Genomic DNA, 57,671 nt, shown 5'->3' with positions numbered 1-57,671 from the left:
CTGCCTTCATCATTTCGATCCCTTTTTCAACACCTATGGCATCCCAAATTTGAAAGGGGCCATGTCCCCAGGCGAAACCTGCTTTCATGGCGTCATCTATCTTATATAATTCCCCGGTTATTTCTGGAATCCTATTGGAAGCGTATTCAAATAATGAAGAAAAACTTTTTCTGTAAAAGGCACCTGCCTTATCCTTACCCGTCACCAATACCTTAAATCGGTCTATTACATTCTCTATGGATTTGGTGAGTTCAAGAGTGGCAAAACTAGCCTTTTTACTGGGCCTGTACTCCATGGTATTTAGGTCCAGGGCCAAAATTTCCCGACCTTCCTTTTTATAAAAACCTTGCCCTGTTTTACTTCCGAACCATTTATTTTCCATCATTTTACCGATGAACTCAGGAAGTATAAATTGCTCCCGTCTCTCATCTTCCTTACAGTTTTCGGCAACGCCATTGGCCACATGCACCAAAGTGTCCAAGCCCACCACATCCACTGTTCGGAAGGTGGCCGATTTTGGCCTGCCTATTACCGGTCCTGAAAGTTTGTCAATTTCTTCTACGGTAAGGTCCATTTCCTTTACGGCATGGAACAAGCTCATTATACTGAAGGTCCCTATTCTATTGCCAATAAATGCAGGAGTGTCTTTGGCAATCACCGAGGTCTTGCCCAAAAACTGCTCCCCATAACCATTTAGGAAATCTAAAACTTCGGGAGAAGTCTTTGGTCCAGGGATTATTTCAAAAAGTTTTAAATATCGGGCTGGATTAAAAAAGTGGGTTCCACAGAAATGTTTTTGAAAATCCTCACTTCTTCCCTCACTCATATATTTTATAGGTATGCCAGAAGTGTTGGAAGTTATTAAAGTACCTGGTTTCCTGTGTTTGTCCAGTTTTTCAAAAACTATTTTTTTAATATCCAGACGTTCTACCACCACTTCAATGATCCAATCTACCTGGCCAACCTTGGAAATGTCATCCTCGAGATTTCCAGTTGAAATTCTCTGGGCAAATTTTTGATGATAAATAGGGGAGGGCTTGGATTTTAATGCTGCGGCCAAGGAATCGTTCACCAATCTATTTCTAACTACCTTATCCTCTAAGGTAAGGCCCTTGGCTTTTTCTTTATCATTAAGTTCCCGTGGTATAATATCCAAAAGCAATACCTCCACGCCTATATTGGCAAAATGACAAGCTATGCCACTCCCCATAATACCCGAACCAATAACTGCTACTTTTTTAATGTGTTTGTTCATCAATAAAAAGGTGTTAACTAGTTTTTTAACGTTATTAATAAATTTTCTTTTCCGCAATTAATTTGTTAATGATCTCCGTTACCTCAAAAAAAGCATTTAGACTTTCTGCAGGTACATGTGCCTTCACCACATCGTTGAAACGAAGTACAACATCTTTTGAATCCTTCCTCTTTTCCAGACCAAAAGCTGTGAGGTGTATTAGAACACCCCTACCATCATTGGGGTTGGGCCTACGTTCTATAAGGCCCTTTTCCTCCATACTTTTCAATATTCGCGAGAGACTTGTAGCCTCCATACCCATCTTTGGCCCAAGGGCTGTTGAAGGGGTGCCCGTTTTGGGGTCTATGCTCAATAATGTAAAACCTACGGCCATGGTACTATTAAATTTCCTTGCCTCTTCGTTATACATCTTTGTTACCGCTTGCCAAGTAGCTCGGAGCGCGTAATCTATTGTTATGTCTTGCATGCTGTTTTGTTGGTTACTCCAAATATATGAAAATATATTATGCATGCATAATATATTTTAAAAAAAATTAGAGGACCTATAAAATATAAAAGCTTCCTGTTACGGAAGCTGTTATAAATTTAAACGTTGGTCTATCCACTAATGCTCGTAAATGTCATTGTAGAGATCCAGGTATTTCTCCTTAACTATTTTTCGTTTTAATTTCATTGTAGGGGTTAGATGCCCTTCCTCTATACTCCATATATCAGGTGTGAGTCTAAATTGTTTCACTTTTTCCCATTTGGCAAAACTTTCATTCGCAGCATCCACTTCCTCTTGGTACCTGGCGATTACCTTTTCATTGAGGACCATTTTATTATTGTCGCCAACCTCTACGTTGTGTATTTTGGCCCAATTCCGTAAAAATTCAAAATCTGGTTGTATCAGGGCTGCGGGCATTTTTTCACCTTCACCGATAACCATTATTTGTTCTATAAACCTGGATTGTTTAAAGCGGTTCTCCAATAGTTGTGGAGCCACATATTTACCGCCCGAGGTTTTGAACATCTCTTTCTTTCGGTCCGTGATCTTAAGAAATCCATCGGCATCGATTTCACCAATGTCCCCGGTATGGAAATACCCATCCTTAATAACTTCAGCCGTTTTTTCGGGATCCTTGTAATAACCTAACATTACTTGGGGACCTTTAACACATATTTCCCCGTCTTCGGCAATTTTCACCTCGGTATTATCCAATAATTTCCCTACGGTTCCAATTTTAAATCCACTATTCCTCATATCGTTCACCGAAACTACTGGTGAGGTTTCAGTAAGTCCGTAACCCTCCATGACCCCAAACTCTGCAGCATTGAAAATACGTGCCAACCTTGGTTGCAATGCGGCGCTACCTGAGGATATTAGGGAAAGATTACCTCCCAAGCCCTCCTTCCATTTACTAAAAATTAATTTTCTGGCTAGCGCAAGTTTTTGTTCGTACCACCAACCGTTTTGACCGTATGGTTCATATTTTAGTCCGACTTCAACGGCCCAGAAAAATAATTTTCTTTTAATACCTGTAAGTGCCGTTCCCTTAGCGATGATTTTATCGTATACTTTTTCCAATAATCTTGGAACAGCGGTCATAACATGGGGAGCGCATTCTTTTAAATTTTCACTTATTTTGTCCATGGACTCGGCAAAATAAATGGTGACTCCCGCGTATTGATATAGATACACCATCATTCTTTCATAGATATGGCAGACTGGCAAAAAGCTTAAACATTTGGTATTGCCATAATCTATAGGCAGCCGTTTGGAACTTTCTATGGCATTGCACACTACATTTTTATGGGTAAGCATCACACCTTTAGGTCGGCCTGTGGTCCCTGATGTATAGATCAAGGTGGCCAAATCATCTGGTTTAACCTCGTCTTTGAGTTTTTCAACCTCATTTTGATTGGAGGTATCCGCACCCAGTTCTAAAATTTCGCTCCAATTTTTGCAGTTATCAAGCACATCAAAAGAGTAAACATCCTTTAAATGTGGGGTATTCTTTTTTACGGCATTAACCTTGTCATAAACTTCCGTACAGGATACAAAAACATATTTGGCCTCTGAATGGTTTAGGACATATTCGTAGTCTTCTTGTGATATGGTAGGGTAAATAGGTACATTTTGTGCACCTAACTGCAGTATTCCAATGTCCATTATATTCCATTCCGTTCTGTTGGTCATGGAAATTAGGGCAATTTTATCATTGGGTTTTACTCCCAGTTTCAACAAAGCCCTGCTTATCGCATTTGCTTTGTCTATATACTCTTGGGTAGATGTTGCAACCCATTCTCCATTGTACTTGGTAACCAGTGATTGTTTTAAGTTGAATTTCTCTAATTGATAATAGGGAAAATCAAAAAGTCGGGTGATCTCTTGCATATTTAATTTGCTATTCGTAATCGCAAATTAAGAAAAGGGAACGGTATTTTAAAATCACATTCGTATAAATAATGTAAAATAATTATGGAGTCTTCATTTTGTCTATTAAAATTTGTACATCTTTAGCTTGGTTTTTATGGTCTGGAGAGTTGTAAACGGATGGTTTAAATTAGTTGTTTAATGTTTGAATGGTTTCGGTTTAAATAGGATTTTTGCCCATTTTTGCACCGGATTACATAAATAAAGGAATATATGTGCCCTTGTTTTTATTTCCGCAGGAAGTACCAATACTATGTCATAATAGTGTTGTTTGTATTATTTCCGAGGTTACTTAGCTAAGATTTAGAACTTGGAAGCTACAAAATTATTAAGTTCAGTCATTAATGGGCCATATTCCAAAATAAGCGTTTCCGCATTTTTTTTTTGATGGCATTTGAAGCGTGTAAGTAACTTTTATTAATAAATAAACTAAACCAATGAAAAAGCTTTTTGTAACGGCAGCAGCTATTTTTACCTTGATTTCCTGCACAGAAAAATCTAAAATTCCTGTATATGCATGGACGGGTGGTCCTGGGGAGGCTACCGATCAAGAGTTGATGGCAACTTTTAAGGACTATAAGGAAAAGGGGATCGATGGACTGATGTACAATGGCGGTCAAGACCCTGAAACCTATAAGAGGGTAGGTAAATTGGTAAAGGACGCTGGTATGGAATTCCATACTTGGGTACCTACAATGGTGCAGGGTGACAACCCTAAATTACCCCAGGATCTTTATGCAATAAATCGCAATGGCGAATCGGCATATGATAAACCTGCCTATGTATCATATTATAAATTTCTTTGCCCCAACAAGGAGGGCTCTTTTACTTTTTTGTCCGAATTATACGGGAATATAGCAGCTGTGGAGGAAGTGGATGGGATACATTTGGATTATATCCGTTTTCCCGATGTAATATTGGCAGAAGGCCTTTGGGATAAATACGGACTGGTGATGAACGAGGAATATCCCATAGCCGATTATTGTTATTGTGATAAATGTGTATCCGATTTTAAAGAAAAATCGGGCATAGATATAAAAGAGGTTGAAGATCCGTCCAAAGTTCAGGAGTGGAAACAGTTTAGATACGATTTAATCACGAACATTGTAAATCGCCTGGCCAAGGTAGTACATGAAAAAGGCAAAAAAATAAATGCCGCAGTTTTTCCAGGCCCTAGCAATGCTATGAAAATGGTGAGACAGGAATGGAACAAATGGGATTTGGATGCTTTTTATCCAATGAATTATAACGATTTCTATTTAAAGAGTCCGGAATGGGTTGGAGAAATAACCAAGGAAGAAGTGGCATCCGTAAACGGGGAAAAGCCTATCTTCAGTGGGCTTTTCATATGTCCAAACCCGGAAAACAAAACAAAGGAAAACGACCCCGAAAATCATGGGCTATTACCATCTGAAATTGAGACGGCCATTAGAACTTCCATGGAGAATGGAGCTACAGGAATATGTCTTTTTACCCCCGAAAGAATGAAGCCAGAGCATTGGGAGGCCTTTGATAAGGCAATCCATGCCGATTACTCCAAGAAGTAAAAGTATAATGGGCTTCCTTTAAGGGGATTGTAATTAGTTAGCAAATATCCCTTGAATAGAAGATGGACTTTTGTGCTGAACAGGCATATTTTTCCAACTTCTATACAAGGGATTTTAATTTGTGGGATTATAGATGCAGTTTAAATCCTTCGTGGGTAGCCGTGAATCCAATGGCTTCGTAAAATCGAATAGCATTGGGGCGTAGTTTGTTGGAGGTCAACTGTACCATATGGACTCCTTTTTCTTCTGCCCTTTCAATAATCCATTGAAACATTTGTCTGCCTATTCCCTTGCCTGTTAAATCTTCCCTTACATGTACATTTTCTACAAGACAGCGAATACCTCCTACATAGGTTAAATATTGGAGAAAACTCAATTGAAAAGAGGCCACGACTTCTTTTTTGGAATTCTCCATAACGATTAGTTCTTGATTTTCATCCCCATCAATTCTTTCAAAGGCATTATAGTACTCTTTAGGAAGCGGATCCCCATACCTCTCCCGCAATCGGCCCAAGGTGTCATTGGCAATCATTTCTATAATTGCCGGCAAGTCTTCCTTGGTAGCTTTCCTAAAGACCATGGGAATTAACCATTGTTGGCTTCCAGCCATTTTCTGGCATTTACAAATGCTTCCAGCCAGGGTGTAACCTCATCTTTTCTTCCTGCGGGATAATTTGCCCAGTTCCATTGAAAAATAGACCGTTCTATGTGTGGCATTGTCACTAGGTGTCGGCCCGTGGTATCACATAACATTGCGGTATTGAAATCACTGCCATTGGGATTTGCCGGATAAGCCTCGTAACCATAATTGGCCACTATATTATAATTTTCTTTGGCCAGAGGTAGTTTAAACTTCCCTTCACCATGGGATATCCAAACTCCTAATTTGGCTCCTTCCAAGCTGGAAAGCATTATGGAATTATTTTTTTGGATCATTACGGAGGTAAATCCGCTTTCGTGTTTATGGGAATCATTATAGGTCATTTTACCGTGTTCACTATGTTCTGGATTAATCAATTCCAATTCCATAAATAACTGGCAACCATTACAAATACCTATGGAAAGTGTATCGGGTCTGGCGAAGAAATTCTTTAGTGCTGTATTGGCCTTTTCGTTGTACTTAAAGGCTCCTGCCCAACCTTTGGCACTTCCCAACACATCCGAGTTTGAGAATCCTCCCACGGCACCTATAAATTGGATATCTTCCAGGGTTTCCCTTCCGGATATCAGATCGGTCATATGAACATCCTTCACATCAAAACCGGCCAGGTACATGGCATTGGCCATTTCTCGCTCCGAGTTACTGCCTTTTTCCCGTAAGATGGCCGCTTTGGGTCTTTCTTTGGCATCATTGGGCAACTTGCCACTAAATTGGGCCGGGAAGGTATATTCTAATGGCTGGTTTTTGTAATTGGTATAACGCTCTTTGGCCAAGTTGTTGGCGGTTTGCCTTCTGTCTAAGAGATAGGATGTCTTGAACCATGTATCACGAAGGGAATTGATATTCAATCCCATTTCCATTCCTTGATTTTTTATGGTGAGGGTAGCTTTTGTGCTGACCGATCCAATATTGAAATACTCAATGCCTGCATCGGCCAACTCATTTTCAATTGAGCTGTCCTTGGCCTGAAAAACGATTCCCGCATTTTCCGAAAACAATAATTTAATGGTATCGGCCTCACCTATAGGCGTCAAATCCAAGCTGGCACCCAAATCCAGGTCGGCAAAGCAGAGTTCCAAAAGAGTGGTAATCAGTCCCCCTGAAGCTACATCATGCCCGGCCAGTATCTTTCCGTCAAGGATCAGACCTTGGAGTGTGTTGAATACGGTCTTAAAATTAACGGCATCATTAATGGTAGGTGCTGCATCACCAATGGCATTTAAAATTTGGGCAAAGGATGATCCTCCCAATTTAAACGCATCATTGGATAGGTTGATGTAATATATGTCTCCACCATTTTTTTGTAAGACCGGTTCTACCACCTTGGTAATATCGTTACAGTTACCTGCGGCCGAAATGATAACCGTTCCCGGGGCTATAACTTCTTGGTCCTTGTAGCGTTGCTTCATGGACAAGGAGTCTTTTCCGGTGGGGACATTTATTCCCAGTTCTATGGCAAAATCCGAAATGGCCTGTACCGCCTCGTACAATCGTGCGTCTTCTCCAGGATTTTTGCAGGGCCACATCCAGTTGGCGGAGAGCGAAACCGAGTCCAAGCCGTCTTTTAAGGGGGCCCAGACAATATTGGTCAAAGCTTCTGCTATACTGTTCTTACTACCTGCTGAAGGGTCTATCAATCCAGAAATAGGGGAGTGGCCTATAGAAGTGGCTATTCCTTCCTTCCCTTTATAATCCAGTGCCATTACACCGCAATTGTTCAAGGGCAACTGCAAAGGTCCTGCACATTGTTGCTTGGCTACCTTTCCCCCTACACAACGGTCCACTTTATTCGTGAGCCAGTCTTTGGAGGCAACAGCTTCCAATTGCAATACTTGATCCAAATAATCGTGAAAGTGTTCCAGGGAATAGGTCGGGGCGGAATATTTTCTTGTTATTGCGGAATCGTTCATGACTGTTTTGGGGGAGCTCCCGAACATATCCGATAGATCCAGATCCATTGGACTTTCTCCAGTGGTTGCAGATTTGAAGGTAAACCTCTTGTCTCCCGTAACATCACCAACTTCATACATGGGTGATCGTTCCCGATCGGCGATTCGGTGCAGTATGTCTACATCTTTTTTTCCAATTACCAAGCCCATACGTTCTTGGGATTCGTTCCCAATGGTTTCTTTGGCCGATAGGGTAGGGTCTCCAATGGGCAGTTTGTCCATATCTATTTTGCCACCTGTTTCTTCCACTAATTCGGACAAACAATTTAAATGACCTCCGGCACCGTGATCGTGAATGGAAACAATGGGGTTATGGTCGCTCTCTACCATTCCCCGAATGGCGTTTGCGGCCCTTTTTTGCATCTCGGGATTGGATCTCTGGATGGCATTGAGTTCTATGGTAGCCCCAAATTCTCCCGTATCGGCACTGGATACTGCGGCGCCCCCCATCCCAATGCGATAGTTGTCACCTCCAAGGATTACAATTTTATCCCCTGTTTTGGGTATGTCTTTTAACGCTTGCTCCGCCTTGCCATAACCAATTCCCCCGGCCTGCATAATCACCTTGTCATAACCCAATTTTCTACCTTGTTCGCCTGCCGTTGGTTCAACGGCTTCATCATGTTCAAAAGTAAGTACGGACCCGGCAATTAACGGTTGTCCAAATTTATTTCCAAAATCAGAAGCTCCATTGGATGCTTTAATTAAAATATCCATAGGGGTTTGGTAAAGCCAATTCCTTTCCGTCATTCCCTTTTCCCAAGGCCTGTTTTCTTCCAAACGGGAATAGGCCGTCATGTACACCGCGGTTCCTGCCAAGGGCAAGGAGCCTTTTCCTCCGGCCAAACGGTCCCTGATTTCTCCACCGGCTCCAGTAGCAGCACCATTAAAAGGCTCTACGGTGGTTGGGAAGTTATGGGTTTCGGCCTTTAAGGAAATAACCGATTCAAAGGGTTTTTCTTGGTAAAAATCTGGCTTGTCAGCAGATTTGGGGGCAAATTGCACCACTTTAGGCCCTTTTAGAAAGGCCACATTGTCCTTATATGCCGAGACTATATCCCCAGGATGTTCCTGTGATGTTTTTTTGATGAGTTTAAAAAGCGAAGATGGCTTTTCTACTCCGTCGATAACAAAAGTTCCATTAAAAATTTTATGCCTACAATGTTCTGAATTCACTTGACTAAAGCCAAAAACTTCTGAATCCGTAAGACTGCGGCCAATTTTCTCGGAGACCTGCTTTAAATAAGTAACTTCCTCTTCGCTCAAAGCCAATCCCTCCTGCTCATTATATTGGGCAATATCCACTATTTCCTGAATAGGGGCGGGCATTACATCAACCTTAAAAATATCTTGCGTAAGGCCATGGTATTTTTGGGAAAGCATGGGGTCGAACCCATTTTCATCCTGGTCTACCACAATAAACTCCTCAATTCTAATAATACCTGTAACCCCCATATTTTGTGTTATCTCTGTAGCATTAGTGCTCCATGGGGTTATCATGGCTGCCCTTGGACCAACAAAAAAGGCGTCCAATGACGCCGCGTTTATCTTGGGTTGGTTGCCGAACAACCATGTGAGTTTTACGCTATCTTCTTGGGTCAGGTCGTTTTTGGTTTGTACCGCAAATATCTTAGTGCTAAGGTCTCCGAAGAAATGAATCATCTAATATGTAAATTGTATGGTTGAGAAAGCTGCAAATTTACGGTTTTAATGTGTAATTTTTCATTAGAATAGTTAACAGTTTTGGACAACAATTGTTAATTTCTGTATGGGGTCTAATATAAAACACAGTCCGCAATATATTTTAATTGGGTTCAATATGTATTAGGACATGCCCAATATTGGGGATATCCTTCCGTAGTCTGTCCTTGAGTTTATGCGATAAGCTGTGCCCTTCTTTTACGCTAATACTCCCGTTTACCTGGGCATGCAGGTCTATATGATATTTTGTACCTGCTTTTCGGATAAAACATTTTTCAGTTCCCAATATGCCATCAACGGTTAATGAAACTTGTCGAATTTCAGCGATAAGGTCATCATATAAATGCTCGTCCATTATTTCCCCAAGGGCAGGTCTAAAAATCAGATAACCATTGTAAAAAATAAAAAATGAGGCGGCCAAGGCTGCCCAATCATCAGCTGTTTCATAACCTTTTCCAAATATTAAAGCAATGGTTATTCCAATAAAAGCCATAATAGAGGTGATGGCATCGCTTCTATGGTGCCAGGCATCGGCCTTTAAGGAAGAACTGTTGGTCATGATACTTTTTTTTAAGACCACCCTATATGAAATCTCCTTCCACAAAATAATGACCCCCAAAACCAATAAGGTCCAGGATTTAGGCGTTTTGTGCGGGGTTAAAATGTTCATGATGCTTTCATAGGCAATAATGGTAGCCGAGGTGATTAAAAAACCTACTACCAAAAAGGTAATTAGGGGCTCTATCCTACCATGGCCGTAAGGGTGATTCTTGTCCGCTGGTCTTTTAGCATATTTAAGTCCAAACAATACCAAGAGTGAGGAAAAAATATCGGTGGTGGATTCAATGGCATCGGCGATTAAAGCGTAGGAATTGCCGAAAAAACCGGCCAAAGCTTTAATTATGGCCAGAACAATGTTGCCAGCTATGCTGAAATAAGTGGTCTTTATAGCTGAGTGCTCGTTGTTCATTCCTTTCCTAAACCCAATGGAAGGTTAAAGGTAAAAAACTTATGCCTGTTTCTAATGTATATATACCAGTTTGGCAGGTTTCCGTTTGTTTTGTTAGCGCCTAAACTTTCCAAATAACTTCATTTTTTTGTAGGTGCTTCTATTTGAGGAGTAAATTGTATCTTGGGAATGTAATAACATTAAACACCAAATAATAGCATGGCCAAGGAATACGTAGATATCGCAACATTAAAATATTTGTTATACCATGTACATGGGTTGGAGGATTTGTTATCGGCAGAAAGGTTCCAAGATTATGACAAGGACTCCTTGGATCTGTTTTTAAATGCGATCAAGGAATTTTCCGATCGTGAATTATTTCCGTACTTCAAGGAAATGGATGAAACGCCGGCTACGTATAAAAATGGAACCATAATGGTGCATAAGCAGGTTGATGTAATGATGAAGAAGGGGGGCGAAATGGGGATTATTTCGGGGCCTTTTGATTATGGGGATGGGGGATTGCAGTTGCCATTTACAATCCATACCGCTTCGGCCTATATTCAGGAGGCAGCAAACAATCATCTGCCGGGATATATAGGATTGACCCAAGGCGCTGCGGAGCTGATTGTTCATTTTGCCAATGAAAACCTTAAGAAAACCTATGTTCCCAAAATGCTTTCCGGCGATTGGGGCGGTACCATGTGCCTTACAGAACCCCAGGCAGGAAGTTCCTTGTCCGATATAACTACCAAGGCAACCCCTACCGGGCAAGATTATTATAAGATATCCGGACAAAAAATTTTTATTTCAGGTGGCGATCATCAATACGCAGAAAATGTAGTACATCTATTGTTGGCAAGATTGGAAGGTGCCCCGTCCGGAACCAAGGGTATATCCTTATTTGTGGTACCTAAGCTTAGGATGGATAAGGATGGACGTTTAATAAGTAACGATGTGATGACAGTGGCCGATTTTCAGAAAATGGGCCAACGGGGATATGCTACGACCCATTTAGGTTTTGGTGACAAGGGCGATTGCCATGGCTGGCTGGTAGGTGAGGCACATAAAGGCCTTAAGTATATGTTCCTGATGATGAATAGTGCCAGGATAAGTGTTGGGCGAGGGGGTGCAGCCATTAGTATGGCAGCGTATCAAGCGTCATTGGAGTATGCCAATGAACGGCCCCAAGGGCGAAAACTTGCCAGCGATGGAAAAAAAGATCCCAATGAAAAACCGTGCCTGATAATTGAACATCCAGATGTAAGGCGCATGTTATTGTTACAAAAATCGATTGCCGAAGGTTCTTTGAGTTTGGTTCTATTGGCGGCCAAATATTACGATATCATTCAATCCACCAAAAACCAGGACATCAAGGAAAAGTACCGTCTATTATTGGAAATGATCATTCCCATTGTAAAAACGTATCCAACCGAGGCCGGTACCTTGTCTGTGAGCAATGGGATGCAGGTATTGGGCGGATATGGATTCTGTTCGGATTTTATTCTTCAACAATACTATAGGGACATACGTATATTCAGTATTTATGAAGGAACCACTGGGATACAATCCCAAGATTTATTGGGACGTAAGGTCCCCATGGAAAATGGCAAGGCCTTGGAATTATTGTTAAATGAAATATTGCATACCATAACCGCTGCCATGGAGTTCAATGGGTTGCGTTCATCGGCCAAAAGCCTGGCAGACAAGATTAAATTGGCAAGGGAGGTTTTGGATTTTTTAATGCCTTTTGCCAAAAAGGGCAATTACGAACGTTATTTGTCCGATGCCAACCTGTTTATGGAATTCTTAAGTCATGTCGTTATAGCATGGCTATGGTTGGATATTGCGGTAAATGCGGAGCGAAATATCCAGGACGGGGACCAAAGCCACTCCAAGGAGTTCTACCTCAGTAAAATCCATACAATGAAATTCTATTTTAAGTATGAGTTGCCAAAGACCAGTAGTTTGGCGGAATCGTTGATACACCCGGATGAACTTACCATAAATACCAAAAAGGAGGTTTTTTGACAATCATTTTTTATGAAACCAAGTAGGGTAATTTTCCAGTAGGTTGTTTTATATACAAACAGTGAGAGAAATAAAATCACAGTTTATATAAAACAATGTAGCTATGAAGGGATTACAATTTTTAATTTTAGCGATTCTACTTTTTTCTATTGAGGGATCAATAGCCCAGGAAGTAGTAACCACCGAACAGGAAAAGCTTACTTACTATGAGCAGAGGGCCAGGGAAGATGCCCAATTTGAGCAATCCCAGGAATTGGCAGAAAGGGAGGAGGAAGAATTCTGGGAATCACAAAAGGAGTATGAGGGCCGATTGAAGAAGAGGGATAAAAAGGCTTATAAGGCATATATGAAAGCTAAGAGGGACGCTTATGCGGTACATCGCAGTCATTGTGACGACCATTGTCATCACAGTGACCATTACCATACACATGCCAGTTTCTATTATTACCACAACGAACCTTATCGCTATGGATCCCATTCCAAAGGGACAACTATCCGCACGGGAGTAGGGATAAGCACACCTAGCGTTAGGATAGGACTTTAGGAAATAGCAACTAAAAAGAGGCTGTCCATAAACATGGACAGCCTCTTTTTTTTTAATCGATTTCTTCTTTTAAGCAGGTTTTTTTTCCAATAAGGCCATATAGAATCCGTCAAATCCGGTTTTGCAGGCATATATATTGCTATCCTTGATTAGGCTAAAGTCCTTACCGGCTTCGGAACCGAGGAATTTTTTTACTTGCTGTATATTCTCCTGTGGTAGTATGGAACAGGTAGCATAGACCAATTTACCTCCGGGTTTAACGATCCTGCTGTAATCCTGAAGGATCTGTTGCTGTGTAACCATTATTTTTTCCAAGAATTCGGGTTGTAATTTCCACTTGGCGTCGGGATTTCTTTTTAGTACCCCTAATCCTGTACAGGGAGCATCAATTAAGACCCTATCTGCCGTATCGTACAGTTTTTTAATTACCTTGGTGGTATCTATGGCTCTGGTCTCCACATTATGGGCTCCATCGCGCTTGGCCCTTCTTTTTAATTCCTTTAGTTTGTTGCCATAAATATCCAATGCGATCAGTTGTCCTTTGTTTTCCATCAGTGCCGCCAAATGAAGTGTTTTACCCCCAGCTCCTGCACAGGTATCGACTACGCGTTGACCCGGTTTAACATCCAAAAAAGGAGCCACCAATTGGGAAGAGGCATCTTGTACTTCGAACCAGCCATTTTTAAAGGCCTCGGTAATAAACACATTGGAACGCTCCTTTAGCCTTAAGGCGTCAGGATAGCCTTTTATGGATTCGGTTTCAACCCCGGCTTCGTGGAGGACACTGCTTAAATTATCCTTGGTAGTTTTTAAGGTATTTACCCTTAAAATTACTTCAGCCTGCTCATTCAGTGCGTGTAATTCTTTGGTCCACAGGGCTTCGCCCAAGGCTTTTGCACAAAGTTCGTCCATCCAATCCGGTACAGATTCCCTATATTTCCTTATTTTGGACAGTTCATCAAATTTTCCTTTGATCCTTCTTTCCGGTGTAGGTTCAATTTGCTTCCAGTCTGGTAATTTAATGCCTTTAAGAACGGCCCAAACAGCGAACATCCTAAATAGGTTTTGTCTGCTATAGGGAGCCTTTACATCGGCTATTTCCGCATACAATCGCTTCCAACGGACCATTTCGTAGGTGGTTTCCGCAATAAAACCCCTGTCCCTGGAACCCCAGCGTTTGTCATATTTTAGTACTTTTTCTACTACCTTATCTGCATATTCCCCTTCATTAAATATAAAATTCAACGCATCAACAACCGCAAACACTAGATTTCTATGTAATCGCATTTTTAAAAATTAAGATTGCAAAGGTATTGTATTAGAAGCTATTCCTCTTATTTTTGGGGAAAATTATAAGCATGCGCAATTATTTGGTGTTTCTCATTCTTTTTATTTTGGCCTCGTGTTCCGAAACGGACGAAAGGAGAACGTTCAACTCTGTAAAAATAGAGACGATCTATACCGATTCGTTGAGTTTTAGGGCAATCGAGATTATGGATGGGGGCAATATGGCTTTTGCTGCCAACAAGGGCGCTTTTGGTCTGGTAGACCTTAAGTCCAACAAAGTGAGGTTAAATACACAGAAATTTGATAGTATACTTCCTGAATTTAGGGCTGTAGCCCAAAACTCCACCGATTTCTTTATGCTTTCGATAGCTAATCCGGCCTTGTTGTACAAAACGGGGGACAAGGGCAATATGGAATTGGTTTACACGGAAGTGGGAGAAAAGGTATTCTATGATGCCATGACCTTTTGGAACGATCAGGAGGGAATTGCCGTAGGGGATAGTATGGATGGCTGTCTGTCCATAATCATTACTAGGGATGGCGGCAATACCTGGAAAAAATTGCCATGCACTTCCTTGCCAAAGTCAGAACCCGGGGAAGGGGCCTTTGCAGCCAGTAATACCAACATAAAAGTGCTGGGTTCCAAGGCTTGGATAGCAACTACTAGCGGAAACGTTTATTGCACTAGGGATAAGGGATTTACATGGGAAGTTATAAAAACGCCAATAATAAGTGAAGAACCGACCCAAGGTATTTTTTCCATTGATTTTTACGATGAAGACTTGGGCGTTGTTTTTGGAGGTGATTATACAGACCCTGTAATAAATAAAGGCAATAAAGCATTGACTACCGACGGTGGTAAAACCTGGAAATTGATCGCCGATGGTAAACTTCCGAATTTTAGAAGCTGTGTGCAATTTGTTCCGGGGGCCATGGGGAAGTCCTTAATCGCCGTTGGCTTTGAGGGTATTGCTTATTCCCATGATACTGGTAAAAGTTGGAAACAACTTTCCGATGAATCTTTTTACACCCTTAGGTTTATGAACGACACTACTGCGTATGCTGCAGGAAAGGGCAGGATAGCGAAACTTATTTTTCGCTGAGTGTCCTGGAAGCTATCGGTTGCAGAGCTTCGATCAATGCCCTTTGGCTTGGATTCTGGGCAACTATTACCGACCTCCCTTTTTTTGTCGATATTGTTTGATTAGTTGACGTTTAAAATCCTCTTCCGAACGCATCAATAAAATGGTCTTCTTGGCTGAAATTGTCTTGGATATTTTTTCGATATAGGATTTTTCCAACTTATATTTTTCTTCCTCCAATCTTTGCATACGTACCAAAAGTTCATTGGCCCGAGCGTCCGATAGGGCATCCAGATTTTTTATCTCGGAACCTATTTCTATGCGCTCCTCTTTAAACAAACCTTCCCTCTTGGCTTGATGCTCGTTGTAAATAGGCCAAAAACTTTGGGCTTCTTTGGAGGTGAGGTCCAATCTTTCCGTAATGAAAGCTACTTTTAGGGATTTTATTTTATCCCAATCCTTTCTTTCCTGTGAGCTTAGGGATAATGTAGCCACAAGGAAAAAAAGCGGGGCGAGTATTTTTATATTTCTAATCATCATTGTGCATGTTTAATTCTTCAAAATCGTCAATATGGGAATCCAGATAATCTATGATATTGTCATTATCCAGTCTACTTTCCAGAATATCGTTTAAGTCCAGATCATGGATAGGAAGTATTTCCGCCAAATCATAGGAAGAAAGTTCCAAATCGTTAAATTCAAAATAATGTTCTATGTCCGAGTTGGCCAAATCCGAATAGGACGGCGTTTTAACGCTATTAAATTGAACGCTAAGGAACAAAAGTATAACCGCAGCTATGGAAGCGGCAGTATAATAGTGTTTTTTATAGGATTTTAATGGAATTACCTTAGGCTCTACCGGAGTGTTTTCCAATTGCCCCAGAATCTTGCTGTTTATATTCTCAAAATATCCCTCCGGAACTTTGAATCCTTCATTTAGGGGTGTAGAAATATCCTCCTTGGCTATCTTTTTCATGAGATCGTTGGACAGGGTATCGAAATACCCCTCCGGAACCTTAAAGCTGTTATTTTTATTTAATTTATCCATTTCAATAGTTTGACCTTGAACAATATAAAAGGTTTAATTCTCTTTTAAAAAAGCTTCGATCTTTTTTGATGCCAAATGATAGGAAGCTTTCAATCCGCCCACAGTGGTATCTAAAATTTCAGAAATTTCCTCATACTTCATTTCCTGAAAATATTTCATATTAAAGATCAATTTTTGTTTTTCAGGAAGCGTTGCAATGGCCATTTGTAATTTATGTTGAATCTCATCCCCTTCAAAATAGACATCGGCCCTCAAATCTTCCACAGCCTTGGTCATTAACTTTTCGTTATTGATCTTAAGTTTGTGCGATTTGGATTTTAAGAACGACAAGGATTCATTGGTAGCTATCCTGTACATCCAGGAGTATAGCTTACTATCACCCTTAAAGCTGTCGATATTCCTAAAAACTTTTATAAAGGTATTTTGCAGCACATCATCGGCGTCATCATGGTTTAATACAATTCTTCTTATATGCCAATACAAACGCTCCTTGTAAGTATTTACCAGTATCTCAAAAGCCTTGGCCTGATGGTCCTTTTGCTTTAATTGTATTACTAAAGTTTCTTCCGCAATCAATATTTTGGACTTAAGTTCCATTATAGGACTATAAAAATCGAAAAAGGTTTATTTATAGTTCATATTTTATTGTATTCAATTGCAAAGGTAAACAAGTTTAACTACTACCATATTTTTTAGCTTAGCACCTTTTATAGATTATTATTTTTGTTTTTTAGCTATTTTTGGTGTTATCCCATGCAAAAGGGCACCTATAATGTTTAACAATTATATAAAGAAATCATAAGTGATCTATAGCGTACACAATAGTTGGCACAAGCTTCTGCTAGAGGAATTTAAAAAGCCTTATTTTGAAGCCCTTATGGTATTTGTTGAGCAGGAATACGGCAAGGGGAAATGCTATCCTAGGGAGAGCGATATTTTTGCGGCCTTTAACCATTGCAGCTTAGAAGAAGCCAAAGTAGTTATTATAGGTCAGGATCCATATCACGGTCCTAATCAGGCCAATGGTCTCTGTTTCTCTGTAAGTGAAGGGGTGGCGCATCCACCATCATTGGTAAATATATTTAGGGAAATTGAATCCGATCTAGGCAGAGCCTATCCCCAAAATGGTAATTTGGAACGTTGGGCGGACCAAGGGGTACTTTTATTGAACGCCACCTTAACGGTACGGGCTCATGAGGCCGGAAGCCACCAGAATAAGGGATGGGAACTTTTTACGGATACCGTAATCCAAAAATTATCCAACGAAATGGAGGGATTGGTTTTTTTGTTATGGGGAGGTTTTGCAAAGAAGAAGGCAAAATTGATCAATCCCGAGAAACATTATATTTTAACTTCAGGACACCCTTCCCCCTTAAGTGCCAATAGAGGGCATTGGTTTGGGAACAAGCACTTTAGCAGGACGAATGAAATATTAATTAAAAATGGTAGGCAGGCAATTAATTGGTAATTCGAATAGGTTGGGACAAGTTTTAAAACAAAACTGTTCCAATGTTATGAAGTATCGATAGGTTTCCATTTATTTGCTTAATTCCTGCTAATGCAGCAATATTTATATTACTTTTTTGTCCAAAAGCCAAAATGTACATTAACTAAATCTATATTTGTATTTTTTTTTGAATCTGTATTATAAAACTTGCAATAGCATTTGTGATATTAAATATTAAATAGGTTAATGAATTCCACTAGATTAAAATGGGTATTACTGGTTGATGATGACGGAACGACCAATATGCTAAATAAACTTTTTTTAAAAAAACTTATTCCAGATCTGGAAATCGATACGGTTACGGACGGTCATAGGGCGTTAGATTTTATAGAGGCCAATATCAATGATATAGATCAAGGTAGTTTTCTATTGATTTTGGATATCGAAATGCCGATAATGAACGGATGGCAATTCTTGGAAGCCTTCGATATTCTTTTTAGAAAAGAGGAAAAGGAGAAAATTGTTATAGCCGTTTTAACAGCCAATAGTAGTGAAGAATTAACCTACAGGGCACTATCCAATCCCCGCGTCAAGGAATGCCTACAGAAGCCTTTGTCGGACATCAATTTCAGAAGTATTATCCAAACCTATTTTTACGACTAGAGAAGATCAAAAAATTGCGTTGGCTATTTTTTAGGTTCCTTATATAATATCTCCGTGTTGGGGATTATCTTTTCTATCAGCCTTAAATCCTTTAAAGTATTTTGTACTAATTCCAAATTCTGTTTGCCTATATTCTTTTGTCCCCATTCCGTTAGGGATAACCAATGCCTAATGTCCTCCAATTCCTGATTGTAAGTATTGGCCAAGGTCCGGTCTATACTGGGAATTTGTTTAAAATCGGAGGTGTATACATTGATGACCTCCAGTATATGGGCCAAGGTTCCGGGATTTTGGGCTATAAATTTATCCGTGGCAGCAATTACAAAGCAGGGCCAGGGGGTAGGACAATCTGTAATTCTTCGAAATACACCCTGATCGACCAAGGGTTTTGTAGTAAAACGTTCCCACATAAAATAGTCGGACTTACCCTCTGTTAAACTCGTAACGGCCCCATTTAAATTATCCACGACTTCAAATTTTAATTCATTGGTATCCCAGCCTTGGTTTTGGGCGTTTACATAGGCCATTAGATGACTGCCACTTCCGTATCTACTTATGGCTGCGGTTTTGTTTTTTAAATCGGACAAGGCCTTGTAATCGCTTTTTGCGGCCACGTGGATTCCCCATAGGAGGGGGGTGGCAATATATTCCTGTACTATTTTGGAAGGATTGCCCTCACTGATACTTTTTATAATCCCTTCGGTGAGAATAATGGCCAAATCAGTTTCATTGTCCCTTAACATTTGTGCCATTTTACCGGTTCCTTCCGGGATATCTTTCCATTTTAGGTTTATTCCTCTGGCGGCAAAGGCTCCTTCTTCCACAGCTAATTGCCATGGAAAATTAAAGTGTTCTGGAACACCTATGATGTTTACGGTTTTCAAATCAATTTATTTTTATGTGGATTGTCCATTAATTGGGCGTTGTGGCTATGATGGTGCCAATATCCCTTGTTATTTATAAATAATTATCTTGGTTTTGCTCTGTTGGTCCTTTAGGCTATTTTGTTCAGGGCGTATTTGATTAAGGCGTCTATGGCCAAATCCGGCCTGGACGAAAATTGGCCCTTGGCCCTGTTTGCCAGTATGCAGTTTAAGGAAACGGCCCTGTGCCCCAATAACTTTGCCAGGCCATATATCCCTGAGGTTTCCATTTCCAAATTTGTAATACGTTTATGATTGTAGTTAAAACTGGCCAGTTTGGCGTTCATGTTTTTATCTTCCAATTTTAAACGTAGACTTCGGCCTTGGGGTCCATAGAACCCAACATTGGTAGCGGTGAATCCAAGTTGGACTTTGTCCGAAATGAACTGGGCTCCCAAATCTTTGTCAAATGCTACTACATAGGGATTGGACTTGTCTTTCAGCCAATTGGTGTGCTTTACGAATGCTTGCTGTATTTCTGGGTGTTGGATGTGGACACTGTCGTAAAAATGCAAAAGACTGTCCAGGCCAATGGCATATTCGCTCAACAAAAAGGAATCTACAGGAATTTCGGGCTGAATTGCGCCTGAAGTGCCTATGCGAATAATGTCCAAGCGGGTTTTATCTTTTTTTATCGTTCTAGTTTCAAAATCTATATTGGCCAAGGCATCCAGCTCATTTAGGACTATATCTATATTGTCCGTGCCAATACCTGTTGAGATTACCGAAATACGTTTATTGTTAAGCCATCCAGTATGGGTAAGGAATTCCCGTTTTCCCTTTTTTAGTTCAATGGTATCAAAATACTGTGAAACTAGTTTTACCCTATCGGGGTCTCCAACGGTGATTACGGTATCTGCTAGGTCTTGGGGAAATAAATTAAGATGGTATACGCTATGGTCTGCGTTTAGGATTAGCTCTGAAGAACCAATTTTCATTTTACAATTTTAGTATGCGGTTCGTTTCAGAGTTATAGAGGAAATTATATTTTAAGGCTCCGCCCAAATAGGCGTCATTTTCTTGGATACAGGAATAATAGCTAGTTTTTCCTTCCAAGATTTCCATCCCTTTTTTTGAAAGTTTAACAGGATTGAAATTGGTAAAAAGTGGCTTTAATTTGGTTATGACCCGCTCGTATTGGGTATCACCAAAGCCATAACGCCCTTGATTCTTTAATACCGTGTTCAGTAATACCAGCTTGGTCTTTGGTTTCGCACTGCGTGCCAGGCGCAGAATGTTATTTTCCACTTCATTGAGACCGTTCCTAATGGTTGGGAAACGCATTAAATGGGCTTCAATGGCACCTGATAGGTGGGAGAACTGAAAACTGTCAAAATCTTTAAGATTCTCCAATCTAATGGGGTTGTCGCTACAGTACAACTGCCAAACATAATCGGCATATTCTATATCGTCCTGTGTTAAAAGGGTGCGATTAGTGTATAAATTGCGTAGTTGGTCATCGGTTGATTCCCCTAAGCCTAAAATATTAACGGAATTATCCTCCTCCACACTCGATACCAAAGAAATTTCGGCATAAGGTCTGTGGGTCTTGAGCCAACTGATTACCGCCAACATATTAATTTGATCAAAAAGATCGAAATCGAACCAAAGAACAATACGGTCTTCCTGTTTATGGTTACAAAGGGTGCGGTATTCTTTTAATGTTTTGTCAATAAACCAGGACTTGGAAACCTTGTAGTTTTTATTCAAAAATTCGAACCTGGTTTTCCAAAATGATTCACTTCCAACATTCGTTTCGGTCTTACCTTCACATAACATTTCGCGCCAGGTAATAATATCCCCTTCCAATTTAAGGGTACTTAATTTGTTGGTGAGTATATCACCGTTTGTTATGTGTAATTGGGAACTCATTGTAATGGTGGTTTAGGTTGTGGCTAATAAATGTAGTGTTTTATCTTAATATCAAAAAATAATTAACAAAAATCTAACCTCCAACGCGTTTAACTTTAAATCCTTTCTCTTTTAATATGGTCATTATTTTATCTCTATAATCCCCTTGGATGATAATGGAATTATCCTTAAAACTTCCGCCTACGCTAAGTTTGGTTTTGAGCTCTTTGGCCAATTTCTTAAAATCTTCGTCTGCACCGGTGTATCCCTCTAAAATGGTTGTTGGTTTTCCCTTTCGTTTTTCATACTTGCAAATAATAGGTTCATCCTGTAGCCAAATATCATTTTTAGTATCCCTTTTCTGTTCATCCTCCGTAGGCTCATGATCCGGAAATAGATTTTTCAATTGATCCTTTAAGTCCATTGTATATTTTAAAATTATGCTAAAATAATATTTCAGCGCTAAAATCAAAACGCATCCTTCGCAAATTGGGAATTTTGTTGGGATGGGTCCTTTTAATTTGGTTACTGTTTATTCCATAGGAAAGTCTTCGTCATCCATAACCTCCTCCATTTGTTTAATATGCCTTTCCGTATGGCCAGACATAAATAAAAGTATTTGGTAGGCATCAATGGTTCCGAAAGGAAGTTGTTGGTAACGGTTTCGCAGGTCATCCTGGGTACTGTTAACAAATTCAATATGTTCCTTCCTCTTGGATTTAAATTCTTCGACTGTTTCTTCAAAACTCCCGTATTTTCCCGATGGCTCAAAAGCTTCTCCTGTTTTCACCTTTTTACTGCGATCTTCTATCATGGCAATTAATCCTTCATCCGATATCTTAACTTCTGAACGCTTGCCAGGCTCTGCCCCATGGGCCAAAGTACTTTGAAGCATACCAAAGATCATATTTTCGGAAATTGCAATATGCTCGGCACATTCAGCAATGGACCAAGAATCATCCGTTGCCTTGTAATTGAGTTGCGCTTCGTTTAAGCCCTCAATAGTGTTTAAAAAATGATCACGGGATTTTGTCATTTCTTTTACGGCAAATTCCCTTTCCGCATCTGTAAGGGTGGAATTAATCACTCCAAATGCCAAAACCGCCAATAAAACAATTGGTAAAACTACTTTTTTCATAATGTCCAAGCTTAAATTGTTAATACTAAAGATTGTTCCATTCTATAGGCAATAATTAAACTTGGGTTAATTTTCACCTACTTCGTAATTAAGCCTAAATCTATTAGTCTTTCATGCAAAAATTCCCCAGCCGTAATATCCCCAAATTGTTTTGGATGTTCTTTATCCACACATTTTTCCAAACAATTTAAAGGCATTTCGCTAATTGGATGCATAAAAAACGGCACGGAATACCTAGAGGTACCCCATAGTTCCTTGGGGGGATTGACCACCTGATGTATGGTGGATTTCAATTTATTATTGGTTAAACGGGAAAGCATATCCCCTACATTGATCATCAGTTGATCCGGCCGGGCTATGGCATCTACCCACTCCCCGGCGTGGTTTTTTACCTGGAGCCCCTTGCCATGTGCCCCCATTAATAGTGTAATTAGGTTAATATCCCCATGAGCCGCGGCCCTAACCGCATTTTTGGGTTCATGTTGAATTGGGGGGTAATGTATAGGCCTTAAAATGGAGTTTCCATTTTTGATAAAATCATCAAAATAGGTTTCATCCAATTCCAAATGAAGGGCCAGTGCACGCAGAACAAATTTAGCCGTTTTTTCCAGCATCTTATAAGTTTCCTTACCCACGGCATTAAAATGGACCAATTCTTGGACCTCTACATTGGGTGGATATTCTTTTTCCAATCTTGGATTGTTTTCCACATATTGGCCAAAATGCCAAAATTCCTTTAAATCACCCTCTTTTCTTCCCTTGGCATGTTCCTTTCCAAAAGAGGTATATCCCCTTTGCCCTCCAATTCCGGGAATTTCATATTTATCCTTAATTTCCTGCGGTAGGTTAAAAAATTGCTTGATTTCCGAATAGAGATCGTCCACCAATTGCTGGGACAAAAAATGACCACTTAATGCTACGAATCCAATTTTCTCGAAGGCACTTCCTATTTCTTTAATGAATTTTTCTTTTCGATTTTTATCGTTGGATATATAATCTTCGAGATTTACACTGGGTATTGCACTCATCATCATGTTTTTTTAATAAAGTCAAAGTTAACAAATATGGCTAATCTTCTTGAAATATTATTCGCCTTTGTTTTTCCGTTTTGTTACATTTATAAATTAATTAAGCCTAAAAGAACATAAACATAACATGCAATATAAAGGAGATAGTGTTGATAAGGCCATGCAATTGAAACTTTATCAACGGATGTTAAAACCACGCATGATAGAGGAGAAAATGTTGATACTTCTACGGCAGGGGAAAATCACCAAATGGTTTAGCGGTATAGGGCAGGAGGCCATATCGGTAGGGATTACCAGTGCCTTAAGGCCGGATGAATACATCTTGCCCATGCACCGAAATCTTGGTGTTTTTACTACGAGAAATATACCTTTGCACCGACTTTTCTCCCAATGGCAGGGTAAGGGCAATGGCTTTACCAATGGTAGGGACAGAAGTTTTCACTTTGGCACCCAGGAATATAGGATTGTGGGGATGATATCCCATTTAGGCCCCCAATTGGGGGTGGCGGACGGAATTGCACTTGCAGATCATTTGAAACAAAATACCAAGGTTACTGCTGTCTTTACGGGAGAGGGAGGTACTAGCGAAGGCGATTTTCATGAGGCCTTGAATCTTGCAGCAGTTTGGAATCTGCCAGTTTTATTTTGCATAGAGAACAACGGTTATGGTTTATCTACCCCGACCAACGAGCAATACAGATGTGAAAATTTGGCGGATAAGGGAGTTGGTTACGGAATGGAATCGCATATTCTGGAGGGGAACAATATCTTGGAGGTGTATTCCCAGGTCGATTTTATTTGTAAGAGTATGCGGAAAAACCCTAGGCCTGTACTATTGGAATTTAAGACTTTTAGGATGCGCGGCCATGAGGAGGCAAGTGGCACCAAATATGTCCCACGGCAATTATTGGAAGCCTGGGAGGAAAAGGATCCGATTGTAAATTTCGAAAACTTTCTTTTGGATGAAAAGATTCTTTCGGCCCATTTGATAGAAACCTTTAAAAATGAAATACAGGCTGAAATTGACTACGACCTAAAAAAGGCATTTGCGGAGAAAGAGGTAGAAGTAGATGAAACAAAGGAATTAAAGGACGTTTATAAAAGTTTTGATTATCAGGAAATTAACCCCAATGCCATTACTAAAAATATTCGCTTGATCGATGCGGTTTCCCAAGGCCTGAAACAGTCTATGGAAAGACACGAAAATCTGGTGGTAATGGGACAGGATATAGCGGATTATGGTGGAGTGTTCAAGATAACCGAGGGTTTTGTGGAGACCTTTGGGAAGGACCGGGTGAGGAATACCCCCATATGTGAATCCGCAGTGGTTTCCGCAGCAATGGGCCTTTCCATAAACGGAGTGAAATCGGTAGTGGAAATGCAGTTCGCAGACTTTGTAAGTACAGGATTCAACCCTGTTGTCAACTATTTGGCGAAGGTGCATTACCGCTGGGGGGAGCATGCAGATGTTGTTATACGGATGCCCTGTGGTGCAGGGATGGGGGCAGGACCTTTTCATTCCCAGACCAACGAGGCCTGGTTTACCAAGACCCCAGGTTTAAAAGTGGTCTATCCTGCATTTCCCTATGATGCCAAGGGGCTTTTGGCCACGGCCATAAATGATCCCAATCCGGTATTGTTTTTTGAACATAAAGGACTTTATAGGAATATTTACCAAAATGTGCCCGAGGATTATTATACACTTCCCTTTGGTAAGGCATCCCTGTTGAGGGAGGGCACAGATATTACTGTGGTGTCTTACGGTTTGGGAGTTCATTGGGCTTTGGAAGCTCTCAATGAAAATCCGGGTGTAAATGCCGACTTGATAGACCTGAGGACGTTGCAGCCCATGGATATGGAGTCTATTTATAAGTCTGTAAAAAAGACTGGCAAACTAATTGTTCTACAAGAAGATAGCTTATTTGGTGGGGTGGCCAGTGATATTTCGGCCTTAGTGGTGGAAAACTGTTTCGAGTATTTGGATGCACCCGTAAAACGGGTTGCCAGTTTGGAAACCCCTATTCCATTTGCGAAAAATTTGGAAAACAATTATTTGCCCAAAGAAAGATTCGTAAAGGAACTTTTAAATTTAATAGCCTATTAAATATCTCCCTAAACATAAAATGGTTCAATATGCATATGATTACAGCGGAAGAAAAACTTAAGGAGCGTATAAAGGAGCTTACCTGTTTGTATGAAGTAACTTCTATAATAGTAAACTGCGACTATGATCAGGTGGAGGATGCCCTAAAGGGAATTATGCACTGCCTACAGAAAGCTTGGCTCTATAGTGAGGTAGCCCAAGTGAAACTCATTTCGGACCAGTACAATATTGCGACGCCAGATTTTCCGGATGACCCTGTGTACCTGGAATCCAGTGTCAAGGTATTCAATAAGAAGGTAGGTGGGTTGCAAGTGGCTTATCCAAGACCAAAATATAACGAAGACGATTTTTTAAAGGAAGAAGAAAAATTGCTTGGAAATGTATGTTTGGAGGTAGGCAATCTTTTGGAAAGAAAACAGATCAAGGACAATGAGATAATAATAAAGCGTAAAATGGAAAGGGCAGACCGCCTGGGTATTTTAGGAGAAATTACAGCAGGAATCGCCCATGAATTAAATACCCCCTTGGCCAATATACTGGGATTTGCCGAATTATTGAAAACCAGGGTAACCAAAGATACCCAAGCCTCGAAAGATGTGGATAAAATTATAAATAGTGCCATATTTTCCAGGGAGGTGGTAAAAAAGCTCATGTTCTTTGCCTGTGAAATGCCCCATCAAATGTCCTTGGTAAATATAGGCCCTATAATTGCCAATGCGGTGAACTTAATGGAACCCAGTTTTAAGAAAAAGAAAATTGTTCACGAACTCAATTTGGGCGACCAGCCCATTTTCCTGAGGGTAGATACGATACAGTTAACGCAGGTGATTTTTAATTTGGTGCTCAATGCCATATATTTTTCCCCAGTTAAAGGTAAGATTGGTATAACAGTAAAGGAAACCAACGGGAATATCCAAATAAGTATAGCGGATCAGGGTCCGGGTATAGATCCCAAAACCAGGGATAGGATCTTTGAGCCATTTTACAGTACCAAACCTGTCGGTGAGGGTTCCGGATTGGGCTTAAGTGTCGTGCACGGTATCATAAAAAGTCATAAGGGAACAATAAAGTATAGATCCAACAAACCTAAAGGGGCTATATTTACCGTTGATTTTCCAAAAATTTAAGATTATGGGCTTTAAGAAAGAGAACGTACTGATCGTAGATGATGATGTGAATATATTGGAACTTATCCACAGACACCTTCAATCCTTTAATTACCACACCTATAAGGCGGTTTCTGTTAAGGAAGCCCTGGTAATCCTAAAAGATTCCAAAATAGACCTACTGATAACGGATCTAAAAATGCCGGATGTGGACGGATTGCAACTGGTTAAATACGTCTCCGAACATTATCCCAAGTTACCCAAATTAGTGGTTACGGGATATCCCTCGGTAGACGATGCAATGAGCGTTATAAAATCCGGAGCCTTGGATTATTTGGTCAAACCATTTACCAAGGAAGAGCTTAAACAGGCGGTATTAAAATCCTTTAAGGGCAATTCTGCCGATAATGCAGAACCCGAAGGTCTTTCAGATTCTAAAAAAAGCAATGTATATGCATATGGGGAGCTCATTGGTAGATCCGAGGCCATAAAAAAAGTGACCGATATTATAGACCGGGTGAAAGACAATAAAGCAACGGTACTGATCAATGGGGAAAGTGGCACCGGAAAGGAATTGGTTGCCCGATCCGTGCACTATATGGGGAAATTTTCCAGAGCACCGTTTGTAGCAGTAAATTGTGGGGCCATTCCGGAAAATTTGTTGGAGGCAGAGCTTTTTGGCTATGCCAAAGGAGCTTTTACAGGGGCCAATGAAAACCGCAACGGTTTTTTTCAAGCCGCGGACAAGGGCACTTTATTTTTGGATGAAATAGGCAATGCCTCCCTGTCCGTACAATCCAAATTGTTAAGGGCGCTGCAGGAAAAGGAAGTGATGAAGGTGGGGTCCCAAAAAACAGAAAAAATAGATATTCGTGTCATTGCGGCTACCAATAGTAATTTGTATTCCCAAGTACAAAAGAAATTGTTCAGGGAAGACCTATATTATAGGTTAACAGTGGTGGAAATCAATGTGCCTTCCCTTCGAGAGCGAAAAGAGGACATTCCCCTGTTGGTGGAGAAATTTCTTTTAAAATACGGAGTGGAATATAAGGATAGATTGGTAACCATTGCACCTGCAGCCTTGGAACTCTTGGAGCGATATGCCTGGCCGGGAAATATTAGGGAATTGGAAAACGTAATTCAGAGAGCCGTAATCATGTGCGATAAAAGAATCGAAATAGATCATTTGCCTGATAATTTGAAATATAAGATCGATTTTCCCGAAGACAGTCTTTTGCCGTTAAGGGAGGTTGAAAAAAACTACATCTTAAAAGTTTTGGAGGCTACTGGCCAAAATAAATCCAAGGCAGCGGAAATCCTACAGATCGACCGCAAGACACTGCGCCAAAAAATACAATAACTACTTTTTTTTGATATGGGTAAAAATTACCCATCTGGGGAAAATATCCCATTTGTATATTCAAGTAAACATTGCTTGGTAATTCTCATATAATTCATTTTCAATTACTTATGTGTGTTGTGAATATTTCCGTGTTTTATGGCACCCAAGTTGCTATAAGGTATTTCTAAAATACACGGTTATGGGAAACAGCACTAGTTTATGTCCAAGTTGTGAGTATTTCAAAACATGTGTACTTACAAAAAATAAAAAACATATTTGGAACTGCAATGAATTTGAATCAGCAGATTCAAGGGCAGTACTTGGTGGAAATCATTTAGTTTTTAAAAATGAAGTGAGATTATTCTAAACAAAAATTTATGATTACAAAGTCAAAAACAGAATCGAAACAGGGCATGTTGGAGAACGTGATGCGTCAATTCAATAATGCTGCCGATATTATTGACCTAAATAGCAACATTAGGAAAATACTTAGTATAACCAATAATGAATTGTTAATACATTTCCCTGTTAAAATGGATAATGGGGATGTAGAAGTTTTTACGGGGTACCGAGTACAGCACAATAATGCGTTAGGACCTTATAAGGGTGGACTTCGATATCACCCAACCGTAGATATTGATGCGGCAAAAGCCCTTGCGATGTGGATGACTTGGAAAACTTCTTTGGCAGGTCTGCCCTATGGTGGAGCAAAGGGAGGTATACAAATTGACCCTTCAAAATATTCCACTGCGGAATTGGAAAGGATTACCAGAAGATTTACATATGCATTGGGCGATAACATTGGTCCTGAACACGATATACCTGCCCCGGACGTAAATACAAACTCACAGACCATGGCTTGGATCGTGGACACGTATATGTCTACCAAGTCGCCGGCCGAAAGGTCTAAAAATCAACATGTGGTAACCGGGAAGCCCTTGGGCTCCGGGGGTTCCGAAGGAAGGGATAGGGCTACTGGCTATGGGGTTTTTCTGAACATAAAATTATGGGCAGAAAAGAAAAAGGTAGACCTAAAGAATAAAAGGTTCATAGTTCAGGGTTTTGGGAATGTAGGTTATTGGACCGCCCATTTTTTGGAAAACGAAGGAGCCAAACTAGTGGGGGTACAGGATGCCTATGGTAGTATTGCCAATAGCGATGGAATTGAAGTATCCAAGTTGTACCGGTATATGCAGGGCAACAAGGGTAGTATTGTAGGCTATAGCTTGGCTAAAGTGGTAGATAGCGATCATTTTTTTGAATTGAATTGTGATATATGTATTCCTGCCGCTCTGGGAAATCAAATTACGGCTGGGAATGCATCCAAGATCAAGGCATTTTTAATAGCGGAAGGGGCAAACGGACCTACCGATGTGGAAGGTGAAGAGATATTGCTGAAAAATGGAGTAGGAATTATACCGGACATTCTATGTAATTCCGGAGGTGTAATTGGTAGCTATTTTGAGTGGTTACAGAATAGAAACGGAGAGTTGTGGCAATTGGAAGAGGTGTTGGCCAAACTGGAAAAGAAGATGAAGGAAGTCTTTGAGAAGGTATATGAAAAGGCAGAAAACAGGGATGGGGATATGAGAACAGCAGCTTATATCATCGCTATTGAGAGAATAGAGAAGGCGTATGTTCAAAGAGGGATATTTCCATAAATCAATTTAAAATAATACAGAATCATGAAATACGGAAATTTAGTGTTGGAGGAGAAGGAGTTCGTTTTATTAAAGCGTTTAGTTAATGTGTCAGGGTTTTACACGGATAATACCTATAAGAGTTCCATAGAAAAGTTGACCGAAGAGTTGACGTCTGCGGTGGTTTATAATGAAGATGAAATGCCCAAAGATGTCATTAGGTTCAATTCCATCGTCACCATCCAAGCAGTTAATGGATGGTCCAAACAATTTCAATTGGTAATTCCATCCCAAGGTGATTTCAAGAACAGCAAAATCTCAATCCTAACTCCAATGGGAGCTGCAGTCATTGGTTATGCCAAAGGGGACGATATTGTTTGGGAGTTTAGGAACGGGGAGCAAACCCTTAAGGTTACGGAAGTTAAGCAGGTACACAGCACTATTGATTCTGATATATTATTGTAATTATGGAAGTATTTTATGAGCATGATTCGGATGAAAAGTTAATTGCCAAAAAAGATGCCCTGGAGCTGAACAATTGGATAGGTCATCTGGTGGATAATAATAGGGAGTTGGAGATTTTGGTCAATATTGCCAAGAAATTGTCCAATGACGACCTTATTGCCGACTTGAAAGAATTGATCTTGGAAAATAAATTACATCTAGGTGTTTTTTACAGGTATAAGAGTTCCATGGTCAATTTACATGAATGTGAAGATATGGAGTGCGATACATATTATGTTAACAAGCACGAAGAATATCGCAATCTGTATGCGGCCATTTTACAGGCGTCCCACAAATTGAAGGAAGAATTATATACCCAGATATTGATAAAATTATGATGTTGTTTTGTTAGCAGTCTGTTTGTTGGTTTTAATATTAGAGTTTTGGCTGTTAATGCACAAGGGAAAGCAATGCTTTCCCTTGTTTTTTTTAAGAAGATTATATAGATAGTTGGGCAGGCATTCAATAATCCACACCGATTTGCATTCGGGCTAAGTCAATTATTTTTTTATAAGAGCAAAACAATTATCCCTATCCGCAATAATTTTGAAAAAATAAGTTGTTCAGAGTATTCTGTGCCTGAAGCTATTAATTTTTAACTTCAAAATTAATAGGGTGCGCATCATACTTTTTTTCCACTTTCAACGTATATATGTTCAAATAATAAATATGACAATTATGCATTTAAGAAAACTTTTGTTTCTAGTGTTAATTACGGCCGGACTTATAACCTCCTGTTCCGTATCCAAGGCGGCAAGACAGGATAGAAGTGTTTTGAGCGGTAACTGGATTTTGAACAGTGTTTCCTATCAGGGGGGGCAGGGAAAATTTAAATCGGTACTATTTAATGATTCCGATGCCGCTTGTTTTGAAGGCAGTACATGGTTTTTTAGAAATAATAATAGTACTGGTAGCTATATGTTGGGCAACGGCAGTAATTGCGATGGCGCCGAGCGTTTTATTCGTTGGTCTGTTGTGGATAGGCCCGGGATGTCCAGCCAGTTGCAGTTTAAGTTTATAGACGAGAAATATAAGGATATTTCCGGAGGTCTGGGATATAGATTGGACATTGAACAACTCACCGATCAACAGTTGATTATGACTTCCAAAGTAACTGTGGAAGGGCAACCGTTGACCGTGGTTTATGAATTTACAAAAAATGACCTACCCTAGTAACAATAACTAGAAAGAATCATTCCTGCCAAAATACGGATAAGTTGGAGGTGGCACGATTTCTGTTCAAAGGATTAAATCGTCCACCAAATTTTGGGATTAACATTAAATAAAAATAAAATGAAAAAAATAATAATAAGTAGTTTATCGATAATTGTGATTTTTGCTACATTTAGTAGTTGTCAAGCAGTAAAGAATACTAGTCACAAGCAAAGGGGAGCAGCAACTGGTGCTGCCGGTGGAGCTGTAATAGGAGGTGTTCTCGGCAACAATGTTGGAAAAGGGGGGAATACCGCCCTGGGAGCCATCATTGGGGCAGTTGTAGGAGGTGTAGCCGGAGGTTATATTGGGGATAGAATGGACCGCCAGGCAGAGCGAATTGAAGAAGAGATCCCAGGGGCTGAGGTCACTAGGGTAGGAGAGGGAATAAATGTAACCTTCAATGAGGAGGCCGGTGTTTATTTTGACACCAATAAATCGGATATAAAGGGAACTTCGGCAACAACATTAAATCGCTTGGTAGGGATTTTAAAGGAATATCCGGACACCAATATATTGGTGGAAGGCCATACCGATAGTGCGGGTGCCGATGATTACAATTTAAATCTATCCAAGCAGCGGGCACAGTCTGTAACCAATTATCTAATCACCAACGGTATTTCAGGGGGTAGGTTAACTACTACCTGGTATGGAGAAACGCAACCCAAGGCCGATAACAGTACGGCTGCAGGGAAGGCTAAAAACCGTAGGGTAGAACTGGTAATTGTGGCCAATGAGGCCTTACAGCAGGAAGCCCTTCAAAAGGCGAAACAATAAATAAAAGTTCTTTATATAAAACCCGGCGTATATCGTCGGGTTTTTTTGTTTATTTTCTGTACCTTTTGTTAATGGATAACTTTGATGTCATTATTGTGGGGGGAGGCTTGGCCGGTTTAACCGCCGCCATTCATTTACGAAAGGAAAACTACAGTGTGGCCATTATTGAAAGTAGGCAATATCCCCATCATAAAGTGTGTGGAGAGTATATTTCACACGAAGTGAAGCCCTATTTGGAATTTTTGGGAATTACATTGCCACAAACGTTCCAATTTAATGAAATACTGCTGAGTATTGAAAAGGGTAAAGCCTTGAAGGCTAAATTGCCACTGGGAGGCTTTGGACTTAGTAGATATACTTTGGACCATCTTTTGTACCAAAGGTCTTTGGCGTTGGGATCATTTGTTTTTAATGACAGCGTAACCGCCATTGACTATGAAAATGACAATTTCAGGGTCCTCCTCGCATCGGGCAAGGAATACACGAGTAAATTTGTCATTGGTGCTTATGGAAAAAGGGCAGGCTTGGATAAGGAACTTCAGCGCCAATTTATAGAAAAGAAATCCCCATGGCTGGCTGTAAAGGCGCATTATAAATTGGACTCCTTCCCTGATAATTTAGTAGCTGTGCATAATTTCAGGGGCGGCTACGGGGGGCTTTCCAAAACAGAAAGTGGGGCAGTAAATTTTTGTTATCTGGTTTCCTACGATAGCTTCAAAAAAGAGAAGGATATTGCCAACTTTAATCAAAATGTTATTGCCAAGAATCCATATCTCGGCAAATTTCTAAATGAAGCCGAGATGTTATTTGAGAACCCCTTGACCATAGGACAGATTTCATTCCATAAAAAAAAACCAGTGGAGAACCATATTATTATGTGCGGGGATACGGCCGGCCTTATCCATCCTTTATGTGGTAATGGTATGGCCATGGCAATTCACAGTGCTAAAATTGCCTCGGAATCTATCCATGGCTATTTTAAAAATGGAGGAAATGATCGGTTGCAACTGGAAAGTGATTATGAAACCCAATGGAAGCATACGTTTGCCAAAAGGCTGTGGTTGGGCAGGCAGCTGCAAGCTGTAATGCTAAGCCCAAAGTTATCCAATCTGGCCATGGGGATATTAACCAATTCTCCCTATATTGTAGATAAGATGATAAAACGTACCCATGGACAAATTATTCAGTGTTAATGAATTTTAAAGGACGAAGCAATGCCCGGGAGCTCATGGATGACCCCCATCTGGATACACTTTTATTGCGGGAAGTTTATGCGGACATAAATAGGGTCAATACAGTTTTGCAAGGTTTTTCACTTTCCTTAGGTGCCATTGAAAAAATAATTGAGGAAAATCCCCAGACTTCCTACACTATTATGGATATGGGTTGTGGGGATGGGACAATGTTGGGAAAAGTAGCTGCCTTTTATAAGAATAAGCCTGTACACCTGGAGCTAATAGGGGTGGATTTAAATTCCAAATCCATTGCAATGGCCAAAGAAAATTTTAAGGCGTATTCCAATATAAGATTCTTGGAGCTGGATATTCTGGCTCCGGAAGCAAGGGAGCTACAATGTGATATTCTGCTCTGTACCCTAACAATGCATCATTTTGATTCCAAGGAAATACCAATTTTTCTAGATCGATTTGTAAAACTGAGCAGATTGGGCATTGTTATAAACGATCTGCAAAGAAGTAAAGTCTCCTATTATCTTTTTAGGCTCTTTAGCCTTATTTTTATAAAAACAAAGATTGCGAAACATGATGGTTTAGTTTCCATAAAAAGTGCATTTACCAAATTGGAATTAGTAAATTTTTCCATTAATCTACCCAATGTAGAACACGACATATGTTGGAGGTGGGCATTTAGATATCTATGGATAATGAGAATAAAGGGAAAACAATTGCCATATGGAAGGGAGTAAGATAGTTGCAGTAACCAAATCGCTGCCACAATACAGTAGAAATACCAAGGATATTTTACCTTTTGTGGAGAAATGGCTGTACGGTAAGGATGAGCGGTTTCAGCGTAAAGTACTGAAAATTTTTGAAGGCGCAGCCGTAGACAAACGCTATAGTATAATGAGTCCCGAAGAGGTTTTTAAAGCAACTTCGTTTGAGGACAAAAACAAGGTGTATGTCCGGGAAGTCAAAAAGTTGGGAAAAACTGTTCTTGGGAAAGCCCTAGATAAGAGTGGTTGGACGGCAGACAGTCTGGACTATATAATTACGGTAAGTTGCACAGGGATTATGATTCCTTCCTTGGACGCTTATCTTATTAACGACCTGGATCTCAGGAACGATATTGTTCGATTGCCCGTTACGGAGATGGGTTGTGCAGCAGGTGTATCGGCCTTACTATATGCCAGCAATTTTTTAAGGTCCAATCCAGGAAAGAGGGCGGCCATTGTGGCCGTTGAAAGTCCAACAGCTACCTTTCAACTTAACGATTACTCTATGGCAAATATGGTAAGTGCTGCTATTTTTGGTGACGGTGCTGCCTGCGTTTTACTCTCTTCGGAAAGGGAAGCCAAAGGACCAACAATTGTTGGGGGGGGAATGTATCATTTTCCGGATGCAACACATTTGATGGGTTTCGATCTAATCGATTCGGGCCTAAAAATGATTTTGGATCCCTTGGTGCCACAGACGATTTCCGAACATTTTCCACAAATTATCCATCCTTTTTTGCAGCGGTATGGTTGTACTATTGAAGAAATTGATCATTTAATTTTTCACCCTGGGGGCAAGAAAATTGTGGAAACAGTGGAAAGGCTTTTTGGTGTTTTGGGCAAGAATTTGGACGATACCCGTGAAACGCTACGTTTATATGGCAACATGAGCAGTGCAACGGTGCTTTATGTTTTGGAGCGATTTATGGAAAAGGATATAGAGGAAGGGAAACGGGGTTTAATGTTGACTTTTGGCCCGGGGTTCTCTGCCCAACGCATTTTACTGGAATGGTAATAGGACTGGGAGTTTATTAGTGAAACTCAATTTTGGGAAGTCGGTAAGACGCACCTAAAATTGCAAGTTGAACTAATCCCGCCTTTTTCGACGGGATCTAGGTTCAATACCTCGACCCTAGGATCGATTCCTATAAGTGGGTTCGGGGCCTGCCTTTGTCGGCAGGCCTGCCCTGAGGTTTAATACCTTTTATTGGTCTAGGCTGATTTCTAGTTTTGGATTGGTAAACTAATGGTTTAATAAAATGATTGTTATATGTCTATTACGAGTAGTATAATTGATAAATTGCCTTATACCAATCCTTTTTTATTCGTTGATAGGATTAATATGATCGGCCCCGATGCCATTGAAGGTTGCTACACTTTTAAAAAGAATGAATTTTTTTATGATGGCCATTTTAAGGAGCAACCTGTTACACCGGGAGTAATACTTACCGAATGCTGTGCCCAGGTGGGATTGGTGTGTTTGGGGATATACTTGCTTAATTTGGAAAAAGTGGATACAGGGAGTTTGGAGGTGGCTTTAAGTAGTTCCGAGATGCAATTTTTATTGCCTGTTTTTCCCATGGAAACAGTAACTGTAAAATCGAAGAAGCTTTTCTTCCGTTTCAATAAGTTGAAATGTGAGGTTAAAATGTACAACCAACAATCCCAATTGATTTGTAAAGGTGTTTTGTCCGGGATGATAAAGGATAGAAAAATATGAACAGGAGGGTAGTGGTAACCGGACTTGGGATATGTGCCCCGAACGGGGTGGGCCTACCCAGTTTTTTTGATTCCATGCTCCATGGTAGAAGTGGAATTAAGTTTTATCAAGAGTTGGCAGACTTGGGGTTTGGATGTCAAATAGCAGGACAACCGGAAATACCGGAAAGTTTAAAGGAATCTTATTTTACGTCATTGCAATTGAGGAACTTAAGGGCGAGTGGTATAGTTTATGGTGTCATGGCAGGTACGGATGCATGGAAGGACGCTGGTCTTGAAAAGGCAGAAAAGGATCGCCCCGATTGGGATAGCGGAATAATTTTTGGCACTGGAATTTTGGGAATAGACAAACTGCGAGAATCCATATATCTAATAGATGATAAAAACACTCGCCGTTTGGGCAGTAATTCCGTAATGCAGACAATGGCCAGTGGCATCAGTGCTTATCTTGGTGGAATTTTGGGATGTGGTAATCAGGTAACAACCAATTCGTCGGCATGTGCAACTGGTACTGAAGCGGTAATTATGGGAATGGAGCGTATTAGGGCAGGGAAGGCTGAAAGGATATTGGTAGGGAGTTGTAGTGACAGTGGTCCTTATATATGGGGTGGTTTTGATGCCATGCGTATACTTCCCTCCAAGTACAATGGTAATCCCCAGCAGGCCAGCAGGCCAATGAGTGCCAATGCTTCAGGGTTTGTTCCAGGAAGTGGGGCAGGAGCCATGGTGTTGGAGTCTTTGGGCAGCGCTTTGGAGAGAGGGGCCAAAATCTATGCGGAGGTATTGGGGGGAGCAACCAATAGCGGAGGTCAGAGGGGCTTAGGCACTATGACGGCCCCTAACAGTGAGGCGGTGCAGAGATGCATCCAGGAGGCATTAGTGGATGCAGGGGTAGAAAAATGGGAGGTGGATGTTATTAATGGACATTTAACGGCTACCTCTAAAGATGCCGAGGAAATTAGAAACTGGAGTGAGGCCTTGGGGCGCAGCGGTAAGGATTTTCCGTACATAAATACCACTAAGGGGCTGGTAGGCCATTGTTTGGCTGCGGCGGGAAGTATAGAATGTGTGGCGACCTTGTTGCAATACCGTGAGGGGTTGGTTTTTGGCAATCAAAATTGTAGTGACCTTCATCCGGAGATAATGAATTTGGTGGATGCTTCCAAAATCCCCTTAAAATCAATTGCCCATAGACCTAAAATCATAGCAAAAGCAAGTTTTGGATTTGGAGATGTAAATGCCTGTGTTATCTTTAATGAATATAAGGAAATATGACTATGGGATATGATCACCATTTTGAGCAACTGAAGAACATTGTTAGGGCATATCTTCCAGAGGATGTTCCTGAAGGAGCCATTGGGGAGGATAGTAATTTTGTAAATGAACTAAATATCAATTCGGCCAATTTGGTTGATATTGTCCTGGATGTGGAAGATGCGTTTGGGATACGTTTGGAGAATGAGGATATGGACAATATGCAAACGGTCAGGGATGCCCTAAATATTGTGGCCCAAAAACTACAGGATAAAAAATAGCCCTACTTCTTATCTTTTTTATCAGGGATGAGAAGAGAGGAAATTATGCCCCCAACCAGGGATACGGATATTACCGTAAGGGAGACCCATTCAGGAATTTCAATATGATGGGAAAACAGCATTTTTAAACCAACAAAACCTAAAATCACCACTAGGCTATAATTAATATATCTAAATTTTTCCAACATTCGGGAAATTAGGAAATACATGGAACGCAATCCAAGTATGGCCAAAATATTGGAGCTAAAAACAATAAAAGGGTCGGCCGTAATGGCTAAAATAGCAGGAATGCTGTCCAGGGCAAAAAGTATATCGGTCAATTCAATGACAACCAAAGCCACAAAAAGTGGTGTAGCTGCGTAAACTCCCATACGCTTTATAAAAAAATCATGGCCATTAATAGCGGAGGTAATAGGGTAAAGCTTTTTTAACCTTCTGAAGACGAAAGAATTTTTTGGGTCAAATTCGTTATCGTCCGATCTTAACATTTTAAAGGCAGTGTAAAGCAAGAATACCCCAAAGACATATATGATCCAGTCGAATTTTGTAATCAGGGCAACCCCAAATACGATCATTAGGGCCCTAAAAACGATAGCTCCCAATATGCCCCAAAACAGTACCCTGTGCTGATAAATGGCAGGAATCTTAAAGGCGCCAAAGATTACGGCAATGACAAAGACATTGTCTACGCTAAGCGACAGTTCAATAAGATAGCCTGTTAAGTATTTTAAAACAGCATCGTTGGGGGTCAAGGCTGTAGGATTGTCAATGATTCCATTGGAGAACAGCCAATAAATAACGCCACTAAAGCTTAGGGCCACGGTAACCCAGATGGCCGTCCATATTCCCGCTTCCTTTGATTTTATTACATGTTCATGTTTGTGAAAAACACCTAGATCCAGTGCCAAAAAAATAATGATCAGACCAATAAACGAGCCCCAAACTAACATATGTTATCGTAATTAAAGGCACAAATGTAAGTATCATTTTTAAATGACAAGCGGGAACATGTCATATTCTTTTTTCAGGAATGTTAACGCATAATTTATCAACCTTAGAGCGGTGGGATAAAGGATGTTAATGTAAAAATCGATAGAATGACTTTAAAACACGATATATGGTAAGGTTAAACCGGATTAGGGGTATAATAAGGTGGATAAAATGTCATAACTTTAAGCAGACACTTTTTATGAAATATGATGAAAGATATTTACAGCGCTGTAATTGTGCTTGTTATGGTTTTTTCAGCGGTGAACGGGTATGCCCAATCCAAAGGGAACGATACTTTGGCAAAAAGGATGAAGGTAGAAAAACGGACGGTATTGGAGGAATATGAGCCGGACATGATCTTATCGGCCGAAGACCGGCTGGCATTGAAGGAGAAGCGGATGGTTGAGGCGAAAAGAAGACGGGGCATTTTGGATACTATGGATATTTCTGATCGCAAAAGAAAAAAACTGCTCAAGGATTTATATAAAAACCCGTTTTCCGATCGCTTGATGAAAACTTTGGCAGATGCTAAATTTGAGGATGCCGAGGATTGAGCATCTGTGAGCTATGCCTTTTATTATGGTAAGGGCGAATAAAAATGCCCCGGGAAGATTTAGCCGTATTCCGGGGCATTTTTAGTATTAATGGATTACTGTAAACAAGGCTAATGGGTTTTCATTTTGCCTTTTCTTTTTTCCAATTGCCGTTCCAGTTCTTCTACAGAAGCTGCAATGGCCACTTCAAATTTAGCGTTGTTGGACTCTGCGAACAATCTAGGGCCCGGTGCGCTGAGCCTTATGTTGCAGATCAACCCGGTATCTGGCGAGGAGGTGTTCTCTTTTTTGAAGAAAACATCGGCACGCACTATAAAATCATATTTGTCTTCTAGTTTTTCCAACTTTTTTGTGGCCAATTCTTCTAGTCGGGCACTTGCTTTTACATCATCATATTCAAAATTGATATTCATATTCAATTGATTTTAAGTTAACAGACCTAAGTAAGATCCGGTATTAATTCTGGAATTTAAGTTAGTCTTTATTTTTAATAAACCCAAGGGAAATTCATGGTAAATTCTCATAATCCACCCCTTCTCTCAGGTGATCGTTGTGTGGGCCAAAGGGATTGTTCCCCAGTTCTGGGATTTACCGGTAGGATTCTTTTTTCCCTAGAGCTCATTTCTGGGTCCTCACTTGCCATATAGGCCAATATTGCCGTAAGAATTACATTGTTCCTTAGATCGTCGAATACTATTTTATCATAGGTATCCCTATTGGTGTGCCAAGTGTAGTTCCAATAGGACCAGTTTAAAGAACTTAGTCCAAATGCCGGGGCTCCGGCAGCTATAAAGGAGGCGTTGTCCGATCCTCCACCTGCGGGCATTCCGGGAAATGTGGTCTCTATGTGCTGGGTTATTTCGTCCGGTACTGCAGATAGCCAACTAGAAAGGTATTTATAGGAATTGAGAAATCCGCCTCCCGATATTTTAACAACCCTTCCAGTACCATTGTCCTGATTAAAAACGGCTTGTACCTTATTTACTATTTCTGGATGATCCTCCACATAGGCCCTGGAACCGTTCAACCCTTGCTCTTCACTTCCCCAATGGCCAACCAAGATGGTTCTTTTGGGGTTGGGATATATTTTTTTAAGGATGCGCATGGTTTCCATCATTACCAAAGTGCCAGTTCCGTTGTCAGTAGCACCTGTTCCACCATCCCAGGAATCGAAATGTGCGGATAGTATAACATATTCATCTGGCTTTTCTGTACCTTTTATTTCAGCAATGGTATTAAATGTTGGCACCGCGCCGAGTTCCTTGGATTCTGCCAGGATTTTAATTCTGGGGCGTTTTCCGCTCTCTACCAGCCTGTAAAGCATGGTGTAGTCTTCCAATTCCAGATCTACCATGGGAATTTCCTCAGTGTTTGCACCGAATATTTTATTCGCACCAAAGCCTTTGGACCAATATGAGGTTACTATTCCGGAAGCCCCGGCTTTTTCCAATGCCAGTGGCAAGGAACGTCTGTTAAATCCTGTGCGCTGCATATTTTGTTTCCACTCATCCTCCTGCAAGTTCCTGTCTTTTTTCATGTTGGCGAAGGACTCCGGTGTGGCAAATTCTTCCCAATTATAATCCGGCCTACCGGTAGGCTCCTTCATCGAGATCATAACCAGTTTATCCTTAACGTTCGGCAGCCATTTGTTAAATTCGGCGGAATCGGCAACGGTAGGCAAGATTATTACTTCTGCCGTGATACCTTTACGCCCAGTGCCAGGACTCCAGGCCAATTGGGTTCCTTTTAGGGTTTGGATTCTTGGAGCTACCATATCAATATGTGTTATACCTCGTTCCCAGCCCCTCCATTGGCCCCATTGTTCGTTTTTGGCGGCAATTCCCCAATTGGTGTATTGGGTCAGGGCCCAATCATGGGCCTGTTGCATCTGTGGGGTGCCAACCAGTCTAGGACCAATGACGTCCAATAATTCGTGGGCCAGCGTTTCCAATTGTGAATTCCCATTAACCTCGGACACTATTTGGGAAACAATTTTATCTGCAGTCTGGGTAAATCCGGTTTGAATAAAACACAGCAGGGATAAAGTAAGTGAAATGTAGGCTTTTTTCATTTTTTGGATTTTAAATTGGTTTGGGTATCAAAATAATAATAATTGAATAGTTAGCCGCTGGAATTAAGTTTTAATTAAGAATCCAATTAGGACTTTGATTCATGGCAACAATTGGGAAAAGGATAGTAATCAGGATTATAAACTATACCTTTGTTGAAAAATATTGGGGATGAGCACTTTTTCGGATTTTAATATATCAAAACAATTACATTATGCCATAGAGGATTTGGGATTTAATGTACCAACCCCTATCCAACAAGAGGCCTTTTCAGTAATCATGTCGGGAAAGGATATTATAGGGATTGCGCAAACAGGTACCGGGAAAACTTTTGCTTATATGTTGCCACTTTTGCAGGAGTTGAAATTTTCGAAACAAATCAATCCCAGAATATTGATATTGGTGCCCACACGGGAACTGGTGCTGCAGGTGGTGGCCAATATAGAAGCTTATTCCAAGTATATGAGTGTAAGGGTTTGCGGTATTTATGGGGGAGCAAATATAAATACGCAGAGGCAGGCAGTTGCCCAAGGGTGTGATATCTTGGTGGCTACCCCTGGCAGATTATATGACCTTACGCTGGACAGGACGGTCAAGCTAAGGGATGTCAAGAAATTGGTGATCGATGAGGTAGATGTTATGTTGGATCTTGGTTTTCGTTTCCAGATTACCAATATTTTTGAATTAATGCCCCAGAGAAGACAAAATATCATGTTCTCTGCTACCATGACAGAGGAGGTTTCCCAATTAATAGAGGACTTTTTTATTGCACCGGAAAAAGTATCGATAGCCGTTAGTGGAACCCCCTTGGAAAACATCGAACAAGTTGCCTATGCCGTTCAAAATTATTACACCAAAGTAAACTTGTTGATCTTTCTGTTGAAGGATAAAACCGTCTATAAAAAGGTATTGATCTTTGTTTCCAATAAGAGAAGTGCCGACAGGTTGTTTGAAGCCCTCCAGGTGGATTTTGGCGATGAGGCGGCCATAATTCATTCCAATAAAACACAGAATTATAGGATTAGGTCCATTAAGCAATTCGATGAAGGTAAAAATAGGATCTTGGTGTCTACCGATGTAATGTCCAGGGGCTTGGATCTGGAGCAGATTACCCATGTAATCAATTTTGATACCCCTACATATCCAGAGAACTATATGCACCGTATAGGTAGGACCGGTAGAGCGGAGAAAAAAGGGAACTCCTTGTTGTTGTATACAGAGAAAGAGGAGGAGTTTAAAAATGCCATTGAAAAATTAATGGATTACAAAATTCCATTATTGGCGTTTCCGGAAGAGGTAAAAATTTCCGAAGAATTGGCACCGGAGGAACGTCCAAAGAATCTGGAACACAACAATCCTGTGGGTGCGTCCCAACAAGAGGGGCGTGGTGCTGCCTTTCATGAGAAATCGGATAAAAACAAAAAGATAAACCAAGGAGGATCCTACAAAAGGGAAATCGCAAAGAAATATAAAAAACCGATCACCAGGGGAGATAAAATATTTTCGAAAAAAAACAAAAAAAGAAAATAGTAATCAACTGTAGATAAATTATATGATTATATTTATTTAATATATTGCTTTAAATGATTAACGAAAAGAATCCTTTGCACGGTATTACCTTGGCCAATATGTTGGACTCCCTGGTAGCCCAATACGGTTGGGAGGAAATGGGGGCAAGAATCAATATACGCTGCTTTAATCAGGACCCCTCTATTAAATCCAGTCTAAAATTTTTAAGGAAGACCCCATGGGCGCGGGATAAGGTAGAGCAATTGTATTTAAAGTCGAAAAGGCAATAGTTGGGCAGGGTGTTGTCACTACCAGGCCAAAGGGCAAATAATCAAGCTTAGCCAACAATTTTTTTTTCTTTAAATTTGATTTTTATGCCTCTTGCGTTGAAAGTTGGCGGTTTAGTTTGTTAATTAACGCTATATTCCAATATAAAGTAGAAAATTAATCGGTGTTTTAGCAATAAAACAAAAATGAAAATATTATATGAAATCATTTACTGTTGCAGAAATAAGTGAGCTCTTGGACGGGGAACTTATAGGTAGTTATAGCAAACCAATCATTGGTGCCGAACAAATAAATAGGGCCAAAGACCAACAAATTACATTTATCTCCAGCAATAAATATGCACGGCAATGGGATTCGTGCGGCGCCAGTGCCGCCATAGTGTCCAATGCGGTAAAAATACTGCCCGGCGAGGGCAGGGCCTTTATTAAGGTGGTAAATGCAGATTTGGCCATGGCCAAATTGCTGGAGGCGTTTCAACCAGCACCTCCTGAATTATTGGAAGAAATCCACCCAAGGGCCGAAGTGCACGAGACTGCCGTTTTGGGTAAGGGTTGCAAAATTGGAGCAGGTAGTTATGTGGGTAAAAATGTAGTTTTGGGGGATGGGGTTATCCTGTATCCCAATGTTACTGTTTTTGATGAAACTACCATAGGTCATCATACCGTGATCTGGTCCGGAACCGTTATCAGGGAGCGTAGTGTAATAGGGAATAATTGTATTTTCCATACCAATGTCAGTATTGGCGCGGATGGATTTGGTTATAGGCCCAGTGATGATGGTAGGGGATTGGTGAAAATACCGCAAATAGGAAATGTGGTGATTGGCAATTATGTGGAAATTGGGGCCAATTCATGTGTTGATCGAGGCAAGTTTAGTTCCACCATAGTGGGTGATGGTTGTAAAATAGATAATTTGGTTCAAATAGCCCATAATTGTGTGCTGGGAAGATCGTGTATTATGGCCGGGCACAGTGGATTGGCTGGCTCGGTTACTTTGGGCGATGGCGTAATAATAGGAGGGAGTGCTTCCATAAAAGATCATACCACTATTAATTCGGGCGCCGTAGTGGGGGCAGGTTCCGGTGTAATGAGCGATGTGCTTCCAGGAAAAACCGTATTGGGGTACCCGGCCACGGATTCACGGGAAATGCTCAAGCAATGGGTGGCGCTAAGAAACCTTGCCAAGAATTAGAGTTGCCATTGGCAGCAGTGTACCGTAGTGGCTTAGGTATTTCATTGAATAGTTTAATGCAATAGCGGCCTTAAAGGGGTCCGACAATGAAATAAAATAAAATTATTCCCTAAATTTTCCAAAAATATTCGTTAAACACCCAACAAAGGGCTTAGTTTTGCAGTCCAAAAAAGAGATTATGTCGGAGACTTTGATTGCCAATGCTATTGTAGAAAGAAAAACGGATAAGGAGCTGTACAGCTATCAAAAAGGAGCTATAGATCAAATTTTTGATAAATTCGAAACCGCTCCGGATGATTATCATCTTTTGTATCAATTGCCTACTGGCGGTGGTAAAACGGTTATTTTTTCGGAAATCGTGAGGCAATACCTCAAGCACCATAATAAGAAGGTGCTGATCATGACCCACCGTATAGAGCTTTGCAAACAAACGTCTACCATGTTGACCAGTTTTGGGGTTACCAACAAAGTGGTGGATAGTAAAGCCAACTTGGACGACCAGGAAGAATATAGTTGTTTTGTGGCCATGGTGGAGACCTTGAACAACCGGTTACAAGACGATAAACTGGATATTTCCGATGTTGGATTGGTAATTATTGATGAGGCGCACTACAACTCCTTTACAAAATTGTTCAAGTTTTTTGAGAATTCCTTTGTCTTGGGGGTTACCGCAACGCCTTTGAGCTCCAATAAGGATTTGCCCATGAAAGACAACTATGATGAATTGATCGTAGGGGAAACCATTGAAGCGCTTATTGAAAACGAATTTTTGGCCAGAGCCGATTTCTACTCCTACAATATGGGACTAACCTCTTTGGAGGTTGGGTCCAATGGAGATTACACCGTTAAATCCTCAGAAGACCTTTATAACAACAGCCAAATGCTCAGTAAGCTGTTGGAGGCTTATGAGAAACATTCCAAAGGAAAAAAGACCTTGATTTTTAATAATGGAATAAATACTTCCCTGCATGTTTACGAGACCTTTAGGGCAGCGGGATATCCTATTGCCCATTTGGATAATACTGCTACCAAAAAACAGCGTAAAACCATTTTAAAGTGGTTTAGCATGACACCTAACGCCATTTTGACCTCCGTAAGTATTTTGACCACAGGGTTTGATGAACCTACCATAGATACCATTATTTTGAACCGGGCCACCAAATCCTTAACCCTGTACTATCAGATGATAGGTAGGGGTTCAAGAATTTTGAACAATAAATCCTCCTTCTCGGTAATTGACCTGGGTAACAATTTCCATCGCTTTGGTCCATGGGGAGCGGATTTGGACTGGCAGACCATATTTAAGTCGCCCAATTTTTATGCAGAGCGACTTTTGAGTGATGAGGAGTTGGAAAGCAATTTCAAATGGGAGATGCCCGAAGATTTGCGTGCGGAATTTGCCAAATCCGAGGATGTTTATTTCGATATAAAGGAAACCTATGTGGATTCCATTAAAAATGGGGAGACGTCAAAGGTGGTATTGGAGCGATCTATTGCACAACATGCCAGAATATGCGTGGAAAACAGTGAGGATGTTTATGATGCCCTTGCGCTCGCCAAGATGTTGGGTCCGGATATAGATGATAGAATTCAGCGTTATGCCAAGTGCATTAGCAAAAGCACTTACAACTTTCTTAAGTGGCTAACAGATGATTATCACAAAAAATTAAGCACACATTTGCGCCAAAACTTCGATACTATTTACGAAGATATTCATGGCAGGCCACCGGAGGAATAAGGCTGGCCGTGCTCATTGGACACTGGAAAACATCCGTATATACGCTAGTTGGTTCTTCTAAATGAAAGAGGGATAAAGTTGTTGTATTGATTTAAATCGGTAGCTATAAAATGTTGAATTACAGCGTTTTTAGATATTCTATTAGTGCAGACCTTTCTAAATTGGTCAATTGGTCGCCAAAGATGTGGCCAGAATTTCCATATCCCTTTAAGGTGGTATCGTAGGTGTTCTCGTCAACTTTGGTCTGTTCGCTGGAATAGATCCAACCCACTTTTGATTGATCGTAATCGGTATTGTCAAAAGACCTGCTCCATCTCGTGGGTCTGTTCTTGCTGTTCAAGACGTCTTCCAGGGTAGGTACCGATCCATTATGGAAGTATGGGGCAGTAGCCCATATGCCATCCAGAGGTGGAGCAATATAGCCGCCTTCTGCCTTTATTTCCAGGCTATTGTCATTGGTGCCAAACCATCCCGTGTTGAACCAATCCATAAAATAATCGTTCATGGGAGAAGATTGTGTGTAATGGTTGGATAATTCCGGATCGGTTCCAACCGACTTTAAGGTTACGAGTAAATTAGGATAGGTTGGGTTGTCCCCATAGGTACCGTGACAGGTTGCGCAAGTATTTTCAAACAGTTGTTTGCCCTGCTGCGCTAAATCCGAATCTATGGGAAATGGATACTCAGGAGCTTCCAAAGTCTGTATGTAGGCCAATACATCTACCATTTTAGTGTCTATTTCAACCGCCTTGGTTGCATCCCCCAGGGTTAGAAGGCTGGAGCCTATAAACGACTTGCAATAATCAAGTCGGCCTATGGCGTGGTAAAACATGGCATTCTTTTTCTTTAACAGCCACCATGCGGGCACATCTGAAGGGATCACCTCATCCGGTATTTCCACGAATGGTGTGTCTGCCCAATCCAATGTGTTTTTATCCCGATGTGCTATCAATACCTGGGTAATTTTATCGGCGGGATTGGCACCTTTGGTTTCTGTAATTGTCTTGGGGCCAATGGCCATTATGCTTTTCCTGAATTGTTCGTATGCCTTCCATTCCGGACTCTCCTCCCCACCGTATAATGCTCTTATACCTGAATTCAACAAGGTTATATTGCTAGCCCTGTTTACTGTAAAATCGGCATCATGACTCCCAAGCCCAATTATAAATTGGTTGTTTATGGTAGAGGCGTGGCATGCCATACAATTGGGCGCAACCACCCTTGTTCCGTTATCAGCGGTTATTGCTGTGTAATCGTAGGGCAGGTTTGCGTTGTCTCCCGTTCTATTGAGACGGTTATCGGGACTTACATCGCTCCCCAATAGAAAGGCGTCATAGGGAATTCCGGAACTCATATAATCGCCTGAAATTAAATATTCGTATCCAGCTGCGGCATCCCCGGTTCTTTGCGGGTTGTTGGGGAGCGGGCTACTTTCAATAATAGGTTCTTGCACACCGGGCTCTTCAGTCGGTTGATCTGCCGGTTGTTCCTTGATTACAATATCCAAAAGTTCCTCCTTGCCCTCTTTGGAACATGACAAGGCAATGGGAATAATGGTTGCTACCGCGAACAGGAGTTTGATTTTTTTCAAAATACAGGTTTTGTGCATAGTAAAATTACCCTTAAATTAAGGTAAATGCCCTTGGAAGTGCACTAAATTCGACAAACCACCAACCACTTCGCTAAAAAGCAGAATGTAGTGTATTGGTTGGTGGGGTTTGGCCGTTATGCCAATGGAACTTCCATTAATAATATCTTGCTGGCTGCTTTGGCGGTAAGGTTAATATGGTCCGTATCCCACAAACCCATGGCGTCACGTCTCTGTAGTATTTGGTCTTCAATAGTTATTTCCCCTTCCAGTACAAATAAATACAATCCATTAGCGGGATTGTTTAAAGTATAAGTTGAAGTGATTTCTGCATCAAAATCCCCCATGGAAAACCAAGCATCCTGATGTATCCAGACTCCTTGATCTGTTTTTTCGGGTGAAAGAATTTGGTAAAAGGAATTTTTTGTGGCCAGATCACGGGTAGAAATCTGGTCGTATCTAGGAGTTACATTTTGTGTTTTTGGAAATACCCAAATCTGCAGAAATTTAACTTCTTCATTTTTGTTTTTGTTATACTCGCTATGAAAAACACCGGTTCCTGCGCTCATCACCTGAACATCACCTTCTTTGATAACGGTGGTATTGCCCATACTATCCTTATGTTCCAAATCCCCTTTCAAGGGAATGGAAATGATTTCCATGTTCTTGTGAGGATGTTGCCCGAAGCCCTGCCCGCCAGAGACAGTATCATCGTTTAGAACCCTGAGAACCCCAAAGTTCATTCGCTCCGGGTTGTGATAATTGGCAAAACTAAAGCTGTGGTATGAATTTAACCAACCGTGATCGGCATGTCCTCTGCTGTCTGCTTTATGTAGTATAGTTTTCATGATATCTTTTTTTTGTTTCCTCAAAATTAAGATTCCTATGGCTTATGCACATTGACCTATGATAAGTAATTCTTACATCCTGCAGTTATTTTCGAGATAAGCTTCCTTCTCCCGGCAAGGAAACAATAAAGTTTTTTAATTTAAATTTTTCCATGTTTCCCCTAATTTGATAAATGGCCTATTGAATGAACAAAAAAATAAAGTAACTTAGTGAACCATATTTGTAACATCTAAAAACCGGACCATGATTACATTAATTATTTTTTTGGGAATCCTAGCTTTGATAGCCTTGTTCTTAGTAAATATTTTCAATCGCTTTGCCACACTTAGAAACCTGGTCAAGGATGCTTGGAGCAACATAGATGTAGCTTTAAAAAGAAGGTACGATCTAATACCAAATTTGGTGGAGACCGTAAAAGGATATGCCAAACATGAAAAATCGACCTTAGAGGCTGTAATAAATGCCAGAAATGCTGCTATGGCAGTCCCTTCCGGGGATATCAATGCCCAAATTAAGGCAGAGAATCAACTTCAACAAAGTTTGAGAAGTATATTTGCCTTAGGGGAAGCCTACCCAGATCTTAAGGCCAACGCCAATTATTTGGATCTGCAACAAAAGTTAAACGAAATTGAAGAAAATCTGGAACGCGCCAGAAGGTACTATAATGGTTCAGTGCGGGAAAATAATACTTATGGGGAAAGTGTACCAGGGGTATTGGTGGCCAGTTTATTTAAATATCAACATTTCGATTATTTTGAAGCGGAGGAGGCTAGTAGAGCGAATGTAAAAGTAGATTTCTCTTAATGAAAAATACCTATTGTTTATTTTTATTTCTTGTAACCATCCACACGGGCTGGGCCCAGGATTTTACGGTTAAAAATTACGCTGTCGACATCACGGTTCATAAGGAAGGTTATTTTGATGTGGTTGAAAACTACGATCTTAACTTTGAAATTCCCAAACATGGAATTTATAGGACTATCCAAACAAAATATGACCTTGTCGACTCCAAGGGTAACCAATCTACCCGAAAGATTAAGATTGGTAAGATAAAGGTTCCCGATTACAAATTTGAAGCGCCATTCGATTTTGTACAAAAGATGCAGGACCATTTGGAAATCAAAATTGGGGATAAGGATATTACCCTGGTTGGTCCCCAGCATTACGAAATTAAATATCGGGTCCATAATGCCTTTCTTTTTGAGGATACGCAAATCCGGTTTTATTGGAACATCAAACCAGAGGATTGGTTGGCCAATTTTCACCAAGTCAGTTTTACCATTAGGCTTCCGGACAATATATTTCCCAGCAAAGAAAACAGCTTTGTGTACGCAGGGGAGAGGGGTACTTCTACAACTTCAGCGGACATGCAATTATATTTTACGGATAATGAATTTTCCGGAACAAGCAAGGCGGGTTTTGTATCCCACCCCGGAGAGAGTGTTACGGTATTGATGAATCTTCCGTTAGGTTCAGTTGTAAAGGAAAAGCCCTTTTGGCCTTTTTGGGATAATTATGGCTGGGTGTCCCTGATCGGGATAATGCTTTTTGCCTTTTTTAGGGTATGGTGGAAATTTGGCAAGGACCAACGTGTCATTGCTGCCACCAGTTATTTTCCGCCTGACGGTTTGGATCCTGCCATGGTTGGGTTTTTAATCAACGATAAGGATGACAATGCCGATTTGATAGCCTTAATACCCTATTGGGGGTCAAAAGGGTATATAAGACTGGAAGAAATTCCCAAAAAGGGCCTTTTTGGATCAAAGGACACCAAAATTATTCGGCTGCAATCCTTGCCAATGGATTCCCCTACCTATGAATTGGAAATATTCAAGGGCCTGTTTGGTGACAATGCCAATGTGGTTGGTACCGAAGTACTTGTAAGTAGTTTAAAGGATACCTTTTATACCAAAATGATAAAGGCGCGCAGCCAGTTAAAGGAAAGTGCACAGCCCTATTACGAAGCGGAGTCCAAAAAAATGCAGGGCATTATGTATGTGGCTTTGATAGTTTTGGCGATCGGACTTACCTTGGTAGGTTTGTTCCTCTGGGGGCCTTTGGCAGCAGTGGCCATCGTAGTTGTCTGTGTGATACTTATTTTTGTCAATCGATTTATGGTAAAAAAGAATGCGAAGGGCAATGAGTTACTTTCCGAATTAAAGGGATTTAAAAAATTTATTAAGGTAGCGGAGGAAAACAGATTAAAGATGCTTTTGAAGGAGGACCCGCATTATTTTGAGAATACCCTGGGGTACGCACTGGCCTTTGGTTTGTTTGATCAATGGGCCAAAAAGTTTCGCAATCTAAATATACCCCCCCCTAACTGGTATACCTCTACTTCAAGTAGTAGTTTTACAATGAATCAGTTTTCCAAATCCTTTTCCAAGACCATGTCAAGCACAAAATCGAATATGGTAAGTTCCCCTTCCAGCAGTGGAAGCTCTAGTGGTGGCGGTTCTTCTGGCGGTGGTTTTGGCGGTGGCGGTGGCGGTAGCTGGTAAACAGGAGGGTTAGCGATGTATACGGCCACAATTTAAAGCAGTAGGCCTGTTCTTTGCCTATTGTTTTAGCCAACTACATAAGTGCCTAAACTTTTAGGATTGGAACTTGGGGAGACCAGGGACGGTATTAGTGGATTATTGCCATAATATGGCATCCTGGATGGGCATAATTAATAAAAGTTATACTTACTTTTGTGGTTCATTGGAAAAGCTATTTTTATGTCCAAATCCCAAAATACACTTCTAATAGTACTCGCTTTTTTTGCCATATATGTTATTTGGGGCTCTACTTACCTAATGAATAAGATCGCTGTACATGAATTACCTCCCTTTATGTTGGCTTCTGTGCGGTTTTCGGTGGCTGGAATTTTAATTTTTTTACTGTGTAAGATTATGGGGATTCCAATGACCATCACTAAAAGGCAATTATTAAATTCCATTGTTGCAGGCTTTTTATTCCTTGCTTTTGGGAATGGTTTTGTTGTATGGGCACTGAAATACGTAGACAGCGGTTTTGCAGCTTTGGAAATAGCGGCACAACCTCTGGTAATTTTATTGTTAATGCGGATACTGGAAGGAAAAAAGATTCAGACCATGTCTGTGGTAGGGGTTATTATTGGCATTTTGGGGATCTATTTATTGGTGAGCCAAAACCAAATTATAAGTCAAGAGAACTCGGTATTGGGGATGGTCATGATATTTTGCTGTATGGTTAGTTGGGCATATGGCAGTTTGTTTGTGGCCAAGGCGGATCTACCCAAGAATTATTTTGTCAATACAGGATTTCAAATGTTTACAGCGGGAATCATTCTAATGGTGGGAAGCTTGCTTATTGGGGAAACTTGGACCCTTCCTACAACTTGGAGTAGTCCGGTACAATATTCTATGCTGTTTCTTATAATTCTGGGCAGTATAGTTGCCTTTACCGCGTTCAACTATCTATTAAAAGTGGTATCACCCGAAAAGGTAGCGACTTCCACCTATGTAAACCCGATAATAGCACTTTTACTGGGTTGGTTTTTCTTGGATGAACAGATAACTACCCAGTCCACCATTGCTGCTATAGTGCTTCTGACCGGGGTCTATTTTATCAATACCAGAAAAAAATTGGTCTTGTTTTCTAGATTTTCAAGTCGGTTTTCGCCCAAAGAGGATTAGGGCCGTTTTAATTGTACCACCTTACTCTTGGGTAAAGCTAAAGGGGTAGGATGAACTGATATAAAAAAAAGCAGGTGATACCACATCAACTGCTCTTAATTATAGAACCTTTTCACTGTGAACAATGGTAATTAATTTAAATAGATTCTGCGCTCGGCCCAACGGTTTTTCTTGATACTTTTAAAATTTACCATTAGGATACTTTCCCCGGTCAACTGAAAGTTAGTTGATTCTGATTGTGATTTATGGATGAATGATTTCATGATTATTGTTTTAAGGTTTTTTAATTACCTGAAACGCCTTTTGGTATTCCAAATATTGCTTTTAGAGTTTTCAATTGTTTGTTTAACGAAATGCTTATTGACTTTTTCCATGATGTTGATTTTTAATTGATGTTAAATTGTTTTTTTGCGATATGCTAATTGTACCTTCTTTTGTTATTCCAAATTCTACTTTTTGAAGATTCCAATGTTTGTTTTACCAAATGTTTGTTAATTGTTTCCATGATATTCTTTTATGTATGATTAATTGATGTACTACTAGGAGACGATAGATTGATGGAATTGTTACAGTACTATGTATAAAATAGTACCGTTTTAAGCAATATTTAACATTAATACCTTGGATACAGGAGAGAAATTTATTTTAATTAACTGAATATCAGTCATTTGATTATTTTTTTGTTTTAGTGGACCTGAAGAAAAATAGTTCAACTTATGTGGCATGCAAGACACCCTAAGGGAAATGTGTGATTTTTGGTAAATTATAATTAGCTATTTAATATCTTAGAGGTTAATGTGCTTCACCGTTCAACAGTATATGAAGTAGGATTTACCAATATTTAGGGAAGGTCCATTTTGTTGTACAGGGAAGGGGGGGGCATACATGGAAGTGGATTAATAAAAGATTGCAATAACTTAAAATAAGTAGGTATGAAATTCACGAGAAAGGCAAGTGCAAACTGGCAAGGTAGCGGTAAGGATGGTAAGGGTACCTTGACTACGGAAAGTACCATCTTGAAGGATACCCAATATTCCTTTAAGTCACGGTTCGAAGATGGCAAGGGTACCAACCCTGAAGAACTTATTGGAGCGGCCCATGCCGGATGCTTTACCATGCAGCTCAGTTTTTTATTGGGAGAGGCCGGTTTTACGCCGACCAATTTGGATACAGCTGCCAAGGTAAACTTTGAGGATGGGAGTATAACACAGATAACTTTAAGTCTTAGTGGTACGGTACCGGGAATCAAATTGGAACAATTTAAGGAAGTGGCCCAAAAGGCGAAGGAAATTTGTCCTATTTCCAAATTGTTGAAAACAAACATAATCTTGGAGGTGGACCTGCAAGGTTAAGACAATTGGTATTTATGGTCCGAACCATAAATAAATGTTCAAGGTGTAACCATAAAAAGGAAAAGCCACTACATGGTGACTTTTCCTTTTTTTGATGAATGCAAATATTACGGGTTTATTTAAGTGTAAAATTCACTCGAGCAAAAAGGAACCTACCTCCAATGCCAAATTGTTGTGCCCTGCGCGACCAATCGAAACGGCCATCGCTACGATTACCAAATTCGTCCTTGGCCCTGTCCGGATAAATATCCAACAAATTATTGGCTCCAATAGTAAAAGTTAGGGCATCCGTTGCTTTATAGCCTACAGAAAGATCTGTTACCAATTTAGTGCCGAACACCTGTTGGTTGGCCAGCGTTGTGGTTGCTTCGGTTACCTCTCCAAAGTACACATTTCTAAGGAAAATGATAAATTTATCCGAGGTAAGGCTGTTGGAAAGGTTTATTTTGGTCCTTGGTACTGCCTCCTCCAAATAAACCCTGCTATCTTCGGGGAAGTAAGTATCGATCAATCCTGCATTCCTTAGAACATCAGAGGCATTTATGTCCCCTACTTTTTTGGTTTTGGAGAAAGTTCCTGCCAAATCCGATTTTAACCTCCAATTGGCTCCTAAATCGGTCTTGTGGGTGACTACTACATCCAAGCCTTTGGATTCGGTATCAATCGCATTGGCAAAGAAGGAGGCCGCCGTAGCATTCGCCTGTCTTAGCAGGTTGTCCAATTCTGTACCTGTACCAGGTCCAGAAAACTGACCGGTATAGACGACACGATCATTGATTTTTACAAAATATCCATCTACGGTCACGGTAATATTGGCTTCCGGAATTTTGGCGGTAAGCCCCAAACTTACACTTTGGGAGGTTTCCTCCTTCAACTGTGGAATGCCCAATAGTTTGGCGGCCCTGCTATCATTGGCAAAGGTCCCTACTTCCTGTGGGTTACCTTGGTTGTCAAAAATAGTGGAGGTGGAATTAAAGTTGATCTGGTGGAGGGATGGCGCCCTAAAGCCTGTATTCAGAGCTGCACGAATATTTAGATTATCAGTAGCCTTGAATCTTCCTGCCAGTTTAAAATTGATGGTACCTCCAAAGTCGCTGTAATTTTCATATCGGGTAGCGAAACTGGCCAAAAACGCTTCTGAAAAATCGGCCTCTACATCAAAATAGCCGGCTACACTGCTTCTTCCCCTAGATAATTCGTTGGACGGAGCAAAACCTGGAAACACTTGGGAGCCACCAGGCCTGGAAGCGCCAAAGAAATCTTGGGAAGGTTGTTGGGATGCCAAGGTTATACGTTGTCCATTGGCAGTATATTGGGCATAGGACGCCTCTTCCCCTGCAACAATATCATAATTTTCCACCCTATACTCGGCACCAAAGGCAATGTTCAATCCGTACATGACATCCTCAAAAAACTGTGTTATGTCCAAATTGGAGGTGTTTTGAAGAAAAGAGAACCCACCGGCATCAAAAAATGTGGGGGATGCATTTTGCATAGAGGCATTAAAGGTATTTCCGATAGTGTACAAGAATGAATTTTTTCCATAGGTATTGCTCAAATCAACGCTCCAATCTCCTACCATACCTTTGATTCCCAATGATATGGATTGATCTTTGATATTGGAATTGATCTCGGGTAAAAAGCCGTCGATATAGGCAGGAGTATAGGTCCTGCTTTGGTTGGGCAACCTATAAAATCCAGCGGAATTACCTGTCCTGGAACTGATTCCGGCAAAGGAGTATAGGGTTGTTCCTAAATCATCCAAGGGTAAGGAGAAATTGGCAAATAAGCGGCCACCACGCAAGGCGGATTGTCCTACCCGCATATTGTAATCGCTTCTTTGTTGGCCCCTGGCCGCCAATTCCGCAGTGGTTGCATCTGCACTAAGAATAGTTCTTAAATCCTCTTTGGTGTTAGCTCCATTTCGATCAATCCCTGCTTGGTCTGCATACTGGATTACATCGGCTACATCGTCATCCAGAAGATTGGCAATGTCGTATCCATCTGAATTGGCTACTCTTTCAACTGTATTGTACAGATTAAAAATAGAACCTTCCCACTCCTTCATTCGGCTATATTCCTCCCGTACGTCAAAATCTCCGGACAGGTTTATAAATCCACCATTGTCCCCAAGTGGTATTCCGTAACTAGCCGATATGTTGGTTGTTTCTCCATCCACACCCCCGGTTTGGTCATTGGCGTTTTTGGTGAAATTGGCTCCTGTGGTAATGGTAGTAGTGAGTTCATTTACATCTTTGTTCAATATGATATTGATAACTCCGGCTATAGCGTCTGAACCATATTGTGCAGCGGCACCGTCCCGTAACACTTCTATACGTCGTATGGCAGCGGCAGGGATGGCATTCAAATCAGTTCCCACGCTTCCTCTACCAAAGGTACCGTTAACATTGATCAATGAGGAGGTGTGCCTTCTTTTGCCATTAATTAAGACCAAAACTTGATCGGGCCCCAATCCTCTAAGGGATGCCGGATCAATATGGTCTGTTCCGTCCGAAATGGTCTGGGTATTGGAGGTGAAAGATGGTGCCACATAATTTAATATCTGATTCAGATTTACCTGCGGCGCCACATTATTAAGCTCCTTCATGTCTATAACATCTACAGGTACGGTACTTTCAGTGGCCGTTCTATTGGGATTACGCGAACCAACAATAATGACTTCGGACAAGGCGACACCTGAAGTAAGACGTATGTCCATGACGGTATTATTGACCGTTAACTGCAAGGTCTCGAATCCAATATAGGAAACCACTAAAATATCGCCCATGGAAGCCTCAATGGTAAAGTTGCCATCGAAATCCGTAGTTGTACCTGTGGTGGTTCCTTTGATTACAATGGATGCCCCGGGCAACGGAGTACCCTCTTCATCCAAAACTGTTCCTTTTATTTGGGCGTTGGTAATACCTACCATCCCCAAAAGGAAAATCATAGCAATAAGGTAATGCTTTTTCATATGTGAGTATTTTTGAGTTAATATGCTTAGAAGTTAAGCATTTCTGAAACGAATTGTAGGAAAAATTCCCAAAAATTGATGTAATTGCTTAAAAAAGAGGGTTGTATGAAAGGGTGTGTTGAATGAAACGTAGATGTGGTCTTTTAAATGAAAGTACATGGCCCTATTGTGATTGTTGCTTACGATGGTATTTTAAAGAAGAATAATACGGAAGTTGTAATTTCTTGTTTTTATCCCAAAAACCTAAAAATCAGGTCCATTTTTATTTGTGAAACTCAATATTGGGAAGTCGGTAAGACGCACTTAAAATGGCAAGTTGAACTAATCCCGCCTTTTTCGGCGGGATCTAGGATCAATACCTCTACCCTAGGGTCGATTCCCATTATTGGGTTCTGGGCCTGCCTTTGTCGGCAGACAGGCCTGCCTATGTCGGCAGACAGGCTTGCCCTGAGATTTAATACCTTTTATTCAATAGGAATAAAAAATTGGTGGAGGAAATTAAATTATTTGAAATACTAGCCTTATATTTGTTGAAGTTTTAAGAGTTGCGCATTGACCTGTAATCACTATTGCTGCTACTAAATTCTTGGGTAGATAAAATTAGATTCATTTTTCTTTTTCAAACACTCGTTTAGTATTTCAACCGCTGCTCGGACGAGATTTACAATTTTTAACATTAAAAAAAACAATGGCAAAATCGCAACAAACGTATAGTAAAAGTGAAAAGGAAAAGAAGCGTTTAAAAAAACGTGAGGAAAAGCAGAAGAAAAAGGAGGCCCGTAAATTGGAGTCGAAGGAAAATGGACCAGGTATTCAATTTGCTTATGTTGATCATGACGGAAATTTAACGGATACTCCGCCAGATCCCTCCAAAAAAATAAAAATAGATGCTTCTACCATAGAAATTGGGGTGCCTAAAAGGGATGATAGCGATGTTGAGGAATTCGACCCGGTTAGAAATGGCAAAGTATCTTTTTTCGATACTTCCAAGGGATTTGGATTTATTATCGATACTGAAAACCAAGAGAAGTATTTTACCCATGTTAGTGGGCTTATAGATGAGATTGCCGAAAATGACAAGGTTTCCTTTGAACTGGAAAAGGGAATGAAGGGGATGAATGCGGTACGGGTAAAGAAAATCTAGTATTCAATCCAATTGCCACAATGGATTTGGGCTACTTTAGAATTGTATGGATAGTACATATTGATCCAAAACACAGCTGGATTTATGTACTATTTTTTTGTGCCAAATTTCACTGGATAGAGTATGAATAAGGGATCATGACCAATTGTTGTGTTTATCAAAAAGTTAGGAATAATTTGATCAGTCGTGTTTTTTGGGATCAAGTCCAAAACTTGGGTTTTTACCATTTTAAGAATATAATTTAATCAAGCGATATAAGAAGTATTCCGTATTCCTGACTCCCCTAAATTGTGATCTAAAAGCCTTTACTTTGGCATTAAAGGATTCTGCTGAAGCATTTGTACTTCTGTTTAAAA

At 40.5% G+C, this 57,671-nt stretch carries 55 protein-coding genes (1 of these 55 running past the window's edge); 31 read left to right on the top strand and 24 right to left on the bottom strand.

The window, feature by feature from the left end; translation table 11 throughout:
• The 3 genes from C7972_RS18035 to C7972_RS18025 all read right to left on the bottom strand — a co-directional run.
• Window positions 1-1,255: the 5' portion of a 3-hydroxyacyl-CoA dehydrogenase/enoyl-CoA hydratase family protein gene (locus tag C7972_RS18035; RefSeq protein ID WP_110357562.1), read on the bottom strand. The gene continues 1,136 nt to the left of window position 1, outside the view; 1,255 of the gene's 2,391 nt are visible here — the first part of the coding sequence; its start codon is at window positions 1,253-1,255; its stop codon lies beyond the left edge, outside the window.
• 34 nt (window positions 1,256-1,289) lie between these two features.
• Entirely contained in the window at window positions 1,290-1,721 is a 432-nt protein-coding gene (locus C7972_RS18030; RefSeq protein ID WP_110357651.1) for a MarR family winged helix-turn-helix transcriptional regulator, read from the bottom strand.
• Window positions 1,722-1,859: 138 nt separating this feature from the next.
• A complete protein-coding gene (locus tag C7972_RS18025; protein WP_110357561.1) occupies window positions 1,860-3,632 on the bottom strand; it encodes a long-chain fatty acid--CoA ligase in 1,773 nt (590 codons plus the stop codon).
• Window positions 3,633-4,108: 476 nt separating this feature from the next.
• Here C7972_RS18025 and C7972_RS18020 point away from each other — a divergent pair, with 476 nt between their 5' ends.
• A complete protein-coding gene (locus C7972_RS18020; RefSeq protein WP_110357560.1) occupies window positions 4,109-5,218 on the top strand; it encodes a hypothetical protein in 1,110 nt (369 codons plus the stop codon).
• Window positions 5,219-5,345: 127 nt separating this feature from the next.
• Here the strand turns inward: C7972_RS18020 and C7972_RS18015 are convergent, their stop codons facing one another.
• The 3 genes from C7972_RS18015 to C7972_RS18005 form a co-directional block, all read right to left on the bottom strand.
• Window positions 5,346-5,828 carry a GNAT family N-acetyltransferase gene (locus tag C7972_RS18015; protein ID WP_258364891.1) on the bottom strand — a complete coding sequence of 161 codons (483 nt, stop codon included), beginning with the start codon at window positions 5,826-5,828 and terminating at the stop codon, window positions 5,346-5,348.
• Window positions 5,804-9,490 carry a phosphoribosylformylglycinamidine synthase gene (gene purL, locus C7972_RS18010; RefSeq protein ID WP_110357559.1) on the bottom strand — a complete coding sequence of 1,229 codons (3,687 nt, stop codon included), beginning with the start codon at window positions 9,488-9,490 and terminating at the stop codon, window positions 5,804-5,806. Before purL ends, C7972_RS18015 begins: the two co-directional genes overlap by 25 nt.
• A gap of 142 nt (window positions 9,491-9,632) precedes the next feature.
• Complete coding sequence (locus C7972_RS18005) at window positions 9,633-10,499, bottom strand: cation diffusion facilitator family transporter (RefSeq protein WP_110357558.1); 867 nt, start codon at window positions 10,497-10,499, stop codon at window positions 9,633-9,635.
• Between the two features lie 198 nt (window positions 10,500-10,697).
• Between C7972_RS18005 and C7972_RS18000 the strand changes: the two genes are divergently transcribed.
• Together C7972_RS18000 and C7972_RS17995 are read left to right on the top strand one after the other, a co-directional pair.
• Complete coding sequence (locus C7972_RS18000; protein WP_110357557.1) at window positions 10,698-12,509, top strand: acyl-CoA dehydrogenase; 1,812 nt, start codon at window positions 10,698-10,700, stop codon at window positions 12,507-12,509.
• 103 nt (window positions 12,510-12,612) lie between these two features.
• Complete coding sequence (locus C7972_RS17995) at window positions 12,613-13,053, top strand: hypothetical protein (protein ID WP_110357556.1); 441 nt, start codon at window positions 12,613-12,615, stop codon at window positions 13,051-13,053.
• A gap of 69 nt (window positions 13,054-13,122) precedes the next feature.
• Here the strand turns inward: C7972_RS17995 and C7972_RS17990 are convergent, their stop codons facing one another.
• Window positions 13,123-14,340, bottom strand: a complete 1,218-nt coding sequence (locus C7972_RS17990) for an RsmB/NOP family class I SAM-dependent RNA methyltransferase (protein WP_110357555.1) — start codon at window positions 14,338-14,340, stop codon at window positions 13,123-13,125.
• A gap of 71 nt (window positions 14,341-14,411) precedes the next feature.
• On the opposite strand from C7972_RS17990, the gene C7972_RS17985 reads away from it, so the two are divergent.
• Entirely contained in the window at window positions 14,412-15,443 is a 1,032-nt protein-coding gene (locus tag C7972_RS17985) for an oxidoreductase (protein ID WP_110357554.1), read from the top strand.
• 66 nt (window positions 15,444-15,509) lie between these two features.
• Here C7972_RS17985 and C7972_RS17980 read toward each other — a convergent pair whose 3' ends face one another.
• The 3 genes from C7972_RS17980 to C7972_RS17970 are packed head-to-tail and all read right to left on the bottom strand — an operon-like array spanning window position 15,510 to window position 17,046.
• Window positions 15,510-15,962, bottom strand: coding sequence for a hypothetical protein (locus C7972_RS17980; RefSeq protein WP_258364890.1), 453 nt, complete (start codon window positions 15,960-15,962; stop codon window positions 15,510-15,512).
• Window positions 15,952-16,470 carry a hypothetical protein gene (locus tag C7972_RS17975; RefSeq protein ID WP_110357552.1) on the bottom strand — a complete coding sequence of 173 codons (519 nt, stop codon included), beginning with the start codon at window positions 16,468-16,470 and terminating at the stop codon, window positions 15,952-15,954. The genes C7972_RS17980 and C7972_RS17975 overlap by 11 nt, the downstream gene beginning before the upstream one ends.
• 33 nt (window positions 16,471-16,503) lie before the next feature.
• Entirely contained in the window at window positions 16,504-17,046 is a 543-nt protein-coding gene (locus C7972_RS17970; RefSeq protein WP_110357649.1) for an RNA polymerase sigma factor, read from the bottom strand.
• Window positions 17,047-17,272: 226 nt separating this feature from the next.
• On the opposite strand from C7972_RS17970, the gene C7972_RS17965 reads away from it, so the two are divergent.
• Both C7972_RS17965 and C7972_RS17960 read left to right on the top strand, forming a co-directional pair.
• Entirely contained in the window at window positions 17,273-17,938 is a 666-nt protein-coding gene (locus C7972_RS17965; protein ID WP_110357551.1) for a uracil-DNA glycosylase, read from the top strand.
• Between the two features lie 225 nt (window positions 17,939-18,163).
• Window positions 18,164-18,580, top strand: a complete 417-nt coding sequence (locus tag C7972_RS17960; protein WP_110357550.1) for a response regulator — start codon at window positions 18,164-18,166, stop codon at window positions 18,578-18,580.
• A 23-nt stretch (window positions 18,581-18,603) separates the two neighbouring features.
• Here the strand turns inward: C7972_RS17960 and C7972_RS17955 are convergent, their stop codons facing one another.
• From C7972_RS17955 to C7972_RS17930, 6 genes are all read right to left on the bottom strand, one after another.
• A complete protein-coding gene (locus tag C7972_RS17955; RefSeq protein WP_110357549.1) occupies window positions 18,604-19,464 on the bottom strand; it encodes a substrate-binding domain-containing protein in 861 nt (286 codons plus the stop codon).
• Window positions 19,465-19,574: 110 nt separating this feature from the next.
• Window positions 19,575-20,441: a nucleoside phosphorylase gene (locus C7972_RS17950; protein WP_110357548.1), complete on the bottom strand. Its 867-nt coding sequence runs from the start codon at window positions 20,439-20,441 to the stop codon at window positions 19,575-19,577.
• 1 nt (window position 20,442) lies between these two features.
• Window positions 20,443-21,375: a DUF1835 domain-containing protein gene (locus C7972_RS17945; protein WP_110357547.1), complete on the bottom strand. Its 933-nt coding sequence runs from the start codon at window positions 21,373-21,375 to the stop codon at window positions 20,443-20,445.
• 73 nt (window positions 21,376-21,448) lie between these two features.
• Window positions 21,449-21,778, bottom strand: a complete 330-nt coding sequence (locus tag C7972_RS17940; RefSeq protein ID WP_110357546.1) for a translation initiation factor — start codon at window positions 21,776-21,778, stop codon at window positions 21,449-21,451.
• A 108-nt stretch (window positions 21,779-21,886) separates the two neighbouring features.
• Window positions 21,887-22,492 carry a DinB family protein gene (locus C7972_RS17935; protein WP_110357545.1) on the bottom strand — a complete coding sequence of 202 codons (606 nt, stop codon included), beginning with the start codon at window positions 22,490-22,492 and terminating at the stop codon, window positions 21,887-21,889.
• A gap of 77 nt (window positions 22,493-22,569) precedes the next feature.
• The gene (locus C7972_RS17930; RefSeq protein WP_110357544.1) at window positions 22,570-23,520 is read right to left on the bottom strand and encodes an isopenicillin N synthase family oxygenase; all 951 of its coding nucleotides are present in this window, start codon (window positions 23,518-23,520) and stop codon (window positions 22,570-22,572) included.
• Window positions 23,521-23,647: 127 nt separating this feature from the next.
• Here C7972_RS17930 and C7972_RS17925 point away from each other — a divergent pair, with 127 nt between their 5' ends.
• The 15 genes from C7972_RS17925 (at window position 23,648) to C7972_RS17860 (ending at window position 37,410) form a co-directional block, all read left to right on the top strand.
• Window positions 23,648-25,624 (top strand): thiamine pyrophosphate-dependent enzyme, encoded by a 1,977-nt coding sequence (locus C7972_RS17925; protein ID WP_110357543.1) that lies wholly within the window; start codon window positions 23,648-23,650, stop codon window positions 25,622-25,624.
• A gap of 29 nt (window positions 25,625-25,653) precedes the next feature.
• A complete protein-coding gene (locus C7972_RS17920) occupies window positions 25,654-26,751 on the top strand; it encodes a sensor histidine kinase (RefSeq protein WP_309148935.1) in 1,098 nt (365 codons plus the stop codon).
• A 4-nt stretch (window positions 26,752-26,755) separates the two neighbouring features.
• A complete protein-coding gene (locus C7972_RS17915; protein ID WP_110357647.1) occupies window positions 26,756-28,090 on the top strand; it encodes a sigma-54 dependent transcriptional regulator in 1,335 nt (444 codons plus the stop codon).
• A 181-nt stretch (window positions 28,091-28,271) separates the two neighbouring features.
• On the top strand, window positions 28,272-28,439 hold the full coding sequence (locus C7972_RS23905; RefSeq protein WP_181422931.1) for a hypothetical protein: 168 nt from the start codon (window positions 28,272-28,274) through the stop codon (window positions 28,437-28,439).
• A 10-nt stretch (window positions 28,440-28,449) separates the two neighbouring features.
• Window positions 28,450-29,733: a Glu/Leu/Phe/Val dehydrogenase gene (locus C7972_RS17910; RefSeq protein WP_110357542.1), complete on the top strand. Its 1,284-nt coding sequence runs from the start codon at window positions 28,450-28,452 to the stop codon at window positions 29,731-29,733.
• Between the two features lie 24 nt (window positions 29,734-29,757).
• Window positions 29,758-30,177 carry a GreA/GreB family elongation factor gene (locus C7972_RS17905; RefSeq protein WP_110357541.1) on the top strand — a complete coding sequence of 140 codons (420 nt, stop codon included), beginning with the start codon at window positions 29,758-29,760 and terminating at the stop codon, window positions 30,175-30,177.
• Window positions 30,178-30,179: 2 nt separating this feature from the next.
• Window positions 30,180-30,554 (top strand): hypothetical protein, encoded by a 375-nt coding sequence (locus C7972_RS17900; protein ID WP_110357540.1) that lies wholly within the window; start codon window positions 30,180-30,182, stop codon window positions 30,552-30,554.
• A 340-nt stretch (window positions 30,555-30,894) separates the two neighbouring features.
• A complete protein-coding gene (locus C7972_RS17895; RefSeq protein WP_110357646.1) occupies window positions 30,895-31,389 on the top strand; it encodes a lipocalin family protein in 495 nt (164 codons plus the stop codon).
• Window positions 31,390-31,509: 120 nt separating this feature from the next.
• Window positions 31,510-32,205 (top strand): OmpA family protein, encoded by a 696-nt coding sequence (locus C7972_RS17890; RefSeq protein ID WP_110357539.1) that lies wholly within the window; start codon window positions 31,510-31,512, stop codon window positions 32,203-32,205.
• 71 nt (window positions 32,206-32,276) lie between these two features.
• Window positions 32,277-33,398, top strand: coding sequence for an NAD(P)/FAD-dependent oxidoreductase (locus tag C7972_RS17885; RefSeq protein ID WP_110357538.1), 1,122 nt, complete (start codon window positions 32,277-32,279; stop codon window positions 33,396-33,398).
• Window positions 33,398-34,129 carry a methyltransferase domain-containing protein gene (locus C7972_RS17880; RefSeq protein ID WP_110357537.1) on the top strand — a complete coding sequence of 244 codons (732 nt, stop codon included), beginning with the start codon at window positions 33,398-33,400 and terminating at the stop codon, window positions 34,127-34,129. Before C7972_RS17885 ends, C7972_RS17880 begins: the two co-directional genes overlap by 1 nt.
• Window positions 34,116-35,171, top strand: coding sequence for a type III polyketide synthase (locus C7972_RS17875; RefSeq protein WP_110357536.1), 1,056 nt, complete (start codon window positions 34,116-34,118; stop codon window positions 35,169-35,171). Before C7972_RS17880 ends, C7972_RS17875 begins: the two co-directional genes overlap by 14 nt.
• Window positions 35,172-35,426: 255 nt before the next feature.
• Entirely contained in the window at window positions 35,427-35,876 is a 450-nt protein-coding gene (locus tag C7972_RS17870) for a 3-hydroxyacyl-ACP dehydratase FabZ family protein (protein WP_110357535.1), read from the top strand.
• Complete coding sequence (locus C7972_RS17865) at window positions 35,873-37,150, top strand: beta-ketoacyl synthase (protein ID WP_110357534.1); 1,278 nt, start codon at window positions 35,873-35,875, stop codon at window positions 37,148-37,150. Before C7972_RS17870 ends, C7972_RS17865 begins: the two co-directional genes overlap by 4 nt.
• A 2-nt stretch (window positions 37,151-37,152) precedes the next feature.
• Window positions 37,153-37,410 (top strand): acyl carrier protein, encoded by a 258-nt coding sequence (locus tag C7972_RS17860; protein WP_110357533.1) that lies wholly within the window; start codon window positions 37,153-37,155, stop codon window positions 37,408-37,410.
• 2 nt (window positions 37,411-37,412) lie between these two features.
• Here the strand turns inward: C7972_RS17860 and C7972_RS17855 are convergent, their stop codons facing one another.
• Window positions 37,413-38,360, bottom strand: coding sequence for a TerC family protein (locus C7972_RS17855; RefSeq protein WP_110357532.1), 948 nt, complete (start codon window positions 38,358-38,360; stop codon window positions 37,413-37,415).
• A 246-nt stretch (window positions 38,361-38,606) separates the two neighbouring features.
• Between C7972_RS17855 and C7972_RS17850 the strand changes: the two genes are divergently transcribed.
• The gene (locus tag C7972_RS17850) at window positions 38,607-38,954 is read left to right on the top strand and encodes a hypothetical protein (RefSeq protein ID WP_146216349.1); all 348 of its coding nucleotides are present in this window, start codon (window positions 38,607-38,609) and stop codon (window positions 38,952-38,954) included.
• Between the two features lie 110 nt (window positions 38,955-39,064).
• On the opposite strand, the gene hpf is transcribed toward C7972_RS17850, so the two are convergent.
• Both hpf and C7972_RS17840 read right to left on the bottom strand, forming a co-directional pair.
• On the bottom strand, window positions 39,065-39,367 hold the full coding sequence (hpf, locus tag C7972_RS17845; RefSeq protein ID WP_110357530.1) for a ribosome hibernation-promoting factor, HPF/YfiA family: 303 nt from the start codon (window positions 39,365-39,367) through the stop codon (window positions 39,065-39,067).
• A 107-nt stretch (window positions 39,368-39,474) separates the two neighbouring features.
• A complete protein-coding gene (locus tag C7972_RS17840) occupies window positions 39,475-41,025 on the bottom strand; it encodes a M20/M25/M40 family metallo-hydrolase (protein ID WP_110357529.1) in 1,551 nt (516 codons plus the stop codon).
• A 169-nt stretch (window positions 41,026-41,194) separates the two neighbouring features.
• Here C7972_RS17840 and C7972_RS17835 point away from each other — a divergent pair, with 169 nt between their 5' ends.
• The 4 genes from C7972_RS17835 to C7972_RS17820 all read left to right on the top strand — a co-directional run bounded on the left by C7972_RS17835 (window position 41,195) and on the right by C7972_RS17820 (window position 45,749).
• A complete protein-coding gene (locus tag C7972_RS17835; RefSeq protein WP_110357528.1) occupies window positions 41,195-42,553 on the top strand; it encodes a DEAD/DEAH box helicase in 1,359 nt (452 codons plus the stop codon).
• A 53-nt stretch (window positions 42,554-42,606) separates the two neighbouring features.
• Window positions 42,607-42,822: a VF530 family DNA-binding protein gene (locus C7972_RS17830; protein ID WP_110357527.1), complete on the top strand. Its 216-nt coding sequence runs from the start codon at window positions 42,607-42,609 to the stop codon at window positions 42,820-42,822.
• Window positions 42,823-43,018: 196 nt separating this feature from the next.
• Window positions 43,019-44,011: a UDP-3-O-(3-hydroxymyristoyl)glucosamine N-acyltransferase gene (lpxD, locus tag C7972_RS17825; RefSeq protein WP_110357526.1), complete on the top strand. Its 993-nt coding sequence runs from the start codon at window positions 43,019-43,021 to the stop codon at window positions 44,009-44,011.
• 178 nt (window positions 44,012-44,189) lie between these two features.
• Window positions 44,190-45,749, top strand: a complete 1,560-nt coding sequence (locus C7972_RS17820) for a DEAD/DEAH box helicase (protein ID WP_110357525.1) — start codon at window positions 44,190-44,192, stop codon at window positions 45,747-45,749.
• A 118-nt stretch (window positions 45,750-45,867) separates the two neighbouring features.
• Here C7972_RS17820 and C7972_RS17815 read toward each other — a convergent pair whose 3' ends face one another.
• Both C7972_RS17815 and C7972_RS17810 read right to left on the bottom strand, forming a co-directional pair.
• Window positions 45,868-47,340: a c-type cytochrome gene (locus tag C7972_RS17815; RefSeq protein ID WP_181422930.1), complete on the bottom strand. Its 1,473-nt coding sequence runs from the start codon at window positions 47,338-47,340 to the stop codon at window positions 45,868-45,870.
• Between the two features lie 134 nt (window positions 47,341-47,474).
• Window positions 47,475-48,185 carry a pirin family protein gene (locus C7972_RS17810; RefSeq protein WP_110357523.1) on the bottom strand — a complete coding sequence of 237 codons (711 nt, stop codon included), beginning with the start codon at window positions 48,183-48,185 and terminating at the stop codon, window positions 47,475-47,477.
• A 244-nt stretch (window positions 48,186-48,429) separates the two neighbouring features.
• On the opposite strand from C7972_RS17810, the gene C7972_RS17805 reads away from it, so the two are divergent.
• The 3 genes from C7972_RS17805 to C7972_RS17795 all read left to right on the top strand — a co-directional run bounded on the left by C7972_RS17805 (window position 48,430) and on the right by C7972_RS17795 (window position 51,845).
• Complete coding sequence (locus C7972_RS17805; protein ID WP_110357522.1) at window positions 48,430-48,990, top strand: LemA family protein; 561 nt, start codon at window positions 48,430-48,432, stop codon at window positions 48,988-48,990.
• Window positions 48,990-50,687, top strand: a complete 1,698-nt coding sequence (locus tag C7972_RS17800; RefSeq protein ID WP_110357521.1) for a DUF2207 domain-containing protein — start codon at window positions 48,990-48,992, stop codon at window positions 50,685-50,687. The genes C7972_RS17805 and C7972_RS17800 overlap by 1 nt, the downstream gene beginning before the upstream one ends.
• Window positions 50,688-50,906: 219 nt before the next feature.
• Complete coding sequence (locus C7972_RS17795) at window positions 50,907-51,845, top strand: EamA family transporter (RefSeq protein ID WP_110357520.1); 939 nt, start codon at window positions 50,907-50,909, stop codon at window positions 51,843-51,845.
• A gap of 131 nt (window positions 51,846-51,976) precedes the next feature.
• Here the strand turns inward: C7972_RS17795 and C7972_RS24215 are convergent, their stop codons facing one another.
• A complete protein-coding gene (locus tag C7972_RS24215; RefSeq protein ID WP_258364888.1) occupies window positions 51,977-52,108 on the bottom strand; it encodes a hypothetical protein in 132 nt (43 codons plus the stop codon).
• A gap of 669 nt (window positions 52,109-52,777) precedes the next feature.
• Here C7972_RS24215 and C7972_RS17790 point away from each other — a divergent pair.
• On the top strand, window positions 52,778-53,197 hold the full coding sequence (locus tag C7972_RS17790) for an OsmC family protein (RefSeq protein ID WP_110357519.1): 420 nt from the start codon (window positions 52,778-52,780) through the stop codon (window positions 53,195-53,197).
• A 115-nt stretch (window positions 53,198-53,312) separates the two neighbouring features.
• Here the strand turns inward: C7972_RS17790 and C7972_RS17785 are convergent, their stop codons facing one another.
• The gene (locus C7972_RS17785; protein ID WP_110357518.1) at window positions 53,313-56,171 is read right to left on the bottom strand and encodes a TonB-dependent receptor domain-containing protein; all 2,859 of its coding nucleotides are present in this window, start codon (window positions 56,169-56,171) and stop codon (window positions 53,313-53,315) included.
• A gap of 688 nt (window positions 56,172-56,859) precedes the next feature.
• Between C7972_RS17785 and C7972_RS17775 the strand changes: the two genes are divergently transcribed.
• Window positions 56,860-57,315, top strand: coding sequence for a cold-shock protein (locus C7972_RS17775; RefSeq protein ID WP_085498044.1), 456 nt, complete (start codon window positions 56,860-56,862; stop codon window positions 57,313-57,315).
• 228 nt (window positions 57,316-57,543) lie between these two features.
• Here C7972_RS17775 and C7972_RS17770 read toward each other — a convergent pair.
• Window positions 57,544-57,671, bottom strand: a 128-nt coding sequence (locus C7972_RS17770) for a transposase (RefSeq protein WP_146216268.1), incomplete at its 5' end; no start/stop codon positions are given.

It is taken from the genome of Arenibacter sp. ARW7G5Y1 (genome assembly GCF_003201775.1).
In the GTDB taxonomy this organism is placed as follows: Bacteria; Bacteroidota; Bacteroidia; order Flavobacteriales; family Flavobacteriaceae; genus Arenibacter.
The sequence above is the reverse complement of the archived record's forward strand: the minus strand, read 5'-3'. Positions and strand labels throughout refer to the sequence as shown.

Excerpts from the sequence above, each read along its gene's own strand:
- C7972_RS18030 (WP_110357651.1), bottom strand. The coding sequence starts at position 1,721 with ATGCAAGACATAACAATAGATTACGCGCTCCGAGCTACTTGGCAAGCG.
- C7972_RS18025 (WP_110357561.1), bottom strand. The coding sequence starts at position 3,632 with ATGCAAGAGATCACCCGACTTTTTGATTTTCCCTATTATCAATTAGAG.
- C7972_RS18020 (WP_110357560.1), top strand. The coding sequence starts at position 4,109 with ATGAAAAAGCTTTTTGTAACGGCAGCAGCTATTTTTACCTTGATTTCC.
- C7972_RS18015 (WP_258364891.1), bottom strand. The coding sequence starts at position 5,828 with ATGGCTGGAAGCCAACAATGGTTAATTCCCATGGTCTTTAGGAAAGCT.
- purL (WP_110357559.1), bottom strand. The coding sequence starts at position 9,490 with ATGATTCATTTCTTCGGAGACCTTAGCACTAAGATATTTGCGGTACAA.
- C7972_RS18005 (WP_110357558.1), bottom strand. The coding sequence starts at position 10,499 with ATGAACAACGAGCACTCAGCTATAAAGACCACTTATTTCAGCATAGCT.
- C7972_RS18000 (WP_110357557.1), top strand. The coding sequence starts at position 10,698 with ATGGCCAAGGAATACGTAGATATCGCAACATTAAAATATTTGTTATAC.
- C7972_RS17995 (WP_110357556.1), top strand. The coding sequence starts at position 12,613 with ATGAAGGGATTACAATTTTTAATTTTAGCGATTCTACTTTTTTCTATT.
- C7972_RS17990 (WP_110357555.1), bottom strand. The coding sequence starts at position 14,340 with ATGCGATTACATAGAAATCTAGTGTTTGCGGTTGTTGATGCGTTGAAT.
- C7972_RS17985 (WP_110357554.1), top strand. The coding sequence starts at position 14,412 with ATGCGCAATTATTTGGTGTTTCTCATTCTTTTTATTTTGGCCTCGTGT.
- C7972_RS17980 (WP_258364890.1), bottom strand. The coding sequence starts at position 15,962 with ATGATGATTAGAAATATAAAAATACTCGCCCCGCTTTTTTTCCTTGTG.
- C7972_RS17975 (WP_110357552.1), bottom strand. The coding sequence starts at position 16,470 with ATGGATAAATTAAATAAAAATAACAGCTTTAAGGTTCCGGAGGGGTAT.
- C7972_RS17960 (WP_110357550.1), top strand. The coding sequence starts at position 18,164 with ATGAATTCCACTAGATTAAAATGGGTATTACTGGTTGATGATGACGGA.
- C7972_RS17950 (WP_110357548.1), bottom strand. The coding sequence starts at position 20,441 with ATGAAAATTGGTTCTTCAGAGCTAATCCTAAACGCAGACCATAGCGTA.
- C7972_RS17945 (WP_110357547.1), bottom strand. The coding sequence starts at position 21,375 with ATGAGTTCCCAATTACACATAACAAACGGTGATATACTCACCAACAAA.
- C7972_RS17940 (WP_110357546.1), bottom strand. The coding sequence starts at position 21,778 with ATGGACTTAAAGGATCAATTGAAAAATCTATTTCCGGATCATGAGCCT.
- C7972_RS17935 (WP_110357545.1), bottom strand. The coding sequence starts at position 22,492 with ATGAAAAAAGTAGTTTTACCAATTGTTTTATTGGCGGTTTTGGCATTT.
- C7972_RS17930 (WP_110357544.1), bottom strand. The coding sequence starts at position 23,520 with ATGAGTGCAATACCCAGTGTAAATCTCGAAGATTATATATCCAACGAT.
- C7972_RS17925 (WP_110357543.1), top strand. The coding sequence starts at position 23,648 with ATGCAATATAAAGGAGATAGTGTTGATAAGGCCATGCAATTGAAACTT.
- C7972_RS17920 (WP_309148935.1), top strand. The coding sequence starts at position 25,654 with ATGCATATGATTACAGCGGAAGAAAAACTTAAGGAGCGTATAAAGGAG.
- C7972_RS17915 (WP_110357647.1), top strand. The coding sequence starts at position 26,756 with ATGGGCTTTAAGAAAGAGAACGTACTGATCGTAGATGATGATGTGAAT.
- C7972_RS23905 (WP_181422931.1), top strand. The coding sequence starts at position 28,272 with ATGGGAAACAGCACTAGTTTATGTCCAAGTTGTGAGTATTTCAAAACA.
- C7972_RS17910 (WP_110357542.1), top strand. The coding sequence starts at position 28,450 with ATGATTACAAAGTCAAAAACAGAATCGAAACAGGGCATGTTGGAGAAC.
- C7972_RS17905 (WP_110357541.1), top strand. The coding sequence starts at position 29,758 with ATGAAATACGGAAATTTAGTGTTGGAGGAGAAGGAGTTCGTTTTATTA.
- C7972_RS17900 (WP_110357540.1), top strand. The coding sequence starts at position 30,180 with ATGGAAGTATTTTATGAGCATGATTCGGATGAAAAGTTAATTGCCAAA.
- C7972_RS17895 (WP_110357646.1), top strand. The coding sequence starts at position 30,895 with ATGCATTTAAGAAAACTTTTGTTTCTAGTGTTAATTACGGCCGGACTT.
- C7972_RS17890 (WP_110357539.1), top strand. The coding sequence starts at position 31,510 with ATGAAAAAAATAATAATAAGTAGTTTATCGATAATTGTGATTTTTGCT.
- C7972_RS17885 (WP_110357538.1), top strand. The coding sequence starts at position 32,277 with ATGGATAACTTTGATGTCATTATTGTGGGGGGAGGCTTGGCCGGTTTA.
- C7972_RS17880 (WP_110357537.1), top strand. The coding sequence starts at position 33,398 with ATGAATTTTAAAGGACGAAGCAATGCCCGGGAGCTCATGGATGACCCC.
- C7972_RS17875 (WP_110357536.1), top strand. The coding sequence starts at position 34,116 with ATGGAAGGGAGTAAGATAGTTGCAGTAACCAAATCGCTGCCACAATAC.
- C7972_RS17870 (WP_110357535.1), top strand. The coding sequence starts at position 35,427 with ATGTCTATTACGAGTAGTATAATTGATAAATTGCCTTATACCAATCCT.
- C7972_RS17865 (WP_110357534.1), top strand. The coding sequence starts at position 35,873 with ATGAACAGGAGGGTAGTGGTAACCGGACTTGGGATATGTGCCCCGAAC.
- C7972_RS17860 (WP_110357533.1), top strand. The coding sequence starts at position 37,153 with ATGGGATATGATCACCATTTTGAGCAACTGAAGAACATTGTTAGGGCA.
- C7972_RS17855 (WP_110357532.1), bottom strand. The coding sequence starts at position 38,360 with ATGTTAGTTTGGGGCTCGTTTATTGGTCTGATCATTATTTTTTTGGCA.
- C7972_RS17850 (WP_146216349.1), top strand. The coding sequence starts at position 38,607 with ATGATGAAAGATATTTACAGCGCTGTAATTGTGCTTGTTATGGTTTTT.
- hpf (WP_110357530.1), bottom strand. The coding sequence starts at position 39,367 with ATGAATATCAATTTTGAATATGATGATGTAAAAGCAAGTGCCCGACTA.
- C7972_RS17840 (WP_110357529.1), bottom strand. The coding sequence starts at position 41,025 with ATGAAAAAAGCCTACATTTCACTTACTTTATCCCTGCTGTGTTTTATT.
- C7972_RS17835 (WP_110357528.1), top strand. The coding sequence starts at position 41,195 with ATGAGCACTTTTTCGGATTTTAATATATCAAAACAATTACATTATGCC.
- C7972_RS17830 (WP_110357527.1), top strand. The coding sequence starts at position 42,607 with ATGATTAACGAAAAGAATCCTTTGCACGGTATTACCTTGGCCAATATG.
- lpxD (WP_110357526.1), top strand. The coding sequence starts at position 43,019 with ATGAAATCATTTACTGTTGCAGAAATAAGTGAGCTCTTGGACGGGGAA.
- C7972_RS17820 (WP_110357525.1), top strand. The coding sequence starts at position 44,190 with ATGTCGGAGACTTTGATTGCCAATGCTATTGTAGAAAGAAAAACGGAT.
- C7972_RS17810 (WP_110357523.1), bottom strand. The coding sequence starts at position 48,185 with ATGAAAACTATACTACATAAAGCAGACAGCAGAGGACATGCCGATCAC.
- C7972_RS17805 (WP_110357522.1), top strand. The coding sequence starts at position 48,430 with ATGATTACATTAATTATTTTTTTGGGAATCCTAGCTTTGATAGCCTTG.
- C7972_RS17800 (WP_110357521.1), top strand. The coding sequence starts at position 48,990 with ATGAAAAATACCTATTGTTTATTTTTATTTCTTGTAACCATCCACACG.
- C7972_RS17795 (WP_110357520.1), top strand. The coding sequence starts at position 50,907 with ATGTCCAAATCCCAAAATACACTTCTAATAGTACTCGCTTTTTTTGCC.
- C7972_RS24215 (WP_258364888.1), bottom strand. The coding sequence starts at position 52,108 with ATGAAATCATTCATCCATAAATCACAATCAGAATCAACTAACTTTCAG.
- C7972_RS17790 (WP_110357519.1), top strand. The coding sequence starts at position 52,778 with ATGAAATTCACGAGAAAGGCAAGTGCAAACTGGCAAGGTAGCGGTAAG.
- C7972_RS17785 (WP_110357518.1), bottom strand. The coding sequence starts at position 56,171 with ATGAAAAAGCATTACCTTATTGCTATGATTTTCCTTTTGGGGATGGTA.
- C7972_RS17775 (WP_085498044.1), top strand. The coding sequence starts at position 56,860 with ATGGCAAAATCGCAACAAACGTATAGTAAAAGTGAAAAGGAAAAGAAG.